This window comes from Streptomyces sp. NRRL WC-3605 (genome assembly GCF_001509795.1).
GTDB classification, from domain to species: Bacteria; Actinomycetota; Actinomycetes; order Streptomycetales; family Streptomycetaceae; genus Streptomyces; species Streptomyces viridochromogenes.
Window position 1 is genome coordinate 1 of sequence record NZ_LLZN01000037.1, and the last position, 57,671, is coordinate 57,671.

The window sequence follows — 57,671 nt, forward strand, 5'->3', positions numbered from 1 at the left end:
CAACCCCTACGGCACCTCCCACGCCGACGGCCAGGGCACCAACCCCGTCGACGACACCACCCGCACCGCCGCCCGCATCCAAGCCGAACGCGTCGTGAACATGGCGGCGAAGCTCAAGGCGGCGGCCGAGTCCGGCTTCCAGGCCGAAGCCGAGTTCCCCGCCGAGGCCGAACTCCGGGCCGGGGTCGACGCCGAGCCCCGCGCCAGGGCTGAATCGCGCGCCGAGGCCGGGCTCGGCACCGCACCCACGAGCCCGCGGCGCTGGTGGCAGCGTCGTCGCTAGCGGGAACGCCTTCGCCCTTTCCCCTGTCCTCCGGCTCGGCAACATTCCAAGCTTGGGTGAGAAGCCCTCGGACAGTGCGGGCGGTGGGGCAGTGTGAGACAGGTGCCGTGGCCGGTGAGGAACGGCCTTCGTTCACCGGCACGGCAACCTGCACAGGGCCCACACATCACGGTCCGAACGACCCCATGCTGGGAAACGTGTGAGTGACCGCCGGGCATCACCGCAGGTGAGAGGTCGTGTCGGTCTGACGGGGGAGGACCCGACGCGACCTCCGAGACACATATCGGCAAGTAGGTGACACCTGGCCTGGCCGAGATCGGTGGTTGATTCACGTAACGTACGCGTGAAACCGGAAGCCGACCATGGTCTGCGACACCTGTTCACCAGCAGGATGTGCGGGCCCGGCTTGTGCCGGGATCGTTCCTGGAGGCGGATCGCCACGGGGCCGGTCGCGCCACGGTGCCGGGAGGGGAGCCCACGCATTGCGACGGGCGGCCTTGCAAGGCCCGCTCGCCGGTCGCGAACGTGGGCGGCGCGGTGACTGCGCCCGCGGGCGCGGTGATGCCCGCTGCTCTGCCCTCTTCGGCGATGTGGTCGCGACGCACGCACCGACGACCGCCCACCCCCGATTCCTCGTAAGGATCAGCGTCTTGCACAAAAGAAGGAAACGTCTGCGTCTCCCCGGCCTGATCGCGGCGGCCGCGCTGGCCGCGGGCGGCCTCGCCACCGCGCACTTCTCCGCACTCGCCGACACCCCCGACGCATCGAGGCAGCAGGAGTTCGCCTCGGCCGCAGCCGAGTACGACGTCCCCGTCGGTGTCCTGCTCGGCGTGGCGTACCAGGAGTCCGGCTGGGATGCCCATGGCGACCATCCCAGCGCAGGGGGCGGTTACGGCCCCATGCACCTCACCGATGTCACCCCGGCCATGATGGCCGGTGGCGACGCGGGCGCGGCCGGGCGCGGCGATCTCGCCTCCCTGACGGCCGACCCGGCCCTGCACACCCTCCGCGCCGCGGCGAAGCTGACCGGGCTGTCGGAGGACACCCTCCGCCGGGACCCCGCCGCGAACATCCGCGGCGGGGCGGCGCTCCTCGCCTCGTATCAGGCGAAGGTGACCGGCGACACGCCCTCCGACGCGTCCGAGTGGTACGGCGCCGTGGCCCGTTACAGCCAGTCGACGCACCAGAAGGGCGCGCAGGTCTTCGCCGACCGCGTCTTCAGGACGATCGCCAAGGGTGCCGCCGCGGTGACGAACGACGGCGACCGGGTCCGGCTGGCGGCCGACCCCACGGTCCGTCCCAGGACCGCGCAACTGGAGCGGCTGCACCTCAAGGTGTCGAAGACCACCGCCACCGAGTGCCCGTCCGTCGTGCAGTGCACGTTCGTAGCGGGCTCCCCGGCCGGTGTGCAGGTCGCCGATCGACCCGCCGACGGCATCAGGATCGACACCATCGTCATCCATGACCTGGAGGCGTCCTACGAGGCGGGCGTCAACGGCCTGGCCCAGCCGACCAATTCCGCGGCGACGCACTACGTGATGCGGTCGTCCGACGGTGCGGTGACGCAGATGGTGCCGACGAAGGACATCGCCTTCCATGCCGGCAACTACTCCACGAACATGCACTCCATAGGCATAGAGCACGAGGGGTACGCCGCACAGGGCGCCGCCTGGTACACCGAGGCGCAGTACGAGGCCACCGCCGACCTGGTGAAGTACCTGTCGGCGCGGTTCGGCATACCCCTGGACCGGCAGCACATCCTGGGGCATGACAACGTTGCCGGACCGGCCGACGCCTATGTGTCGGGCATGCACTGGGACCCGGGCAACGGCTGGGACTGGGGCCACTTCATGCGGCTGCTCGACCGCCCGATCAGCGGGCTGCACGAGGTTCCCACCACGGGCTCGGTCGTCACGATCGCTCCGCCGTTCGCCGACAACTCGCAGACCGTGAACATCTGCCCTGCGGACGACCCGACCGGCGCCGTCACCGCCTGCACGGACAAGCAGCAGGCGTCGAACTTCGTCTACCTGCGCACCGCGCCGGACGACAGCGCTCCGCTCTTCGGCGACCAGGCCATCCACGGGACGGCCGCGGGCACGAACCGGATCAACGACTGGGGCAGCACCGCCCAGGCCGGCCAGCAGTTCGTCGTCGCAGGCGTCCAGGGCGACTGGACCGCGATCTGGTTCAGCGGGGCGAAGGTCTGGTTCCACAACCCCGATGGCAAGAACGCCAAGACCGCGACCGGCGTGAAGATCATCCGGCCTGCGGGCAGCGCCTCGGTGGCCGTCTACGGTCAGAGCTACCCGGACGCGGCCGAGTACCCGGCCGGTCTGAGCCCGTCCAAGCAGGCGCCGCTCAGCATGTACACCGTCCCGGCGGGCCAGGCGTATGTCGCCACCCAGGCCCCGGCCGTCACCGACGACTACTTCAAGAGCAGCCAAACGGTCGTCCTCGGTGGAAAGAAGATGTACACGGTCCAGTACAACCACCGTGTCGCGCTGGTCTACGCGAACGACGTCACGGCCACTCCCGTGACGCACCACTGGGAGAACGGCGGGGAGTAGGCGCCGCCCCCTGGGGGCCCTGTTCCGGTGCGACACGCCGGTCGGGGCCCCCGCTCCCGTTGAACCGGGTCCGGGGGGACAGGGCCGCCCGTCCTCACGCCGGCGCGGGCGGCGATTCGCCGTTCCGGAGCGGCCGTCATGCGGCTGCGGAGAGTGCCGTCTGGTCGCCGGCCCCCAGGAGCGCCAGGCAGCTCTGCCAGAGGCTGTGCAGCCGGGCGGGGTTGTTGTACAGCTTGGCGAAGAGAACCTGCCCTTCGAGTTGGGCGACGACGGACCGGGCCGCCTCCCGGGTGTCGGTCAGCGTCAGTTCGCCGCGCTCCCGAGCCTCGGTGATCACCGCGTCGACCATGTCCACCTCGGCCTCGAAGATCTCCTGCAGTCGCAGGCGTATGGCGTCGGCCTGGTTGCTCATCTCCAGCGAGAGGTTCCCGAACATGCAGCCCAGGACCGCCCCGTAACTGCCCTGGCCGGCCCGCTGGCCTTCTTCTGTGGCCTCCAGCAGCTCTCGCAGCCGCAGCAGGGGGTCGCCGTCGCCGTGCAGAATGCGTTCCCAGTCGTGTCGCTCGGCGGCCCAGTGCGCGTCGATCACCGCGAGCGCGAGGGTCTCCTTGGACTCGAAGAAGTAGTAGAAACTCCCCTTCGGTACCCCGGCCGCCTTGCAGATCTCGGCAACGCCCAGGGCCGAGTAACCGCGCTGTTCGAGCAGTGTCCCAGCAGCGGTGAGGATCTTTGCCTTTGCATCACTTGTTCGCCCCATACCACAAGTATACGACCGCTCGTCTACTAACGTCAGGTCTGCGGTCGGCAACGCTGTCGACCGGCCCTGACCAGTGCACATGGGAGGAAGGGGCTCCCAGTAGAAAGAAAAGCCGTCCTTCCTTCGCTCCCGGGGCGGGCTCAGTCTGTCCGCATGGGAAGCAGGCGGAACACCGACGTGGCGGCTCCCGGCGCCAGCTGTGAACCGGCGGTCGAGCCCCGGCCCGCCGGCGGCCGTGCGGCGCAGGCGGCAGGAGAAGCCGCACGCTCACCGTGGGTGCACGTCCTGCGGGCCGCGGCCGCGCTCGCGGCCGGTATGGGCGTCGGACGGTTCGTGTACACCCCGATCCTCCCGCTGATGCACGCCCGGGCCGGACTGTCCGCCGCAGCCGGAGCGAACCTCGCGACCGTCAACTACGCGGGCTATCTGGTCGGCGCCCTGGCCGGCACCTTCGCCCCGCGACTGGTGCGCTCCTCGGCGGTCCTGCGCGGCTGTCTGCTCGCACTGGTGGCGTCCCTGGCCGGGATGGCGCTGACCCGCAGCACCGCCGTCTGGCTGCTCCTGCGTCTGGGTGCGGGAGCCTTCAGCGCGATGATCTTCGTCATCGCCGCCAGTTCGCTGCTCAGCCACCTGCGTGAGCACCCGGCCCATCTGCCCGGCTGGGCCTTCGGCGGGGTGGGGGCGGGCATAGCGCTCTCCGGTCTGCTCGTCCTCGTGCTGCGTACGGTCGGCACGTGGCGGACCGCGTGGTGGGCCTCCGCGGCGCTGGCCGGGCTGCTCACGCTCGCCGCCTGGGGTTTGCGTCCGGAGCCCGCCACCGTGCGGTCCCCGGCGTCGGAGCCGGGGACCCATCCCGGCGGGCCGCGGACGCACCGCTGGTTCAGCGCGCTGTTCGCGTCCTACGCGCTGGAGGGCATCGGCTACATCATCGCCGGTACGTTCCTGGTGGCGGCGATCAACCAGACCTCGCCCGGCTGGATCGGCAGTGGAGCGTGGGTGCTGGTCGGACTGGCGGCGATCCCGTCCGCGGCCCTGTGGGCCGGGCTGGGTCGCCGTTGGTCCCGGCCCGACCTGCTGCTCGCCGCCCTCGCGGTGCAGGCGGTGGGTATCGCCCTGCCCGCGCTGGTCGGGGGAGTGGCGGCCGCGTTGATCTCGGCCGTGTTGTTCGGCTCCACTTTCATCGGCGTGAGCACACTCGCCCTGGGAACCGGTGCGCACCTGCGCTTCCCACGCGCAGTGGCCCTGCTGACCGCCGGCTACTCGGTCGGGCAGATCATCGGCCCGCTGGCCGCCGGCCCTCTTGTGCGACACGGCTACCACCAGGCGCTGCTCCTCGCCGCCGTCGTGGTGCTCGCCGCGGCGCTCACCGCCTTCCTGCTGCGCATCGGCTTTCCGCACACCCTGCCGGAAGCGCGCACGCCACGGACGGGCGCCGACGCGGCCACGGAGGCGGGGGCGCCGTCCGGCACCTCTTCGCCGGAGGCCGGGACGGCCGCCGAAGCCTGACCGAGCCGGGCGCGCCGGCCGGGGGAGGACGTGCACCACGCCGCTCCGCACCGGACTCGTTTGCTTGACGCAGCAAGTAATGATTATGCTTGTTCCGTCAATCAAATTGAGGGGGTATCGACGTGGACACCCACACCACCACGACGCGCGACGCCGCGGTCGACGCAACCGTTCCTCCGGTCCGCGACGGGCGCGCCGAGGTCGCACGCGACACGCGACTGACCGCAGTCCTGCGGCAGTTGGCCACGGGTGCGGCGGCGGTCGCGATGCTGCACGCAGCCGTACTCGGCGTCTTCTCCCACGGCGAGCCGTACCCCGATCTGGTCTGGCTGAGCACAGGGGACGTGATGGCCTCCCTCTACGTGCTCCTGCCCTGGCCGCTGACCGCGCTGGTCCTGCTGTGGCTCGCGAACCAGCGCCCCGCCCTCTACGCCCGCGCCGCGGTAGCCTTGCTGCTCACCAGCGCGGCCGGGCTCGCCCACGCCGCCTGGACGACCCTCGCGGACCTCCCGGCGCACGAAGGCAGTCTCCTCCGGGAGTACCTGGCGCTGCCGGGCGCTCTGACCGGCTGGTACCTGCTGACGGCCGTCACGACGGCGGTCGCCCTCCCTTCGCCCCGTGCTCGGATCGCCGTCGCGACGACGGGTGCGGGTGCCGTCGTCACATCCGTCCTGACCTCCGCCGATCCCTTGCGCGCAGCCCTGTTCGCCGTCGGAGTACCGCTGCTGGCCTGGTGGGTCGCGGGTCGCTTCCCGGGGTATCGGACGGAGCCCCGCCGACGGCAGGCGGATGCCTGGGACCCGCGGGGCCGGGTGGTCGCCCATCGAACTCCGACCCGGACTCGGACCGCGACCCGGACCCGGACGCCGGTCCGGTGCCCCGTCCGGCGCACCGCGCCGACCCGGCAGGCGGGCTGAAGGCATGCACCTCGACGCCGTCATCGAGGCGGCCGGATGGTGGTCGTACGCCGTGGTGTTCGCCCTGACGGCCGCCGAGACCAGCGCCTTCGTCGGACTGCTGGTGCCGGGGGAGTCGGCCGTCCTGCTCGCGGCGGCGGTCAGCGGCCACGGCGGTCCGGACGTCGCTCTGCTGGCGGCCGTCGTGGTCGCGGGCGCCGTCACCGGTGACAACCTCGGCTTCGCCCTCGGCCGCCGATGCGCGAAGCGCCCCGGCCATCGCTGGACGCCCAGGATCCCGGGACGCCACCGTGACGGACGGCTACGGACCTTCCTCACCGGCCACAGCGGTGCGGCCCTGTTCACCGGCAAGTTCATCGGCTTCGCCCGTACGTTCCTGCCCTACCTCGCCGGCTCCTCGGGCATGCCGTACCGGCGCTTCGTCCTCTACAGCACCGCCGGGTCACTGGTCTGGGGCACGGGCACGGTCCTGGTCGGTCACTTCGCCGGCTCCGCCGCCATCGAGCTGCTCCACAACGCGGGCCTGATCGGAGTCGCGGTGCTGGCCGTCGTGATCGTCGCGGCCCTTGCCGTCCTGCGGCTCCGGACGCGCCGCCGACGGCGCCCCACCAGGTCGGCCGTCGTGGCGTCCGGTGGCCCACGGCATCGGTCACCCCGCCAGGACACCGTCCACCCCACACACGCACAGGAGAGACAGTGATGCGATTCGAGGCCGCGGAGTGGGCCGTCGTGCCCATGAACACCCCCTGGGCCACCGACCCGGACATCACCGGGGCCAAGGCCGCCCATCTGGCGCGCGCCGCTGACGAGGGGCTGCCCGTGCTGCCCGGTTTCGTCCTGGTGCCCGCGACGCGCACGCGCAGCGCCCTCACCGGGGACGAGGCGCTGCGCGGTGCCTGGCGGACGCTGGCCGGCGGGGACGGCCGGGAGCCCCTCGTGGTCCGTTCCTCCTCCCTCTACGAGGACACCGAGAACTCCTCCATGGCCGGACGCTTCGACTCCGTGCTGGACGTACGGGGCTGGGACGACTTCGTCACCGCCGTGCGGACGGTCCTGTCCTCCGCACGGCGCGTCAGGCCCCTGCGTCCGGCACCGCACGACCTGCCCGACGACGGCATGGCGGTTCTGGTGCAGCCGATGCTCAAGTCGGCCGTCGGCGGTGTGATGTTCGGCGCCGACCCGGTCGAGGGGCGCACCGACCGCATCCTCGTGAACGTGGTTCGGGGCGGCCCCGACCAGCTCGTCGACGGCAGCACGCGGGGCGTCCGGTACCAGCTCACCCGGCGCGCCCGGCTCGTGGGCGGTGCCTCCGCGGCCGGGCTCCTCACGCGGGGACAGCGACAGCGCCTGGTGGGCCTGGCCAGGACGGCCGAGCGGGTCTTCGGCGGTCCGCAGGACATGGAGTTCGGCTTCGGCCCCGACGGCGCGCTCTGGCTGTTCCAGGCCCGGCCCATCACCGCCATGCCCCCGCGTCCTCCGCGTGGCGCCCGCCTGCTCGGCCCCGGTCCGGTCGCGGAGACCCTCCCCGGCGTGCTCCAGCCGCTCGAGGAGGACCTGTGGATGGCACCCATGTCCCACGGCCTGACCGTGGCCCTCGACATCGCCGGTGCCGCGCCCCGGCGCCGGCTGCGCAGGGTCCCCGTGGTGATGTCGGTGCAGGGCCGGGCGGTGGCAGATCTGCGTCTGCTGGGCAGCGCGCCCTCCGCGCACCCCTTCCTCGACCGGATCAACACCGCCAACGGGGCGCGACGGGCGGCCGCGGCCTGGCGCGTGGGCCGGCTGCGCTCCGCGCTGCCGCTGCTGGCGGTCGACGTCATGGCGGACGTCGACCGCGCCCTGGCGGGCTTCCCGCCGCCCGGTGACATGCTGGGCGGCCGCCTCCTCGACGCCGTCGCCTGGGGCCGGCAGGCGCTGTCCGCCCTGCACGCCCAGGAATCCCTCGCCGGCGCCCTGCTCGGCGCGGGAAGCGGTGCGACGGCTGCAGGGGAGGCACTGGCGGAGCTGGCCGAGGGCCGGGCCCGAGGGCTCGGCGACGACGAGCTGATCGCGCGCAACCCGGTCCTGCTGTCGCTGCTGCCACCCGCACTCGCCGGCCGCGCGGCGCTCCCGCGGGTCGACGACGTCACGTCGCTGCCCCGGGGGGTCGACGCCCTGCCGGTGCGCGAGGGATTGCGGCTGCGCGTGCGCTGGGTCCAGGAGATGCAGATCCGGATGCTCGCGGTGTTGGCTCGCCGGCTGTGGCCCGAGCAGGGAGATGCGGCCCTGTCCCGCCTGGCCCTGCTGCGCTGGGACGAGCTGGTACGGGTCGCCCGGGGCGAGGGCTTGCCGCCCGGGCTGGACGAGAGAGTTCCGCGCCCGGACAGCGGTGTCCTGCCGGCCGCGTTCCGGCTGGCCGACGGTGCCGTGGTCGCCGAGCGGCCGGCCCGTCCGGCGGCACCGGACCAGGGAGAGGGCGCGGGCGGCGGCTTCGGCGCCGGCACGGCCTGGCACGGGCGGGGGGAGCGCCCCGAACGGCCCGTGCTGGTGGTGGAGTTCCTGGACCCCGCCCTGGCGCCGCTGCTGCCGGGCCTGGCCGGACTCGTGGCGCGGACGGGGAGCCCTCTGTCGCACCTCGCCGTCCTGGCACGCGAACACCGGGTGCCCACTGCGGTCGGCGTCGCCGACGCGACCACGCGCTTCCCCGCAGGCACGCCCTTGGCCGTCGACGGCGGCACCGGGGCCGTGACCGTACCCGGCCTGCCCCACCCTTCCTCCGCACCGACCGCGACACGACAGGAGCCGGCCGCATGAAGGTCCTGAAACTGGCCGGGTACGCCTTCGGCGGACTGTCCGGCCTCTATGCCGCCTACTACACGGTCCTCTACCTGACCCGCTGGGAATGGCAGCGGGCCCTGATCTCGGCCACGCTCTTCCTGATCATCGAAGTGCTCCTCGCCACCGTCCTGCTGCTCGCCCGCCTCGCCCGTCTGAACAGCCGGCTGGACGAGTCCGTCTCGCGCATGGAGGACGTCCGCAGTCGGCTGGAGCAGACCAGGAATCCGGTCCGGGGCCGCTTCGACTGGCTGGCCCCCGCCGAGCCGAGCGGACTGAGCGGAACCCACCGCACCTTTGTCTTCGTGCCGGTGCTCATGGTGGCCGGCGCGGCGCTGTCCGGCCTTGCGACGATCCTCCAGAAGGTCGCGGGAGCCACGGTGGGCCGAGGTGCGGAGCGGCGGCTCGCCGGGCGCCTCACGGCTCTGACGGTTCCGTCGGTCGCCGGGACGGACTCGCTGGAGAGCCGGCCCGCGGTGCCGCCGGCCCACCCGGCGAGGCGGGCGACGGCGGTCGCGGCAGTCGCCGGAGGTCTGCTGCTCGTCCCGGTCCTGTGGTCCGCCCTCGCCGACGCCACCCAGACAAGGCCCGAGCCCGCTCCCCGTGCGGCGCGCAGCACGGTCACCTTCAAGTTGGAGACCCGCGGGACTCTGAGCGGTGACACCCGGCTCGCCGCGCACGACCTGTGGCAGACCTGCCGCCGCTCCACCGCCGCCCTCAACGAGGACGCCCACCTGAAGGAGGTGCGCGACGGCGTCTACGTGGGCGTCATCCGCCCCGCCCTGCCCTCGCACGACATGATGCGGCTGCGCGGCTGCATCCAGGACGCCAACACCAACCGGACCAGCGCGGTCGTGCTGCGCTGAGCGGCCTGACGCGCGTTTCGACGCCGGCCCCGGTGCCGGCTGGGCGGTCCCGCCCTCTGCTGCGGGACGGGCCCGCGGAGGTGCGGCCGGTGCCCCTGGAGCCCGAACCGGAGATGATGGGACAGGAGAGGCGCCGGCCCGCCTCGCCGGAACGTCTCCACGCGTGCGGCGGATCTTCTGCCGACGCCCAGCAGCACGCACCGCTGGAGGGAGCCCTCTCATGGCGAGCAGGACACCGGGAACAGACCAGGGGCGCGGCGGCCCCCGCGTCGTCCAGGGCTCCACCCCGGCGGAGGCCCTCAACCGTGCAGCTCGTGAGGCGAGGCACGGGCTGGACGCCGTGTCGGCGGCGGTCTACCTGATCGACGAGGACCAGGGCGCTCTGCGACTGGCGCTGGCCGGCGGGAGCGCGCCCTCGTTCTTCACGTTCCCCGGCCGGATGGCACTCGACCTGCCGTCCGCCACGGTACGCGCGTGGTCCACGGGCCGGGCGGCCGTACTGATCGACCCCGATCCCGCCGGCCCCGACCAGGAACACGTCCTCCCCTACCCGTACATCGCCCTCTCGGCGCCCGTCGCCACGGACGACCGACGCTTCGGAGTCCTCACCGTGCTGCGCGTGGAGACCGCCGGCGTCTTCTCCCGAGCCGAGACGCTGGTGCTGGAGGACATCGGGCGCCGGTTGGCCGCGGCCCTGGCTCACCTCGTGGACGAGGGCGCCGGCGTGGCGGCGGGACCGGTGCCGATGCTCGTTCCCGCGGAGGAGGAGGTGGACACGAGCGTGTGCACACCCGGATGGGGTGTGCCGGACGTTCCGGGGTCCTCGGGTACGAGCATGATGTTCCCGCTGAGGCGTCTGGCGGAGCTGCTCAACCGGGCCACCACCATGGACGACGTCGTGTCGGCGGCCCGGTACTGCGTGATGTCGTCACTGCGCGCCGACGCGCTGGTGCTGCTCACGGCACGTGAGGGCCGCTTGTGGGTGCTGGGCCACAGCGGTGACTCCATGGAGCTCGCCCGCAGGCTCCACGGTGCCGGGATGGACGACCGGACGCCGCCGGCCGCGGCGTTCCGCGGCCGGCCGCTGTACGTCACCGGGGAGCGGACCTCGCTCGTCGACGCGACGCCCGCCGGCGAGGCCCGCAGCGAGGCGTACCTGCCGCTCAGGGGGGACGGGCAGTTCGTCGATCTCCCCTTCGCCGTCCGCAGCCCGGTCGTGGCCGTGTGCTGTCTGGCCTTCTCCGGTCACCGCCGGTTCCCCTCCGAGGAGAGGGCGCTGCTCGGCATGATGGCGGGTCTGCTGGGGGCGGCCGTGGACCGCGTCGAACTGATCGCCGAGCAACGCGAGGCGGCCCAGCTGCTGCAGCGGTTCCTGCTGCCGGCACAACTGCCGGACCTGCCGCGGCTGGTCACCACGGCGCGCTACCGGCCCGCCGATGTCACCTCCAAGGTGGGCGGCGACTGGTTCGACGTGTTCAGGCTCGCGGACGACCGCGCGGTGCTGGTCATCGGCGATGTGGAGGGTCACGCGGTGGAGAGCGCCGCCGTCATGGGCCAGGTCCGCACCGCGATGGCGTCGTACGCCACCGAGGGCCATCGCCCCGCGGCGATGATCGACCGGACCGGAAGGGTGCTCGCCGAGCTGGGCACCGCCCTCACCGTCACCTGCTGCGTCGTGGCGCTGGACACGCTGGACGGCACCACGGAAGTGGCTCTGGCGGGACATCCCCCTCCTCTGGTCCGGCGCCGCGACGGGCGCATCGAGGCCCTGGACGCTCCGGCCAACGTGCCCCTGGGGGTGCCCATGATCCAGCCCTACGAGGCCCGGGAGCACACGCTGGAGGCCGGTTCGATCCTGATGCTCTACACCAACGGTCTCGTCTCCTCGAGGTCGGAGAGCCCGGAAGCCTGCGCGCGGGGACTGCTCGGTGCGACCGACGCCGCGCCCACGCAGCATCTGGAGGATCTGGCCGAGAGGATCGTCTCGGAGGTCGTCACGCCGCAGCAGCGCCGTGACGACGCCGCCCTGCTGCTGGCTCGGTACGAGGGGGCGGGCCGCCAGGAAGAGCCGAGGGCCGCCGGGATGCACATCCGGCGACGCGATCTGCGGGGCGTCCGGACGGCCCGCGCGTTCGTGCACGACCAGCTCGGCTCATGGGGCCTCGGGGACATGTCGGACGTCGTGGAGCTGGCGGCCTCCGAGATCGTCACCAACGCGCTCATCCACGCCGGAAGCGACGTGGACCTGCGGTTGCGGATCTTCGAGGACCATCTGCGACTGGAGGTCCGCGACTCCGACACGAACCCGCCCATCCCCTCGTCGCTGTCGCTGACCGAGGAGGAGGCGCCCGAGGCCGAGCACGGCCGCGGCATGCTCATCGTGGAGTCCCTGGCCGACGAGTGGACCAGCTATCCCAACGGCCAGGGCAAGACGGTGGCCCTGAAGCTGGTGATTCCCCCGGGGTAGGGGGCGTTCGGGTCGGGTCCGCTCCGGCCACTGGACCTGCCGCCCGCCGCGCCCTCGGCAGGGGGCGGTCGGCTCAGGGGAGCATGATCGTCTTGGACTTCCTGATGACCTCTCCGGCACGGGCGGCCATGTCGTCGTCGACGGGCGGTGGAGTCTCGCCCGCCCGGGCGGGGACGCTGTGGTCCAGCATGAGCTGTTCCAGGCCGGGGGGCGTGTAGATGAACAGCAGTCTGGCAGCGTGGATCCGCCTGTTCTTGAAACCGTGCCTGATGCCCTTCGGCACGTGGATGAAGTCGCCTGCGACGGCGGTGAACTCATGGTCGCCGTCGACGAACTCCAGCTCGCCGTCCAGCACGTAGAAGGTCTCGTCCTCGTCCGTGTGCGCGTGCGGGATCGGGCCGCCTCCGGCGGGCACGGTGGCTTCGATGAAGCCCAGATGCCCGTTGGTCTGCGCGCCTGTCGCCTTGACCGTGTAGATGTCGTCCGCGGCCCAGACGGTCGGACCCTCGCCGGACGGCACGTACAGTGCGCCGCGCCGGTTCCACAGCGGATCGTCGGGTGCCACGTCCTCCAGCAGAAAACTCATGGGTCTCCGTTGCGTCGTTCCATGCCGGCCCCATCCGCTCCGGGTGGGCCGTGATGCTCATGTTCGACACCTACATTACTTGCTGAGGCAAGTATGTGTGACGGCGGCGTGTGAATGATTCGGGAAGACAACGGTGACCGCGCTCGGTGCGATGCGGCGGTCCGGGGCGCCTGGAGGGTCGTCGGCCCCGGTCGCGCGGCGCTCGGGGCGTCACCTGTCGGCGATGTGCTCGCCGAGGCGATACTCGAGGTCGCCGCGCTGCTGCATGCCCCGCTGGAGCAGCCGGCGGATCCGCTCCTGCGCCTCCGGCCAGGTCAGCGAAGCGCGGAAGGTGTCCTGGCCGGCCGTCAGGTCGTCCTCGGTCGGCAGGGTGGAACGATTGATCAGTGCCTTCACCTCGGCCAGCGGCCGCCGGTCGAAGGACGCGATGCGCGTGGCGAGGCGCTCCACATAGGCGTCCAGCTCGGCATCGGGCAGGGCACGGTTGATCCAGCCGTACCGCTCGGCCGTCTCGGCGTCGAAGTCGTCGGCGCCCGTGATGATCTCCAGGGCTCGGGCCCGTCCCACCAGCCGCGGAAGCCGTTCGGTGCCTCCGCCGCCCGGAGTGATCCCCGCCCCGACCTCCGGTTGGCCGAGAACGGCCCTCTCCCTGCTCGCGAATCGCATGTCGCAGGCGAGGAGGAACTCGTTGCCCACTCCCCGCGCCCGACCCCGCACCGAGGCGATGGTGAGCACCCTGGAGCGCGCCATGCGCGCGGCGACGTCCAGCCACGTGGGCCCCGTATAGGGCTGCTTCGGCGGCACCAGATCGAAGTGGGCGAGGAAGAAGTCGGGATCCGCGCTGTCGAAGACCACCACCTTGACGTCGTCGTCGGCGTCCATCTCGTCGACGAGCCCGCCGAGGGCGGCGAAGGTGTCGAAGGTGACGAGATTGATCGGGGGAGAGTCGAAGGTCACCCGCCAGTACGCCGGGGACCGTCGTTCCACTCTGAAGGGGGAGGAAGTATCCATTTCTGTACTTTATGTTCCTTGGTGGTTCGGGGGGTGGGCGAGATGCAGGGGTCGCGTCTCGTCACCTTTACAAGACAGTCCTGTCTGGTTCAGTGCCTTCGGGGAAGTCACCGTCGCGCCATCTGTGCCGCGGGCGCCGGTTCGGGGGTGAGGGCCGGCTGGGCCGGGAGGTCGCTGGACCGCACCACTGCCGTGTGCTCGACGCGGCGACCGCCGCGCAGCAGTCCGGTGAGTGCGACCAGGGCCAGCAGGACGACCGCCCCGCCGTACTCGCGGGTGGTCGGCACCAGGCCGCCGCCGTGCACCACGAGGAACCCGCCGATCACGGCCGGCACGCCGAGGCCCACGTAGCAGATGACGTACAGCAGGGACAGCACGCCCGCCCTCTCGTGGGGCTCGACCAGCGGCACGACCAGCCGGATGCCCCCTTGGAAGCCGGCCCCGAACCCGAAGCCGGAGATCGCCGCACCCACGAAGAACGTCGTCACGGCGAGGGGTCCGCCGTGCGAGGAGACGGACGCCAGAGTGATCAGGACCCCGACGATCAGTGAGGCGATGCCGGTGAACATGACCCTGCGGGTCGGCGTTCCGCGCAGCAGCAGCACGGCGAGCCCGGCGGAGGTCGCGAGCACGAAGAGGGGCAGGCCGCCCCACACCACGGAGTCGGAGTGGACCAGTGTCCGGATGACGGCCGGGCCCAGCGCGGCGTACAGGCCGGTCAGCGCCCATACGGCGAACATCACCGGCGCGGCGATGGCCACGGCCGGGCGGGCCGACCTGGGCAGCTTGAACTCGGGAGCCATGCTGGCCAGCGCACCGCGTGCGCGGGAGACGGTCTCGCCCATCGCGAGCACCGCCAGCGCCTGCAGCACGAACACGGCCAGCAGCACCAGGTAGACGAGGCGGGTCGGGGCCGGCAGGTACTGCACGAGCAGTGCGGAGACCAGGGCGCCGGCCGCGGTGCCGAGGGTGGGCGTGAGGGAGTTCAGGAAGCCGCCCCGGCGCGCGTCGATGTCGAGCATGCCGGCACCGAGAGCCCCGACCGCGGCGCCGGTGCTGATCCCCTGCAGGACGCGTGCGGCGAGCAGGGAGTTCACCCCGCCGGCCTCGGCGAACACCACCATCGCCAGCGCCTGGCCGAGCAGGGCGACCAGCAGCACCGGTCGCCGGCCCACGTGGTCGGAGATCTTTCCGAAGACCAGGAGCGAGAGGAGCACGGCCACCGCGTAGATGCCGAAGACGACGGTGACGGTGATGGGGGAGAACCCCCAGTGCTGCTGGTAGATCGCGTACAGCGGGGTCGGCGCGCTCGACGCCGCCAGCAGCGAGATCAGGATCGAGGCCAGCACGCCGATGGAGGCGGTGGGTCCGAGTCGGGCCTGGCGCGGGGCCGCGTGGGCGGGCGCCCGCCTCCTGGACGTGCTCAGCGAGACGGAACGAGGCCTGGGGGATGCGGAGCGCATGCGGTACTTCCCGGTCGTCGGGCTTGGGAACCCCATATTAGACAGGTCTGTCTAATATCGGAGCTCTCCGGACCGTGAGACATCTCGCAGTAAATCTCGCGGCCGCCGGGAATGAAGTGGCCTCGACCCCCGGCGCACCTCACCCGCCGTCAAGCAGGCGCTCGAAGGGCACGGGGTCGCTGTAGGGGTCCGGCACCTCCGGGGACTCACGGCGTCCCACCTCGACGGCGAGCTCGCCGGCCGCCCGCCCGATGCGGCGCACGAGCGGCTCCTCGGAGCCGCCGCTGCCCCATTCCTCCGTAGCGGCGAACACGGCGGTGGGCACGACCACCGCGCGCAGGTAGGCGAACATCGGGCGCAGAGCGTGTTCCAGGACCAGGGAGTGCCGTCCGGTGCCACCGGTGGCCGCGATCAGCACCGGCTTGCCCACCAGGGCGGTGTCCTCGATGCAGTCGAAGAACATCTTGAACAGCCCGCTGTACGAGGCGGTGAAGGTCGGGGTGACGGCGATCAGTCCGTCCGCCCTCGTGACCGTCTCGAACGCTCGCCGCAGTCCGTCCGAGGGGTAGCCCGTCGTCAGGTGGCCGACCAGGTCCTGCCCGTGCTCGGCCACCTCCACGGCGTCGACGTCGACCTGTGCGCCCTGCCCCTCCAGTTCCCTCCGGGCAGCCTCCGCGAGCCGGTCGGCCAGCATCCGGGTGGAGGAGGGCAGCCGCAGGCCGGCTGAGACGACAGCCAGGGAGCGTTTCATCGCCGGCCCTCCTCGGACGTCGCCCGCTCCTCGTCCGCGGCGCCGAGCCGCGGGTGCACGGGGGCGTCGGGGACCTGTGCCGGGCGGTCCTTCGCGAACTCCTCGCGGAGCACCGGAACGACCTCGCCCAGCAGCTCGATCTGCTCGAGCACCGTCTTGTGGGGGACGCCGATGCCGTCCACGACGAACAGCTGGCGCTGGTAGTCGCCCGCCGCGTGGTCGCGGTAGGTGAGCACGCGCTCCACCACCTCCTGCGGGCTGCCCGCGATCACCGCGGTCTGTGCCATGGTCTCCTCGAGGGACGGACCGCCTCCGTAGAGGGAGTGGGCGAAGTAGGGGCGGAACTCACGGACGGCGTCCTGCGAGTTGGGCCGGATGAAGAGGTGCGCGGCCAGTCCGACGATGCCCTCGTCCGCCGCACCGTGACCGTAGTGCTCGAAGCGGTTCCGGTAGAGCTCGACCAGGCGCCGGACGTGGTCCTTCGGCCAGAAGAGGTTGTTGTGGAAGAACCCGTCGCCGTAGTAGGCGGCCTGCTCGGCGATCTCGGGGCTGCGGATGGAGGCGTGCCACACGAACGGGGGCACGCCGTCCAGTGGGCGGGGAGTGGCGGTGAAGCCCTGCAGCGGTGTGCGGAACTTCCCCTCCCAGTCGACGACGTCCTCACGCCAGAGCCGGCGCAGCAGGGCGTAGTTCTCCACCGCCAGCGCGATGCCGTCGCGGATGTCCTTGCCGAACCAGGGGTACACCGGTCCGGTGTTGCCCCGGCCCATCATCAGATCGACCCGGCCGCCGGCGAGGTGCTGGAGCGTCGCGTAGTCCTCGGCGATCTTCACCGGGTCGTTGGTGGTGATCAGCGTCGTCGAGGTGGACAGCAGGATCCGCTCGGTGCGGGCCGCGATGTAGCCGAGGAGTGTGGTGGGGGAGGACGGTACGAAGGGCGGGTTGTGGTGCTCGCCCAGGGCGAAGACGTCCAGGCCCACGTCCTCGGCGAGCTTCGCGTATTCCACGATCGCGCGGATCCGTGAGTGTTCCGTGGGCGTCCGTCCGGAGACCGGGTCGCGTGCTACGTCGCCCACGCCGAAGATCCCGAATTGCATCGTCGATGTCCTGTCTGTTGTGCGGATCGTTCGTTCAGCGCTCGTGCGCGGCGCTGTCGCCGTCGCCGGCGGGTGGTCAGCCCCTCATCTCCGGACGAGCTGCCGGACCGGCTCGCTGTCCGGCTGGTCGGAGGCGGGCGCCGGCCAGGCCTCGACGACGATCGTCGTCCTGCGGTGTCGGCCGTGGCCGGTGGTGTCGGAGCCCAGGGTCCACAGCTCTCCGTCCGCCCGGCGGCCGCGGTGACGGCCGGTGCCGGCGACGTAGAGGTCGCCCTCGCTCCAGGAGGGATCGGGCTGGCTGTCAGGCATGGTGGAGGGCATGTGGCTTCCTTCCGGGTGTGAGGGGAGGTCGGGGCGCCGACACGCGAAACATGTCGGCGTAAGCCACAGTACTTTTAATTGCTATGCGAAGCAAATATCTGTCGCATGCTTTGGCCTGGCTCACACGTGCCCTTTCACCCTGCGCCGGTTCCCGTGCCCGGAGGTCTTCCTCCGGGCACGGGAACCGTGCGCCTCGGCCGAACGCGACCGTGCCGGGCTACTCGGTGACCGGGGAGAAGTCCCACACGTCCGCAGCCCAGCCGGTATGGATCACCATGTGTTCCGCGCAGGGTGGCTCGACCGTGAAGATGGTCTTCGAGGCGAAGCAGTCTTTTCCGCCCTCTCCCGATACGCGACCCCCTTCGACGGGGAGACATGTCCAACGGCGCCTCCGTACGGCATCGGCCCGCGACACGCCCCGCAGCCTCGACCACCCCCCGACAGAGGCGAGGCCCGGGGTCCGGGGCCGGGGACCTCGGTGCGCTGCCCATCCCCGTCCGGGCGACCGGACCGACCCGAGAGAGCCCCGAATGAAGATCGCAGACGAACCCGACAGGGCACCGGCCCGCTCGCACCTCTACGCGATGGGACTGTCCGACGACGACATGCGGCGTCCGGTCATCGGGATCGCGTCCACCTGGACGGGCACCATGCCCTGCAACCTGACACACCGCGAGCTCGCCGCCCAGGTGGCCGCAGGTGTGCGCCGTGCCGGTGGCACACCCATGGAGTTCAACACGATCGCCGTCTCGGACAACCTCACCATGGGTACTCCGGGCATGCGGGCCTCGCTGGTGAGCCGCGAAGTGATCGCCGACTCCATCGAGCTCATGGGAAGGGCCCATCAGTTCGACGGCATCGTGTCCGTCGTGGGCTGCGACAAGACGGTCCCGGCCGCCGTCATGGCCATCGCCCGCCTCGACGTACCCGCCGTGGTCCTCTACAGCGGCAGTATGCTGCCCGGCCGCTGGCGCGGACGCGACGTCACCATCCAGGACCTGTGGGAGTCCCTCGGTGAGCGCGCCGTGGGACGCATGGACCAGTCCGACGTGGACGATCTCGCCCGGCACGCCTGCCCTGGCGCCGGCACCTGCGCCGCCCAGTACACCGCGAACACGATGGCGTCCGTGGTCGACTTCCTCGGGCTCGCTCCCTTCGGCGTCGGAGACATCCCGGCCGTCGCCGAGGAGAAGGGCGCCGCCGCCGAGCACGTCGGCGAGGTGGCGATGCGGGCGGTCCGGCGCGGTCTCCGTCCTTCCGACATCATCACGGCCGACGCCCTGCACAACGCGATCGTCTCCGTCGCGGCCACGGGCGGCTCCACCAACGCCGTCCTGCACCTCCTTGCCATCGCACGTGAGGCAGGCCTGCCGCTGCGCATCGACGAGATCGGCGCCATCTGCCGTCAGGTGCCCATCGTGGCCGGCCTCAAGCCGAGCGGCCCGCACACCGCCGCCGACCTGTGGCGGGCCGGCGGGACCTCCCTCGTGGCGCGGCGGCTGCTGGAGGCCGGACTGCTGCGCGAGGACGTCACGCTCGTCGACGGCCGCACGTTCCGCCAGGTCGCCGACGACGCGCGCGAATCGGAAGGACAGCGCGTGGTGGCCACCGTGGCGGAGCCGGTGAAGCCCGCCGGGGCACTGGCCGTCCTGCGGGGCTCCCTCGCGCCCGACGGCTGTGTCCTGAAGCTCGGCGGCCGCCCCGACTTCCGGCGTGAGGGCCCGGCTCGCGTGTACGACTCCGAGGAGGAGTGCTTCGCCGCCATCCAGGCCGGCGAGGTCCAGGCGGGAGACGTCGTCGTCGTGCGGTACGAGGGCCCGGTCGGCGGCCCCGGCATGCGCGAGATGCTCTCCATCACCGGTGCGCTGGTCGGCCAGGGCCTCGGCGACTCCGTGGCCCTGGTCACCGACGGACGCTTCAGCGGGGTCTCCCACGGCCTCGTCATCGGCCATGTCGCACCCGAGGCACACCTGGGCGGACCGATCGCCCTGGTCGAGAACGGAGACCGCGTCGTCGTCGACACGGCGGCCGGGACGCTGGACCTGCTCGTCGACGCCGGTGTCCTGACAGCGCGCGGCAACGTCTGGTCACGGCCCGAACGGCCCCGGGAGCGAGGTGTCTTCGCCAAGTACGTGGCCACGGTCGGCTCGGCCTCCGACGGTGCCGTCACCACCTGACCTCGCCTGCGGATGTTCAGGACCACCCTGCACGAGGGGGAGGACCACGAGGACCTCGCCCGGAGGCGCCCGCTGGGACGCATGGGAGAGGTGACGGACGTCGTGGACGCCGTCCTCCAACTGGAAGACGCGCCCTTCGTCACCGGCGCGGTCCTCCACGTCGACGGAGGTCGAAGCGCTGGTCACTGAAGTGCACCCGGTGCGACATCCCTGAGAGGCACAGGCTCCTGTCTGGGAGGGAGCCGGTCATGGCGCGACCCTCGTGCGCAGACGCAGCATGGCTGGCGGCGGGGCACCGGCATGTCGACTCAACACGGCACCTGGTGTCCGGTCGCGCTCCTTCGACGGCACGAATCCCGGCCGATCCGTCGGGGATCGTGGGCCTTCGACACGAGGGAGAAGACGACGACTGTGCAGGGAGCCGACCTGCTCATCCGCGCCGCTGCCGTGCACAGCCTGGTGCCCAGTCAGGCGGTGGCCGTGCGCGGTGACCGCATCGCCGCCGTCTCCGCCGACCCGCACGGCCTCGACCACCTCGTGAGCGCGGACACGCAGGTCCACGACCTGCCCTCCGCGACCGCGCCGCCCGCCTTCGACGACACCCACACGCATCCGATCTTCGCGGCGCTCGGCGCTCACGACGTTCCAGGAACTCGACCCGGCCGAGCGTCGTATGCTCACCGCTGCCGAACTCGACCGAGCCACCGACCGGCAGGCACGAGTGGCCGTTGAGATGGACCTCTTCGCAGCCACTCCCGAAAGGTGTTCCTCCCTATGCCACGTACCCGTTCGCTCGTGCAGGTCGACGTGTTCGGCACGACCCCCTACTCCGGCAACCCGGTCGCGGTGATCCTGGACGGGACAGATCTGAGCGACGAGGAGATGCAGCGGCTGGCCCGCTGGACGAATCTGTCAGAGACCACGTTCGTCCTGCCGCCGACCGTCCCCGAGGCGGACTACCGGCTGCGGATCTTCACACCCGACGGCGAGCTGCCGTTCGCCGGGCATCCCACGCTCGGCTCCGCGCGTGCCTGGCTGGACGGCGGCGGTACCCCGCGGCACGCCGGGCACCTCGTGCAGGAGTGCGCCGCCGGCCTGGTCACCGTGCGCCGGAGCGAGGACAGACTGTCCTTCGCCGCCCCGCCCCGGGTGCGCACCGGCGAGCTCGACGACGGCCAGCTGAAGCGGATCGTGGCCGCGTTCGGCATCACGCCGGAGCGGGTCGTCGCGCATCAGTGGGTCGACAACGGGCCCGGCTGGGCCGTGCTCCAACTGGCCACCGCGGAGGAGGTCCTCGCCCTCGAACCCGACCTGACCCTGATCCCGGACGCCATGGTCGGCGCGATCGGCGCCTGGCCCGAGGGATCCGAGTACGCCTTCGAGCTGCGTACGTTCGCCCCGGGCATCGGCGTACCCGAGGACCCCGCGTGCGGCAGCATGAACGCCGCCATCGGGCAGTGGCTCACCTCGACCGGCGCCGCACCCTCCGCCTACCGGGTCTCCCAGGGGACGAGGGTGGCACGGGCGGCGAGGATCGAGGTCAGCGCCGACACGGACGGCACGGTCTGGGTGAGCGGAGCGACCGACATCTGCATTCGCGGCACCGTCGTTCTCTGACCGCCTCGAGGCCGCCCGCTTCGCCCGCGGTCCGCGCCCGTTCCGTACGGGCGCGGGCGCGGGTCGGAGACCCCCGCTCGCGTCGGCCTTGACGACGGACGTCCCGGCGTCGGTGAACGCCACCGTCATCGGCACCGTTTCACCGACGCTCCCGCCGGCCCTACGCCGTGCCCCTCGCGACCGAGTCCCACAGCGGCCGGGTGCCGAACCCGGCCACGTCGAGGGCGAGTTCGGCGTACATCGCGTTGGCCCAGGAGAACCACGGGCGGGTGAACCGGTGGGGGTCGTCCTTGTGGAACGACTCGTGCATGGCGCCCGTACCGGCGTCGGTGGCCAGCAGGGTCCGCAGGGCCGTGACGCGATCTGCCGGGTCGTTGCTGGTCAGTCCCTGTACGGCGATGCCGATGGGCCAGATGTGCCCCTCGGGAGTGTGCGGGCTGCCGATGCCTTCGGCAGCTTCTCCCCGGCACCAGGTGGGGTTGGCCGGCGAGAGGGCGAACCGTCTGGTGGCGAGGTAGAGCGGGTCGGTCGAGGCGACGTTCGCGACGAGGGGGAGGGAGAGCAGGCCGGGCATGTTGGCGTCGTCCATCAGCAGCGCGTTGCCCTTGCCGTCCACCTCGTACGCGTAGACCGAACCGAACTCGGGGTGCTCCACGGTGCCGTGCCGCACGGTGGCCGCTCGCAGTTCGGCCGCCAACCGGGAGGCGTCCTCGGTGAGTTCCGTGTCGTGGACGTGGTGCGCCATCTCGGCCGCGCCGTCGAGGGCGGCGGCTGCGCACAGGTTCGCCGGGATGTTGTAGCCGTAGTGGCAGGCGTCGTCGCTGGGCCTGAACCCGCTCCAGGTCATTCCCGTCCGGCGGACGGGAGTTCCGCGTCCCGCGTTCGGGAGGGTGTCGCTCGGCGGGCCGCCGTGGCGTACGAAACGATATGTGGAGAGGGTCTCGTGGTCCTGCTCCGTGCGCCACACGGTGATGGCGGTGCGCGCCGCGCGGAGCGTCTCGTGCAGGTGGTCGGTGCGACCGCTCGCCGCCCAGAAGCGGTGAGCGAGCAGGAGGGGGAAGGCGAGGGAGTCGACCTCGTACTTCTCCTCCCAGACCCAGGGGTCCGCGCACAGGTCGCCGGGGTCGTGGGCGTGCCCGGACGGTTCGGCGTTGAAGGCGTTGGCGTACGGGTTGTGCGCGATCTGCTGGAACTGGCGGCGCAGCACGGCGAGCAGCAGCTCCTGCAGGCCCATGTCGTCCCGCAGCAGCGCCAGATAGGGCATCAGCTGCGTCGAGGAGTCCCGCAGCCACATGGCGGGGATGTCTCCGGTCACGACGAACGCGGAGCCGTCCGGCATCGGCCGGATGGTGCGGGCCAAGGTGTCGTCCAGGCAGCGCACCAGGGTCCGGCCGAAGCGCGGGTCGCCGAGGTCGTCTAGTCGCCGGACCGCCCGCTGGACGACCGGGTGGCCCTGGACGCTGATGGGGAAGCGCGGATGGCGCATGGGGCAGCCCTTCGGTATGCGGCTGGTTCGTCGTCGCCCGGCAGACAGGGGCGGCGGGGCGCACCCTCCCGGCGGGACCCCGGGTCGGCCTCGCCGAGGGGGGAGCGACGACGGGGGTGGCCGTCGAGTCGGCAGGCGGTCCGGTGAAGTGTCAGGCCCCGGCGGGCGGGTGGCCCGGTCCGTCCCCGTGTTCGGAGTGTGAGCCGTAGCGGATGACGCGGGTGGGGACGGTGACGCGGCGGGAGGCCGGCGGGGCCGTGTCACGGTGTTCGAGGCGGTCGATCAGCAGACGGGTGGCCTGGCGGCCGATCTCGTCGGCGTCGTAGGAGACCAGCGTCAGGGGCAGGCCGAGGACGTCGGACAGGTCGAAGTCGTCGAAACCGGCGAGCGGCAGGGTGATCCCCGCCTTGTAGAGGGCGCGGATCGCGCCCTGGCTGATGCGGTTGTTGGTGCAGAACAGCGCGGCGGGCCGGTCCGCCTGCTGGAGCAGTTCGAGAGTCGCGCGCTCCGCCGTCGCCGCATCGACCAGGCCCTGGCGGATGAGGGCGTTGTCCGGCTCGATGCCGACCTCCTCGTGTGCTGCCCAGTAGCCGCGCAGACGTTCGGCTCCGGTGTAGAGGGCGGGCGGGTTGCCGAGGAAGGCGATGCGGGTGTGTCCCTCGGCCAGGAGGCAGGCGGTGGCCTCGCGGGCGCCGTGGAAGTCCTCCACCAGGACGCAGTCGGTGTCCAGCCCGGCGGGAGGCCGGGCGGCCAGGACGACCGGGACGTGCCGCATGGCGGCGGCCAGATGCTGCTGACGGCTGCCCGCCGGGACGACGATCAGGCCCTCGACCTGGTGGTCGACGAGTCCGTCGATGAGTTCCGGCTCGCGTTCGGCCTGCTCGGCGGAGTTGCTGAGCAGCATCCGGAAGCCGTACTCCGTCGCGACCTCCTGGACCCCCAGTGCCAGGCGGGAGTAGAAGGGGTTGGCGAGGTTGGTGACCACCAGGCCGATCATCCCGCTGCCGCCGAGGCGGAGACTGCGCGCCGTCTGGTTGCGGCGGTAGCCCAGCTTGTCGACCGCCGCGAAGACCCGCTCACGGGTCGCTTCGGACACACCGGGGTCGTTCTTGAGGACGCGTGAGACGGTCATGGCGCTGACCTGTGCGAGCTTGCCGACGTCGTGCATGGTCGGCCCGCTGCCCCGGCGAGCGGTCATGCCCGTGCCCCTTCCTGTGCCTGTGTGCGGTGCCGCCCCGGTCCTCACGGGGCGTCCGGTCGGTCCTGTGCCCAGTGTGCGGCCCCGATCAGGGGAGCCTCCGCAGGCTGCTGGGCCGGTAGTACCGGCACGTCCGACCTGGCGGCCGACGCCAGACCTGTGGTGAGCGCAGGGTGGATCAGGTGCCACGACTGGGCCATGGAGCCACCGATGACCACCGCGGCGGCTTCGAAGCGGTCGATCCATGGGGCCAGGGCCCGGCCGAGTGCGTCGAAAGCGTAGCGGAAGGCCTCCGCCGCGGCGGCGTCGCCCGTCATCGCACGTGCGGCGATGTCATGGACGTCCAGCAGGGAGAGCCCGTCCTGTGGCGTGGCACGGAGAGCGGCGTAGCGGGCGCGGATGCCGCGGCGTGAGACCGTGTCCTCCAGCGGCCCGCCGTGCACGGTCAGGCGGTGCACGTGTCCGCTGGGCGGCACCGAGGGGCCCGTGTGGACCGGGCGGCCGCCGGCGAGGAACGAGGAGCCCACCCCTGTGCCCAACGTCAGGCCGATGACACGCCGGTGACCGGCAGCGGCACCGGCGCGGTACTCGCCGATGGCGAAGGCGTCGGCGTCGTTGAGGAAGCGCAGCCGTGCGGCGCGGCCGTCCAGGCGCTCGAGCAGTCCGGCTCCGACATCGACGCCGCGAAGCGACTCGAACTTCCCGACGTCGGTGAAGCGGCCGACGCCCGTGGCGTAGTCGAACGGGCCCGGCATGGCCACGCCCCAGGAAAGGCTGTGCCCGGTCGGCAGGGCGGAGGCCGCCAGCGCAATCGCGTCGAGGATGTCGTCGGCCGCGGCGTCCGAGCTCAGCGGCCTGCGGACCACCGTGGTGGGGAGGGTGACGCTCGTCGACGGGTCCACGAGGGCGGCCGTCACGTGCGTGCCGCCGACGTCGAGAACGGGGATCGGCACGGGCGGCCGGGCGGTGGTCGCGGTCACGGCTCGACCACCAGCGCCTTGACGATCCGCACCTCGTCGCCACCCACCGCGCGGAGGCGGTACGGGCCGACCGCGGCGGGGATCGTGATGGTCTCGGCGAAGGCCAGGGAGTGGGTGCGGCCGTCGTGGGTCTCGATCACGGCGCCCTCGCCCGCGGCGACGTTGAGGATGTGGAAGCGGCCCGCGGTGTCGTCGGGGGCGGAGGCGTTCCGCGTCAGGACGAGGCGGTGCACCGCGTAGAACATCTCGGGGAGTTCGCCGATCACCTCTTCGTGCCATCCTTCGCCGGAGCGCAGCGTGCGCGGGTGCTGGACCAGGTCCTTCCGGACATCCTCCCCGCGCCGGGCGGTGTCCAGGTTGGCGAAGCCGTGTTCGTAGGGCAGGGGACGTGACGCGCCGGAGGAGTCCTTGCGCAGCCAGTCGTAGAAGCGCAGGGAGTACAGGTAGGGGGTGGCGCTCACCTCCAGGACGAGGTTGCCGGCCCCCGAGGCGTGGGGTGTTCCCGCCGGGATCATGAACAGCTGGCCCACCGTCGCCGGATGCGACTGGACGTGGTCCCGGACCGGCATCGCCGTGCCCTGGCCGATGGCGTCCTCGACCTGGCGCCGCATGGTGTCGACGTCGGCGTCCTCGGTGAGGCCGAGCAGCACCTCGGCGCCGTCCTCGCTCGCGGTGACGTAGTACGTCTCGTGCTGGGTGTACGGCCAGCCGAAGACGTCCCGCATGTACTGCTCCCGGGGGTGCAGGTGCAGGGACAGGTTGCCGCCGCCCATCGTGTCGAGGTAGTCGAACCGGATGGGGAAGGAGGTGCCGAACCTGCGGTGCACGTCGTCGCCGAGCATGGCCTCGGGATGCTCGGCGCACAGCAGTTGGAACGGGATCTCGACCTGTGCTCCGTCCTTCTCGCCGACCAGGACCCCCGCTTCCGGGGCGATCAGCTCGTAGCCGAGAGCCGTGTTGCCGGCCTGCGGGGTGAAGCCCAGTTCGCCGGCCGCCCACTGGCCGCCCCATGGAGTGGAGTTGAAGTACGGCCGGGTGCGAACCGGACCGCGTGCCAGATGCGCCAGGGTGCTGCGCAGGGCGGCGCCTGCCAGGGATGCGGGGGAGTCCGTGTCCTGCGTGTCGATCCATCGGTCGACCCTGTGGGCGATGGCGTCGCGGTGCCGGTCCAGTACGGGCCAGTCGGTGTAGAACAGGCGCACCAGGTCGCCGGGCTCATCGGGCTGCCCCAGATTGACGCCGACCGTCGGGTCGCCGTTCGCCACGGCGGCCTCGGCGTACCGCTTCGGCAGGTCGGCGTACCACAGCACATCCGGCTCGCACAGCGACGCTCCCGGTCCGTACACCATCACGACTCCATCCTGCGACGGCCGCTCGGGCTGCGGAAAGGAGTCGAACAGGTCCCTGACGTCCGCCTGGGACAGGGGGGTGAAGAAGGGGTCGTCGGAGGGGACGGGCTGGGCGGCCATCCGTGCCCCGGCGTTCCGCGCGTAGTGGGCGCGGACGTCGACCAGATCCACGGCACGGTCCGCGGAACGCAGGGCTCGGGTCAGACCGTCGGTCAGTGCTTCCCAGTCGAGGGCTGCGGGGCCGTCGACCGCCAGGACGACTGGGCCCTGGGGCAGTTCAGCCGCAGGCGCCGCCCAGCCGGCGAGCACCTTCCCGTCGACCGGCGGGTAGCTGGGGCGGGGGTCGTACGAACGAGACGCGGGCACATCTGCTCCTTACTCGGCTCCACGATGAGTTAACGATAACAGTACGTGGCTGGAGGCGTCGATGACCGTCCCGTCGGAGATCTCTCTGAGCTTCGAGCGCTGTGAGCTGCTTCTTTATTCATCCATGGCTCGGGGTTGAGATTCTTTTCCCGATGAACCCTTGCTAGTTCGGAAATGGTGTCGTTAACTTCCACGCAACACGAACCTCGGCTGCTTCGGACTCTCCCGGCGCCAGGCGTGCCATGTGATGCACATCCGGCCATGCGCGGTGGCCCGATTCCGTGAAGGTGATCAATGTCAGCATCGGGCAGGACCAGCAGCGCGGCCACGCCGCTCGCTCGGCGCGGCCTCCTCGCCGGTGCGGTCGCCGGCGTCGCCGCTCTGGCGGCGGGCGGCTGCGCCCGCGGAGCGAGCACGTCGGCGCAGCCGGGAACCACGAGCATCTCCAACGACAACGCCACCTGGGACGAGGGCTACCGCTCGGCCGGCCGGGAACTGGAGAAGATCACCGGTTACGCGCTGAGGCCGCTGTCGAACCCGTCGGTGACCTCGTACCAGCAGGTCGTGCAGATGACCCTGCAGACCTCGAAGGCCTCCGACCTGATCAAGTGGGCGTCCGGCTATCAGCTCAAGCGCCTGGCGCGGGCGGGCGGGCTCACCGACCTGACCCGCGTCTGGCAGCGGTACGCGGACAAAGGGTGGGTGCGTCGCACGTCGAGGCAGGCCCTCTCCTACCGCGGCACGACCTACGGCATCCCGCTGTACGAGTCGTACTACGTGCTCTTCTACAACAAGCCCGTGTTCCGGAGGCTGGGCCTGTCCGCTCCGGAAACCTGGGACGGGCTGCTGCACTGCGCCGAGGTCCTCGAACGCAACAAGATCACGCCGTTCCTGGCCAGCCAGGTGGGCGGCTGGCCCGCGATCGAGTGGTTCCAGGAGCTCGTCAGCAAGGTCGACCCCGGCTTCTACCAGCGGTTGGTGGCAGGCGAAGCCTCCTACACCGACGATCCGGCCCGCCAGGCCATGGACATCTGGCAGGACTTCATGCGCAAGGGCTGGATGACCGCACCCGACTTCGACCAGGCCCGCGGGCCCGGGGCACTGAAGGAGGGGACGGTGGGCATGTTCCTGCACGGCACCTGGCAGGCGTCCGGCATGGCGGCGGCGGGCATGGAACCGGGCACCGACTACGGCGCCTTCATCCTCCCCACGGTCCGTCCCTCCACGGCGAAGAGCGTGATCGCCGAGTCGGGCGTCTTCGTCGTACCCAGCCGCGCCTCCTCGCACCGGGCCGCCATGGCGAACGTCGGGTCCTGGCTCGACCCGTCGGTGCAACGGGTGTGGAGCGACTTCCTCCAGGACAGCTCGGCCAACCCGAAGGTGCGCTCCGCCAACCCCGTGGTGGCCGGACTCCAGCGGGACATCGCCCGCAACCGCCGACTGGCGCTGGTGCGCTACTGGGAGGCCAGTCCGCCCAGCCTCATCCAGGGCAACACCGACGACCTCGGCGGCTTCATGGCCGGGCAGGCCTCCGCGGCCACCACCCTGCGCCGGATGCAGGAACGCGCACACGACGAATGGGCCGCCTGGAAGCGAGACGAAGCATGAGCACACCCACCACCGACCGACACGCGCCGACCACGGTCGCCGGGCAGCCGGCGCCCTCGCATCCGATGCGGCGCCCCCCTCTCGTCCCCACCTGGAGCGCCACGCGCGAGCGCCTGCTGGCCGGCGGGTTCATGGCTCCGGCCGTCATCCTGGTCGCGCTGTTCCTGCTGGCCCCGTTCGTGTGGACCATCTACCGCAGCTTCTTCAGCGACACGCGCACCTCACCGTTCAGCTGGTTCGACAACTACACGCTGTTCGCCTCCGACCCGGCGCTGTCCCGCTCCATCCAGAACACGCTCATGTGGGTGGTCGGCACGGTCGTGCTCCCCTTCGTGCTCGGTCTCGCCATCGCCTGCATGACGAACGCCGGCCGCTTCTCGCGCCTGGCCCGCCTGTGCGTCGTGCTGCCCTACGCCCTGTCGGGCTCAGCGGTGGCCGTGGTGTGGAACTTCATGCTCACCACGGACGGCGCGGTCAACCAGGTCCTGACCGGTCTCGGACTCGACTCACTGGCCCAGGGATGGCTGCTGACCTGGCCCGGCAACACGATCGTGATGATCCTCGCCAACGCCTGGCAGGCCACCGGCGTGGCCGTGATCCTCTTCCTGGTCGGACTGCAGTCCATCCCACCCGAGACCCTGGAGGCCGGCGCCCTGGACGGCGCCGGCGCCTGGCAGCAGTTCCGCCACATCGTCCTGCCCCAGCTCCGCCCGGTGTCGATCATCGTGATCGGGATGAGCCTGGTCAACGGGCTGAAGTCGTTCGACCTGATCTGGGTGCTCACCCAGGGCGGCCCCGGGCGGGCCACCGAGACCCTCGCCGTGTCCATGTACAACGAGACCTTCCTGGAACTGCGTCCCGGAGCCGGAGCGGCGATCGCGGTCGTCCTCACCGTGATCGTGCTGGCGGCCTCCTGGCTCTACCTGCGCCGTCAGCTCGACGTGAAAGGCGTGTGACCATGTCCCTCGGCCGAGTTCTGCGCAACGCCGCCATCGCGGCACTGGCCCTGCTGTGGCTCATCCCCACCTGGCTCCTGCTCGTCAACGCGGCGGTCCCCGCGGAGAGTTACTCCGGCAGCCCGCACTGGCTGCCCCACGACCTCGGACTGTTCGGCAACATGTCGCAGGCCTGGGACAAGGCCGACCTGGGCCCCTCGCTGGGCAACAGCCTCCTGTACTCCGTGGTCAGCGCCGGGGCCGCCGCCGTGATCGCCGGCCTCGCGGCATTCGCCACGATCATCATGCCCGTCAAACGGCAGGCCCTGTGGTTCTGGGTCATCTACGCCGGCACGCTGCTGCCCCTGCAGGTCTTCATCCGCCCGCTGTTCCTGTCCTACGCGCGCACCTCGCTGTACGACACCCAGGTCGGACTCGTGCTGATCTACACGGCGGTCGCGATCCCGTTCGCGTTCTTCGTCATGCGCAACTACGCCCTGACGCTGCCGCGGGAGGTCGTCGAGGCCGCCCGCATGGACGGTGCCTCGTGGTGGCGGGTGTTCTGGCAGATCCACGTCCCACTGACCAGGTCCGCCATGATCGCGGTGTTCGTGTTCCAGTTCGTGGCCGTCTGGAACGACCTGCTGTTCGGCATCACCATGGTCACGAGCCGCAACATCCGTCCCGTGATGGCCGCGCTCGCCGACCTGCAGGGCAACTACTCCAACGTCGGACCGCCCATCGTGCTGGCCGGGGCCCTGCTGGTCTCGCTGCCCACCGTGGTGCTGTTCTTCTCCGCCCAGCGCTTCTTCGTCAGCAGCCTCAAGATCCACCGCTGAGCCTCAGGATGCACTGCTGAGCCTCAAGCCCCCCGCTGACCCGGCAGGCCCTCCGCCCCCTCCCCTCCTCGCGAAGGAGAACCATCCATGCTGCGCTCGCTGCTCACCCGCGCCACCGCTCCCGTCGTCTGCGCCGGCCTGCTCTGGACCGCCGCCCCCGCGCACGCCCAGACTCCCGACCACACCCGCCCGATCTCCTCCGGAGAGTGGGCCGACCGCGCCACCAGCACCTACCGGACCCTGCAGCAGTACTTCTACGAAGGCCCCGAGGCCCACGGCCTGTACCTGGAGCACACCCCCCGGCAGACCACCGACCCCGAGCACTCCTACCTGTGGCCCTTCCGCGAGGCAGCCCAGGCCGCCGTGGACATGCAGGAACTGCCGCGCACCGGGGCGTCCTACCGTCGCGACGCGGCCGAACGGTTCGACACCGCCGAGCTCTACCTCAGCGGGGGAGAGCGCCCCGGCTACGAGTCCTCTCTGCCCGCCCCCTTGGGCACGGGCGGCGACATCTACTACGACGACAACGCCGTGGTGGCCCTGACCCAGCTCGACCAGTACGAGGAGACCGGCGACGCACGGTACCTGGAGCGGGCCGAACGGGTCGTACCCGTCGTCTCCCGTGCGTGGGACGACGACACGGCCAAGGCGTGCCCGGGCGGCATGGACTGGTACGACTCACCGAACAACACCATTCGGGCCACCAACGTCACCGCCCTCTCCGCCCAACTCGCCGCCCGGCTCTACGAGCACACCCGCGACCGCGCCTACCTCGACAAGGCCGAGCAGTGGTACGGCTGGGTGTACTCCTGCATGCGCAAGGCACCCGGCCTCTACGTCAACGACCGCGGCGACGACGGCAGCGTCAACGAGACCCTGTGGACCTACAACTCCGGTTCCATGATCGGCACCGCCACCGCCCTCTACCGCGGCACCGGTGACGCCGCGTACCTGAAGAAGGCCGTGGACGACGCCCGCGGCTCCCTGGCGTACTGGACCGAGGGAAGCCGCCTGCACGACCAGCCCGCCGTCTTCAACGCCTTCTACTTCAAGGACCTGCTCGACCTGGACGACGTCCGCCCCGACTCCGCCTACCTGAAGACCATGAGCGGCTACGCGGACAGCACGTACCGGTCCAACCGGGACGCCTCCACCGGCCTGTTCCGCTTCCAGCCCTCCAACGGAGGCGACTACGACCCGGATGCGCCGGCCGCGGCCCTCAACCAGTCGGCCATGGTCCAGATCTTCGCCACCCTCGCCGACGCCACCCACCAGGGCCGCAGGAACTCCTGACGCCGCACACCGCACCCCCGACGCAAAGGACCCCACGCACCATGCCCAAGCCCCCGCTGACCCGGCCGTCCTGGTGGGACGCCGACATCGCGCGCGACATCCTCAAGGAGCGCGTGGCCACCCTCGCCGGCCTTGGCGGTCTGCAGGTGCGGCTGTCGGGAGAGCCGCTGCTGCGCCACGACGGCACGGGCGGCCTGCTGCAGTCCATCCGGCTCGGCGTGAGCGGTTCCCCGAGCGCACCCGCCCGCCCGGGCGTCACCAGGGCCCGCGTCACCACCGCCGGGGGCACCCCCGTCCCCAGCCGGATCCTGCCCGGACCAGGAGGCGACACCCGCCTCCTGATCCCGGAGGTGGACGCCCCGACCCCCTTGCTCATCGAGCTGCCGGACCTCGAAGAAGGCACGTCCATCCCCTTCGAGGCGCGCCCGCAGCGCCACTGGACCCTGCACCTCGTGCAGCACTCCCATCTCGACATCGGCTACACCGACCCGCAGGGCAGGGTCATGGCCGAGAGCCGCGCCTACCTCGACTCGCTCCTCGAGCTGTGCGACGACACCGACGACTGGCCGGAGCCCGCTCGGTTCCGGTGGGCGGTCGAAGGGTTCCACTCCTTCCAGGACTGGCGGGCCAACCGACCGCGCCGGCAGGTGGAGAACTTCCTCGACCGGGTACGGGAGGGGCGCGTCGAACTCACCGCCATGCCCTTCAACCTCCACACCGAGACCTGCTCCACCGACGAACTCCACGAACTCCTGCGTCCCGTCACCGAGTTGCGGGACCGCCACGGCATCGACATCACCACCGCCATGCAGACGGACGTGCCCGGCCAGGTGGTCGGCCTCCCCGACGTCCTCGCGGACAACGGCATCCGCTACCTGTCCGTCGCACACAACTGGGCAGGCCGCGCCGTGCCCCACCTCGTCGGCGGAGAGCATCTGCCCCGCCTCTTCCGCTGGCAGACCCCGAGCGGCAACAGCGTCCTGGTCTGGAGGACGGACACCCCGCACGGCCTGGCCTACATGGAGGGCTCGATCCTCGGCTTCGACGAGTCCTACGACCACGTCGACGACCTGCTGCCCGCCTACCTCGGCGCCCTGGCCCAGTTCCCCTACCCCCACCAGGGACGCGGGATCCCCGGCTTCCCCGCCGTCGACCTGCCCGGCACCGCCGACCCCTACCCGTGGGACGTGCTGCACCTGCGGGTCCTGGGCAAGTTCGCGGACAACGGCCCGCCGCGCCGCATCATCTCCGAAACGGTCCGCCGCTGGAACGAGCAATGGGCCTACCCGCAGCTGCGCACCTCCCGCAACCAGGACTTCTTCGAGGACGCCGAGAAGCGCGTGGGGGACCGCCTGGAGACCCACCGGGGCGACTGGAGCGACTGGTGGGTCGACGGAGTCGGCGCCGGCGCCGTCCCGCTGGCCGCCACACGACGCGGGCAGGCGGCCCTCGCCGAGGCCCAGACCATCGCCGGATACGCCCACCTGATGGGCGTCCCCGGGAGCACAGCCGTCACCCGGGGCGCACCGGACGTCTACCGGTCCGCCTCCCTGTTCAACGAGCACACCTGGGGCGCGGGCGACCCCTGGACCCACGGCGACCACGGTCACGGATCCGGCGACAAGCAATGGCACTGGAAGTACTCCCAGGCCATGCGCGCACACGACGACGCCGAGACACTCCTCGACGCCGCCTCCGCGCTCCTCGGCGAGGCGTTCGCCCCCTCGGCCGGCGCGGCGGCCTCCTTCTACACCGTGAACACCTGCAGCTGGGCCCGGACGGAGACCGCCCGGCTCTTCCTGCCCGAGAGCACCGTCGCACTGGACGACGCCGTCCAGGTAGTCGACGCACGCACCGGCGCGTCCCTGCCGTTCGTGGAGGAGGCGCAGAGCAACGAGCGTCACCGAGCGGCCGGACGATTCCTGCACGTGCCCGTCGCGGACGTGCCGGCCTGCGGAGCCGTACGCCTGGACATCGTGCCGGCCGCCGAGCGCGCGACGGCGGTCGACGGGGACTCCGGGCGGCCCGACGACCCCACCGTCCTGGAGAACGACCACCTGCGCGTGACCGTCGACCTGCGCGAGGCGTCCATCTCCTCGATCGTCGACAAGGCCACCGGCCGGGAGATGGTGCGCCAGGACGCCACCGTCGGCTTCAACGGCTACGTCTACGACGAGTACGCCACAGCCGGAGCGTTCAACCACCAGTCCAGCAAGACCGTGGCCGACGACTCGATGCACCTGCTCGCCTCCCGCAGTACCGCACCGCCCGCGGCACTCGTCGACCGCATCACGGACGCCACCGGGCAGACCATCGTCTACGAGTGCGCCCCGGCCGGTACCCGTCGGCTCCGGGTACGGGTCCACCTGCCGCACCACGCGGCACGCATCGATATAGAGAACCGCATCGACAAGGACGCCACCCTCACGAAGGAGAGCGCCTTCTTCGCCTTCCCCTTCGCCCTCGACAACCCCGTCGTCCACACGGAGGCCACAGGCGGAGTCCTGGGCAGCGACCGCGAGACCGTGCCGGGCTCCGCGACCCACATGCGCGCCGTGCGCCGCTGGATCAGCCTGAGCGACGGCACCCGCCACGCCGCACTGGCGACGGCCGACGCCCCGCTCGTCCAGCTCGGCGGGATCGCGATCCCCTACGTGCCCTACCCCCAGTCGCTGCCCCAGGAGGAGCCGGCCACCGTCTTCTCCTGGGTGCACAACAACATCTGGGACACCAATTTCCCCGCGCAGCAGGCGTTCGAGCACGTCTTCCGCTACAGCGTCGGCTTCGGTGCCACCGCGGAGAACCCCACGGCCGGCGCGGACGAGCTCGCCATGCGCGTCGCGGCCGTCACCAGCCACCCCCTGGTCCCGGTCCGCGCCCGCGCGGAAGGCCCGTCCCGACCTCCCGCCGAGACGCAGTTCCTGACCCTGGACGATTCCCGCGTACGGCTCGTCGGTGTGACCGTCCCGGACGACGGCAGGCTCATGGTGCGCCTGCAATCACTGGCCGACACCCCCGTCACGTGCCGCCTGCGTACGCCCTTCACCGTCGCCGGCGTCGTGCACACCAACTACCTGGGCCTGAATCCGCGCGACATCAGCCAGGATCGGGACGGCGCCGTCCCGGTCGACATCCCGCCGCTCGGAACGGCAGCCGTCGTCCTGCACCTCGACCCCTCCACAGCACACGGGGCGACCGTGCGGTCGAACCTGACGGCCGACTAGGAGCTCTCGGATGGTGGGGAGGCCGCACGGGCGGACTGTGACGGCCTCCTCATCGCACGTGGCTGGACGCATCGACTGAGGGGCTTCGGCCAACGAGCCGGAGACGGGCGTGCGCTGTGGACGAGGCGAGGTGGCCCCCGCCTACACGATGGGCCGGGCCGCCGAGATGCTCGGCACCACCCCCGGCTTCCTCCGAGCTCTCGGCGAACACCGCCTGATCACTCCACTGCGCTCCGAAGGCGGCCACCGGCGCTACTCCCGCTGCCAGCTGCGCATCGCCGCCCGGGCTCGCGAGCTCGTCGACCAGGGCACCCCCATCGAGGCCGCCTGCCGCATCATCATCCTCGAAGACCAACTCGAAGAAGCGCAGCGCATCAACGAGGAGCTGCGCGCACACGGCCACCAGCCGAAGCCCTCGGCCTGACCCCGCGGACGTAACCGTCGCTCGTCGTGACGCTGGCTGTCGGTCCACCCGTCCGTGGTGCCCGCCCGTGAGGAGCAGGGCAAGAAGGGAGTGGCGGGAGGACCCGGCGTCAATTGGTCGAGGGTGGCCGGGCCCTTGGCCGTCGGCACCGCCGCGAACACGACGGCCCGGACAGCCATAGCCACCCGGATCTCCACGCAGCCGGTGTCCGTACTGGGTCGGGCCGATGGCTCAGCCGGCCGCGGCCAGTCGATGAGTGGTGCGGTGTACGCGAGTGACGTCGCACCGATCATCAGAAAAGTCGTTGCTGGCCTCGGATTGGATCATCGGAATCAATCACGTCGACCGCTCGGTTGTCATTGCCGTGCAAAAGGCTGGTCACGACCGTGTTGGCCACCGCTAATTCCGGACACTACTGCGCCGACGAGCGGGACGAATGCTCCGGCGAAGACGACGACGGCCAACGGAAGCGCCAGGGGCACGCCGAGAATATAGATGCCCAGGCCGATGCATACCGCGTCGATGAGGGCCACGATCACCGTGCCGTGTACATAGGAGGTCAGGGTGTGCCATGCGAGAGGGCCGGCGGCGTCGAGGGAGGGGCGCGCCGCGGCCGGAGCCCACTTGAGGGTCCACTTCCAGATGCGCGGACCGTCGTAGAGCAGAGAGCGTCGAGAACAGCGCGAGGAGGGCACCGGTGAAGAATTCCAGGACGACCTTGACGCCGTGAATTCCTACGTCGGTGAGGTCATTGCTGGTACCGACGCTGTCGTTGAGCATCTCGGTGAAGTCGTTGATACGTTCTTCGGTGATGTGGAACGGGCTGTCGAGCAACCATCGCTTGAGGTCGTCGACACCGTCCTGCAGGCTGTCGGAAAGGTTGTCCAAGTTCGATACGACCTGCCAGACGACGAACCACCCGACGAGGCCGAGAACGATGAATCCGCAGAGTGTGGTCAAGACGGTGGCGAGTCCTTGCGGCACCTTGTGCCGGCGCAATCGAGCCACGACGGGCTGGAGAAGAGCGGTGATCAGCAGGGACGCCGCGAGGGCCAGCACGATGACGCGCACCGCGCTGATGGCGCGGATCAGCACCCACAAGGTGGCCGCGACGACGAGCAGGCGCCAGCCCGCCTCGGCGGCCACGCGGAGCCCCCACGGCAGGGTCGCAGCCGGCTCGGGCCTTTCGTAGGGAGATGTTCTTCGGAGGGACGAAAGAAGTGCGGCCTCTTCGGGGGTGGAAAGGGTCGTCCTCTTCGTCGGCCGCCCCCGTAGGCCGTCCTGCTGGTGGCGAAGTTGACTCAACCACTTCCGAAATCCCACGAAGGCACCGGTTCCTCAGGTGGGGTGCGCTCATCCGCAGCCAGCACCCACGAGCGTACTGTCCTGTCTTCCTCTCGCATTGAGCAGGCGTATCAGACATTGCGCATACCCTGACCTGCCGACTCAAGGGCGATATGACTGAGAATTCATCTCATTGGGGCAATCGCTGTACCGGTGCTCGCGGCCACCGGGAGACAAGGCGCGTCGCCAGTGAGGACCTTTCCCCTGCCACTGACTGGGGGTCCTCCCGGCGGGATGCGGTGCGGCCCGCCGCGTGTGCATGGTGGAGTGGTCCGCGGCCCGGGCCGTCTGCGTGATGTGGCGCATCCGATGCTTCGCGGGAGTGACCGGCGGCCGATTCGGATGCCGCCGAGTTCTGGGCGGAATACCGGCGTTCGTTCGGCACGGACGGTTGCCCGCGGCGCTCGTGGCTGTCCTTGAGCTCGATCAGGTGATCAATGTGCGTGACACAGTCCAGGAAGTGACCATCATCGGCTCCGGCCCGGCCGGATACACCGCTGCGATCTACGCGGCGCGCGCTCAGTTGCGGCCGACGCTCTTCGAGGGATCGGTCGCCGCGGGTGGCGCCCTGATGAACACCACCGACGTGGAGAACTATCCTGGTTTTCCCGACGCGGTGCTCGGACCGGACCTCATGACCAGAATGCGGGCCCAGGCGGAGCAGTTCGGTGCCCGGTTGATCGCCGACGACGTCGTGGAGGCCCATCTCGAGAACGAGGTCAAGGAAGTCGTCGACAGCGCCGGTGGCACCCACCGTTCCAGGGCGGTCATTCTCGCCATGGGGTCGCACTATCGCGAATTGGGTGTGCCGAACGAAAAGCGGCTGTCGGGTCGGGGTGTGAGCTGGTGCGCCACCTGTGACGGCTTCTTCTTCCGTGATCAGGACGTGGTCGTCGTGGGCGGCGGGGACTCGGCCATGGAGGAAGCCACGTTCCTGACGCGGTTCGTCCGCTCGGTCACCGTCGTGCACCGCCGCGACACCCTGCGCGCCTCGAAGATCATGCAGGAGCGGGCCGGTCGCAACGAGAAGATCCGCTTTCTGTGGAACCGGGAGGTCGTCGATGTCCTCGGGAAGGAGAAGGTCTCGGGTCTGCGGGTGCGTGACGTGAACAACGGCGAGGAGACCGACCTGCCGACGAGCGGTGTCTTCGTCGCCATCGGGCTCGATCCACGGGTGGACCTGGTCAAGGGACGGATCGCGCTGGACCACGCCGGCTACATCGCGGTCGAGGGCCACTCCACGCGTACGAATCTCGACGGCGTGTTCGCGTGCGGTGACGTCGTCGACCACGAGTACCGGCAGGCCGTCACCGCCGCGGGTACCGGTTGCGCGGCGGCTCTGGATGCCGAGCGGTATCTGGCGGCACTGGACGACTGCTTCACCGGTGAGGAGGCCCGCCTCGAGGCCACCGTCGTGGCCGGACTCGTGCACTGATCCGGACGGCGGGAGTGGCCCGCGGTGCCGGTCAGCCTGGTGCGGGGCTTGGGAGTCCCTATGGACTACGACAATCTGGTCATCGTCCTGGCAGTGGCCGCGGGCGTTCCCTTCCTTCTGGCCCTGGTGCCGCGGGCTCACCTTCCAGGCCCTGTCCTCGAGATAGTGGCCGGTGTCGTCCTGGGGCCGGCCGTGCTGGATCTGGTGCGGCCCGATCAGACTGTTGAGGCTCTGTCCGTCATCGGACTGAGCTTCCTGCTGTTCCTCGCCGGGCTCGAGATCGACGTCGGGCGATGGCAGGGGCCGCTCGCGCGACGTGTCGCCACGGGTCTGGCGGGCACGGTCGTGCTTGCCGTACTGGTGGGTTGGGCGCTCGGAGTCGCCGGGATCGTCGAGAACACGCTGCTCGTCGGCGTGGCACTCGTGGCGACCTCGTTGGGGTTGCTGGTGCCGATCCTGAAGGACGCCGACGCCGTCGACCGTCCGGTCGGCCAACTGATCATCGGTGGAGCCTCTGCGGGCGAGTTCTGCGCCGTGGTACTGCTGTCGCTGTTCTTCTCCGAGCATGCCTCCGGCCCTGCCTCGCGGCTGCTGTTGCTGCTCGGCCTCGCGTGTCTGACGGCGCTTGTGGTGGTGACGTCCATGCGGGCGGGGCGTTCCATGTGGTTGTCCCGGACCGTTGCCAGGCTGGCGGACACCAGTGCTCAGATCCGGATCCGCTTGACGATGGTGCTGATCGTCGGCCTGTCAGCGGTCGCCGCACACCTCGGCTTCGAGGCCATTCTCGGCGCCTTCATCGCGGGGGCCGTGCTGCGCATGGTCGACCCCGACGCGGAGCGAACGCATCCTCGGTTCCACATCAAGCTGGAGGGGCTCGGCTACGGGTTTCTGGTCCCGGTCTTCTTCGTGACCAGCGGCATACAGTTCGATCTCGACGCTCTGTTCGCCAACGCCGGGACCGTGCTGAGGGTGCCCCTGTTCCTGGCGGCGCTCCTCCTCGTTCGCGGACTGCCGGTACTGGCCTATCGGACCGTGGGACTCTCACGCGCGGAACTCGTGGCCGCCGGACTCCTGCAGGCCACGTCTCTCCCCTTCATCGTGGCCGCGACAACGATCGGCCTGAAGCTCGACGCCATACAGGCGGACAACGCGGCCGCGTTGGTGGCAGCGGGCCTGGTGTCCGTCATCGTCTTTCCCCTGGTCGCCTTGCCCTTGCTCAGCCGCGGGAGGGGGTCGACCGACGTGCGGTCGGTCGAGAAGCGGGAGTGACGGATGACAGACGCGGTCCGGGCGGTCCTGGCGCCGAGATGCCTCGCCCGCTCATGTCCTGAAAAATGGAAGGTGCCCGCTTCGGAGAAGGGGGGCCGACATGTCCGTCGTCTCACGGGGATTCCGCGGCCGTGCGCGAGACGCACTGCACCAACTGCCTCCCGGCCAGTACGAGACCACCGGGTTTCCCGTTCTGTCCGCGGGCCCCACGCCGACCGTGCCACTGGACGAATGGGAGCTCACCGTTCGTACGGAGACCGGGGCCGGGCGCAGGTGGACCTGGGAACAGCTTCTGGCCCTGCCTTCCGAGACGCCCACGGTGGACCTGCACTGTGTCACCAAGTGGTCGAAGTTCGACACGGAGTGGCAGGGAGTCTCCCTGGACGTTCTCCTTCAGGACGTGGAATCCAGCGCCGACTACGCACTGGTCCACTCCTACGGTGACTACACCACCAACATTCCGGTGGAAGACCTCCTCGACGGCAAGGCCTGGATCGCTCATCGCTACGACGGTGAGGCACTTCCACCGGAGCACGGCGGTCCGGCGAGGCTGCTCGTCCCGCACCTGTACTTCTGGAAGTCCGCCAAGTGGGTTCGTGAAATCGTGCTGATGCACGAGGAGGAACGGGGTTTCTGGGAGACCGTCGGCTACCACACCTATGGGGACCCATGGCGCGAGCAACGGTACCAAGGAGACTAGGCGAGAGACTCCGCTGGAGGACCGCCCGGCTGACCCGGCGGGAGGACGAGTCCAGCCTCGCGCGGACACTCGTTCTCGATGTACCGGGCTGGCCGGGCCATCAGGCGGGACAGCATGTGGACGTGCGGCTCACGGCAGAGGACGGTTACAGCACTCAGCGCAGCTACTCAGTGGCCTCGGCGCCCGACGGTGAGACGGTCGAGCTGACGGTCCAACGGACCGACGACGGCGAAGTGTCCCCCTACCTCACGGATGAACTCACCGTGGGCGACCTGGTGGAACTCCGCGGGCCGGTCGGGGGCTGGTTCGTGTGGAGGCCGGAGCAGAAGGAGCCGGTGTTCCTCCTGGCGGGAGGATCCGGTCTCGTGCCGTTGATGGCGATGATCCGTATGCGTCGGGCGGTCGGCAGCCGTACGCCCTTCCGTCTGATCTACAGCGCACGCAGTCCCGAGACCCAGCTCTTCACTTCCGAGTTGAGAAGAGGCGATCCCGGGCTCGACACGACCTACGTCTACACCCGGTCCACACCGCCCCAGTGGTCGCGGCCGGCCGGGCGTATCGATGCCTCTGCCATATCGAGCGGGGGATGGCCGCCCGACTTCGAGCCCACCTGCTACGTCTGCGGTTCCACGGGCTTCGTGGAAACGGCGGCCGGTCTGCTCGTCGCCCTCGGTCACCACCCGGGCCGCATACGGACCGAGCGTTTCGGCTGAGGGCGGCAGACCACGAGCCCGGCATCACACGCCGAGGATCGTGCCGCCGCTGCGCGGCACACCGCTCGTCGGCGAGAAGGTCCGGGGAACGTGACAGGAAAGGAAACGGGATCCAGATGACACCCACACCCGACTTCCTCGACGGGAACGCCGCCGCCGGGGACCTCGAGTCGCTGTTCGGAACGGACATGACCATGGCTTCGGGACAGTGCCACGGCTGCGGAAAGCAGATGATGCTGGCAGAGACGCACGCGTACCTCGGCGGCCCCGGGACGGTGTTGCGTTGCCCGGGCTGCGACGGCGTGCTGCTGCGTATGGTCCGCTCTCCCCATGACATGTGGCTCGACGCTTCCGGTCTGGATCATCTGAGGTTGCCGGCACCGGCGTGACGTACGACAGCCGCTGCCACCGCGGGCCGCGGTGGCAGCGTTGACCAGACACACGCCGTGGTTCTGCCTCGTCGTCAGCGGCCCGGCAGACGCTGCATCACCTCCTGGATCACCCAGCCGTTGCCGTCAGGGTCGCTGAACGTGGCGAATGAGGCATAGGAGGTCCGATCGGGATGGAGGCCGGCCAGCCGTTCCTGACCTTGACCGTTGTGCACGATGTCGCCGCCCTCGTGCCCGTGGTAGATGACCCCACCGGCGTCGTGGAAGATGTCGCTCACATCGATGCCGCGGCCGACGAGTTCGGTGCGGGCCTTCTCGATGTCGGACACGACGAGGTAAAGGCCCTGGGCCGAGCCCGGTTCGGCGGAGGTCAGACCAGTGCCGAACATGATCGAGCACTCCGACCCGGGCGGGGTGAGGTGCACCGCCCGCCATTCCTCGCTGGCGGCCTTGTCGATGTCCACGCGGAAACCGGCGGACTCGTAGAACGCCTTGGCTCGGTCGACGTCGGACACGGGAAGCACGACGACTTCCAGTTTCAGGTCCATGAGGATAACTGCTTTCGGTTGTTGCGGATCTCGTCCCGCGCCATCGGTTCGTCCTCGATGGCGCGCGTCGGGCTGATCGTCCCTACGGACTGCGGTGGTTGAGGGTCGTCAACCCGGACGCGGGCGATGAGGAGTCGCCGGGCGGTAGGTCGCTCAGGCGACGTCGATGACCGTCTTCCCGGCCGTCGTCTTCTTCTCCCGGAAGACCTGCGGTGCCTGATCGAGCGGACGGACGGCCCCCACCAGGGGACGCAGTCCCCCCTCCCGGCAGATGCGGACGACCTGCACCAGATGATCACGGTTGGGTTCGACGATGAAGTACATCGCCCGACCGTCCTCGGGCCGCCGGGTCGGAGGGTTAGCAATGGTGACGAGGGTGCCGCCGGGTCTGAGGACGGCGGCCGATCGATCGAGCACCTCCCCGCCGACGGCGTCGAAGACGACATCGACGCGGTCCACCTCTTCGTGCCACGCGGGCTGTTCCAGGTCTACGAACTCGTCGGCGCCCAACTCCAGTACCTGTTCCCTGCTCCTCGCGCGCCCGGACCCGATCACACGGGCCCCGGCGCCGTGGGCGAGCTGGGTGGCTGCCATTCCCACCCCCCCTCTTGCTCCGTGCACCAGCACGGTCTGCCCCGTCTCGACTCTTCCGTGGACGAACAGCCCCTGCCAGGCGGTCAGGCCCGGCATCACCAGGGCGGCCGCATGCGTGTGGTCGATGTCCGCGGGCAACGGCGCCAGATTGCGCGCCTCCACGGCCACGTGGTCCGCGAGAGTGCCGTCCCGGTTCCAGTCGGTCAGTCCCAGGACTCGCTGCCCCACCGACAACCCGGTGGTGCCGACGGCGACCTCGGCGACCTCCCCCGACACCTCGTGCCCGGGGATGACCGGGGCTCGGTCTCTGCCGCTCCGGTCGACCCAACTGGCAGGCCAGCCGAGTTCGTCGGGTGTGAAGCAGGCCGCGCGCACCTTGACGATGACGTCGCCCTCGCCGGCGTAGGGATAGGGGACATCTTCCGCGATCAAACTGTCCACGGCCGCTTCGCGATCGTGAGCTCGTACGGCTCTCATCGGCGCTCCCTCCGATCGCGGGAAGACCTCCTTCTCCCAGGATGAGGGCGGGTGGCTCGGGGAGCGAACGGAAGAGCGCATCTCTGAAGCCGCCACCATCGGCTGTGTTCGGTGGTGTACAGACAGCGTCTGCGACGGTCCGTGTGCGTCCTGTGCCTCGCTGTTCGTCGGGTGGGCCCTCAAAGCCCGTGTGTGCCAAGCTGACAGAGGCCCCGACGACGTCTTTCGGCCGGACCGCATCGATCGGCGGGGCCGACTCCGGTGCGCGTCGAACGCCGCAGCGCGCGCGTTGCACCGGCCGTGCCACAGGGAGGCCGATCAATGCCTTCGCGTGAGACCGTACTCGTCACCGGTGCCGGGGGCGTGGGACGACTGGTGATCGAGGACCTGCGCACACACGACGTGCCGGTACGTGTCATGGTGCGCCGTGATGACGACCGTGCGGCCGAGTTCCGACGGTTCGGCGCGGATGTGGTCCTGGGGGACCTCACCCGGCCCGAGACCGTCGCCGCCGGCCTGCGGGATGTCGGGCGGATGTACTTCGCGATGCCCGTGTCCCGCGATCACCTGCTGGCGGCGACCGTCGTGGCGAGCGTGGCCAAGGAATGCGGAACTCTGGACGCCCTGGTCGGGATGTCCCAGATGACGGTGTCGCAGATGACGGCCACGAGCACGGACGAGTCCCACCAGCAACGGTTGCACTGGCTGGCCGAGCAGGTGCTGAACTGGTCGGGACTGCCGGTGATCCATATCCGGCCCACCTCGTTCCTCGACAACCCGCTCTTCACCTCGGCCGCGGCACAGTCGATCAAGAGGGACGGAACGCTCGCCCTGCCCTTCGGTGCCGGGCGAACATCGCCCGTCGCGGTCAGCGACGTCGCGCGGGTGGCCGCCACCGTGCTCCGGGACCCGCGAGGACACATCGGCAACGTCTACGAGCTGACCGGACCACGGACGATGGACATGGAGGAGATGGCCGAGTCGTTCTCCCGGGCACTGGGACGTCCGATCACCTACGCCGACGTGCCGCTCGAACAGTGGCGCACCCAGGTACTGGCCGGGCTCGGTCTGCCCCGGCACATCGAGGAGCACATCGTCACCATGTGCCGACTGCACCAGGAGAACCGTTACGACCGGGCGACGGACGACGTCGCGCGTCTGACGGGCGTACCGGCGCAGACCATCGAGCAGTTCGTCTCCGATCGCAGGGGCCTCTACGTCGACTGAGTCCGGTCGGGGCAGCCAGGCCGGCGGCGCCTTCGTCCAGGGCGTCAGGGCCGGCTGAGCGGCGGGAGATCCTCCGCCGAGATGCGCTCCCCGGCGCGGGCCTCCTCGGCCTCGATCTGCCGCGCGGCGTCGAGAACTCCGTTCAGGCTGCCCCCGGGGATGATCACGGCGCCGGAGGGGTCGGCGAAGGCGTAGTCGCCGGGAGTGACGCACACTCCTGCGAACTCGACGGCCACGTCCGCCGCGTAGGGCATCACCGTGTCGCCACCCCATCGTGTGGCTTCACCCCGGCACCAGGTGGAGAAGGGGTACCCGCGCAACTGCCCGAAGTCCCGTAGCCGGCCGTCGGCCATGACGCCCGCCAGCCCGTGCCGGACCGCCCTCACCAGCTTGGTGCCGCCGCCGTGGGACGCCTCCGGGTGACCTCCGCTCGAGAGCACGAGGACCTTTCCCCGCGGCGAGTTGCCGAGCGCCGGGTAGAAGAAGTCCGCGAAGGTCCCGGACGACTCCTCCAGGTCGTCCCGCCAGGGCATGAACGCGATGGTGGCCACCGGGCCGAAGAGGGGCCGGCCCGGATCCGGACTCGTCAGTGGCAGGATGTGCGCACGGTGGCGGTGCAGGCGCCCCATGGCGTCCACGAGCGCGGCGCAGCCGAGGGCACTCAGATCGTCCCCGAGGGGTGGAACGTCACTCACTCTGCCTCCCGCGGTAGCGACGCGGCAATGGCGGACGGCTGACCCGGAGTCCGGATTCCTCACCTGTCTCGCGACGCCACAGCGCCGGAGCACCCACTGTTCCGGCGCCGGCCGTCCGACGGCCGGCATCCAGGACCGAGCAGGAAGACCGCCACGTGATCCGATTGTCGCGCGGGAGAGCCTGGGGGCAACCGGGGGAGCCCGGCCCGGTGCGGGGCCGTGTGCGAGGGCTCAGTCCGGGATGACCACACCCTCGGACGAGCCGCTGCCGATGCCCTGGCGATCGCTGGTGCGGGCCAGTGCGCGGCGGGACTCGTCGGGGTACTCCCGCTCCACAGCCGCATCGAGGAGGGTGAGTTGACCGCGTACCGCACCGCGCCGTTCGTGAGGCACGTCGGCCAGGAGACCTTCCAGCATGGCCCGCAACCGCCTGCACACCTGCAGTGAGCCGACTCCGTACTCACGGATCTCGGTGACGCCGAGTTCGAGGTACTCCTCCCAGTCGCGTCCGGGTACGACCACCCGGGGCACGTCCCGCTTGTCTCCGAACACATGGCGGCCGGACAGTTCCGACCTTCCCACGGTGTGGAGGAAGACCTCGATGTGGTTGAGGACCTGCACAGCCGTCGTGGGGTCGTTCACGGCCGCCGACAGGGCGCGTGCGGCGATGTCGACGAGAACGCGCAGGGCGAACGCGGGATCCTGCTCGATGGTCCGCTCGGCGCCCAGGGCCACCAGACCGGCGAGTCGACGCGCATCCAGCGGTACGCGAGGAGTCCCGTGCACTTCCAGCAGAACGGCGCCGGGAGGGACGAAGTCTCCCACCCGGTGGGCCACGACCAGGACGCAGTCGTGACGCGCGGCCATCGCGACGAGTTCGGCCACGCCCACCCCCTGAACGGCACCGCCGCCGGTGCAGGGCACGATCATCGTCGGCATGCTGTCGGGCGGATGAGCCGGCTCGTCGAGGAGCGGGCGATGGCGCTTGTCCCGCAGGTACCCGCCAAGGACGCCGAGTCCCGTACGGCAGACCATGTCGGCGATGGCTACGGGACGCAGGTCGTGAGCGAACCGGTTGAGGTAGACCAGCAGCATCACCAGACTGAGGGCTACGGCCAGTCCGGCGACCGTGACGCCCAGATCGGGCACTGTCCCGGGTTCGATCCTGCGGAGCAGGGTGAACGCGAAGGCGAAGGTGCCCGCGAAGGTGGCCAGGACGAGCTTCTGCAACCGGTTGCGGTACCACAGGCGCATGTAGCGTGGAGACAGCGTTCCGGTGGCCTGCTGAACCACGAGGACACTGATGGTGACGACGAACCCCAGCAGGGCGACCATGGCTCCCACGATGGCGGTCAGGACGCCTGATGCCGTGGTGGCGGTGTACCGCCACCCGGTCGGCACCCCCCACATGTCGTCCACCGCGAGAGCGACCTCGCCCAGCAGCGCTCCCAGGACAAGGCCGAGAACCGGCAGGATCCACAGGCTGGTCCTGGCGTACTGCCTCAGCTGGAACCGGAAAGCCCAGATCAGCATGGGCAACCTCCGCAGGGGCCGAGGTCGGGCCGTCGTCAAGATGCACGTGATCCGGCCCTGTCACCTGACGTGACGAAGTGCTACTGGTCGGGGCGATCCCGGTAGGTCTCGAGAATGCGCAGCCAGACCTCGCTGATCGTCGGGAAGGCGGGAACGGTGTGCCACAGCCGCTCCACCGGCATCTCACTGGTGATCGCGACGCCGGCTGAGTACAGCAGCTCCTGAGTTCCGGGACCCACGAAGGTGACGCCGACGATGGTGTTGCGGTCCGTGTCGATCAACACCCGTGCCTTGCCGCTGTAGCCGTCGGCGTACTGGACTGCGCCGGCCAGGCGCCCGATGTCGTAGTCCACGACGTCGACGTGGCGTCCAGTGCGCTCCGCGTCCTGGGTCGTCAGTCCCACACTGGCCACCTCCGGCTCGCTGAAGACCACTTGGGGTACGGCGGCGCTGTCGGCCGTCGGGGCATGCGCGCCCCACCTGCCGTCGTCGAGGGGCTCGTTCCTGGCGCGCGCTGCGATCAGGGGGCCGGCGATGCGAGCCTGGTACTTCCCCTGGTGGGTCATCAGCGCACGGTGGTTCACGTCACCGACCGCGTAGAGCCATCCGTCGGTCACGTCGGTCACGCGGAAGGAGTCGTCCACGTCCAGCCAGCTGCCCGGGGTCAGACCGACGGTCTCCAGTCCGATGTCCTGTGTGTGAGGCGCGCGTCCGGTCGCGAACAGGATCTCGTCGGCTACCAGGGATTGCCCGTCGTCCAGGGTGATCCGGACGGGACTTCCCGCACCGTTCTCCCGGACGACCCCGGTGACGGAGGTCCCGAAGCGCAGCTCCGCACCGGCTTCCCGCAGGGCCTGCGTCACCATCTCACCGGCGAAGGGCTCCATGCGGTTGAGGATGCCCTTGGTCCCGCGCACCAGCATGGTGACGTGGGATCCCAGCGCCTGAAAGGCGGTGGCCATCTCGACGGCCACCACACCGCCTCCTACCACGGCGAGGCGCTCCGGCACATGGCGGGCGGCGGTCGCGTCGCGGTTGGTCCAGGGACGCACCGTGTCGAGCCCCGGAAGGTCGGGAAACGCCGTGACGGTGCCCGTGGCGACGCAGACGGCATGCCGGGCGGTGAGCCGTATGGCGTCGCCGCTCCCGGTATCGACGACGACCTGGCGCGGACCATCCAGTCGGCCGTGGCCGCGCACCAGATCCACGGAGACGGACTCGAGCCAGTCGACTTGGTCGTCGTCCTTCCAGTACGCAGCCATCTTGTCGCGGTGGGCGAAGACCGCGGGAATGTCCAGCGGCCCTTGGACGGCCCGTCGCAGTCCGGGGACCTTGCGGGCGTCGGCGCGCGCCAGCACTGGACGCAGCAGTGCCTTACTGGGCTCGCATGCCCAGAACGAGCATTCTCCACCGAGCAGTTCGTTCTCCACGATCACCGAGGTGAGTCCGGCGGCGCTCGTACGATCCGCCACGTTCTCCCCCGCGGGACCGGCACCGAGGACCACCACGTCGTAGGTGCGTGAAGTGTCATTCATGCCTGCTCCCGTCAACATTCGGCTTCGATCGCTGGTGACGCGCGCAAGCGGTGGGGCCGCTGCGTGACGCGGTCACTCGTGGGGTCGCGGCAGTGCTTCCCAGTCTCCTCTTCCGGTCGAGACATCGCCTGGTGGGCGGGCGCACCGAGATGTTCCGGACGTGGTGCAGGAGCGCCGGACCGCTCAGGTCCCCGGCCCAGCCTGGAGCGCTGCTCCGCGCTGCCTCGCGCTGCTACGAACGACGCGCCCGCCTCACCACATGGGGCACGGTATGAACATCGGCGAAGCGCTCAGCAGGGGGTGACTTCGGGGCCGCCGGGGGGAGTGCCCAGGGCTCCAGCGTGCCGTCGCAGAATTCGGCGGCAGACCGATCGACATGTCGGCCTCCGCCCACGCGTGGAGGACTCCTACAAGATCCTCGCGGATACCGCGGAGATGGTGGTATTCGTCAGCACGGTGCCCAGGGCGTCCTCCAGCAAGGTCCAGTTGATGGCGGCAGGCACGGATCGACGGTTCTCGACGAGTCGGATTTCCGCCCGATCGGCGCAACTCACTCGGGCGGCGTAGCATGACCGGAAGAGTCAAAGCCGATCCTGCCATCAGTATCCGTCAGGGTTCGCGCACTTTTGGCTGCTGTCCCGAGCGACGCCGGCGCCCGTGTTGACTGGTCGGCCGGGCCCGCGAGCACCTGTCGGAGGGCGAGCGAGGGCCTGCGAGTCCGACCGCGGCACAGACAGGCGACGGCTGTGCCGATGGGGGAGGAATGCGCGGCGCCAGCAGAATACCTGTCGTGGGGCGTGCGCACGTTTCCAAATACGTAGCCGCCTTCTCCTCACGCTTCTGGCCTCATCAACCCCCATAAACTCACGCGCTGCATCGACTCGCTTTCCCCGTGAGTGGAGGAGGAAGGAAATGAGCTCCGTTCCCCACGAAAGTTACGAGTACGGCGTGCCGTGGGAGTCTGCCTTCGGCTACAGCCAGGCTGTACGCGCGGGCAACACGCTCTACGTGTCGGGCCAGTTGTCGCACGACGAGTCAGGAAGCTTCATCGGGCCCGGCGACTTCGAGCTCCAGGTCAGGAGCACCCTGCAGAATCTGGACCGGGTTCTCGACCAATACGGCGCAGCGCGCAACCAAATAGTCGAAACAACCGTTCTCGTCAAGGAGCTGCGCAAGCACTTCGACACGGTCGCCCGACTGCACGCGGAGTACTGCGGCGAGAACCGGCCCACCAGCACCGTCATGGGGGTGTCCGAACTCGCACTGCCCGAGCAATTGATCGAGATCGGTGCCGTGGTCCGTCTCGACCTCGAGTCCTGAAGCAAGCGCTGCGAGGTCTGAGCCTGCCGAGCCGGCGGCACCGCCTTCTTGGTCCGCAGGGAAGGCAATTCGATGTCACGCACTGCACCCGGCATCGCACAAGAATGGCCCCGCCTCAGGTTGGACGACTGGACGGAGACCCGCACGGCGTTGCATTTGTGGTCACAGATAGTCGGAAAGATTCGAATGTCTCGCACGCCGCTCATCAACCACTGGTGGGCTGTCACCCTCTACGTCACGCCCAGAGGTCTGTCCACATCAGGAATCGACTGCCCGCAGGGCATGTTCGACATCGAATTCGACTTCGTCGAGCACGGGCTGACCGTACGGGGGAGCGATGGAAGCATCCGCGGATTCGAACTGACCACCATGTCAGTGGCGGATTTCTACACCCGAATTGTCGAGAACCTTGCGGCTCTAGGCGTGGAAACGGCCATTCAGACTCGGCCCAACGAGGTTGAAGAGGCACTTGATTTCACGGAGGATCACCAGGTTCGAGCGTATGACTCGCGTGCGGCCAACCTGTTCTGGCGGCAGCTGTTGCAAGCGCACCGGGGATTTGTGCGGTTCAGGGCTCACTTCACTGGGAAGGTGAGCCCGGTCCACTTTTTCTGGGGTGGATTCGATCTGGCGTGCACACGCTTCTCGGGAAAGCCGGCCCCCAAGCATGCCGGCGGAGCTCCGAATTGTGGTGACTGGGTCATGGTCGAGGGCTACTCGCACGAACTGAGTAGCTGCGGGTTCTGGCCCGGGGGTGGCGAGGAAGGAGCCTTCTACTCCTACGCCTACCCGGAGCCCGAGGGATACGCGGAGGCGGCCGTGATGCCGACGGAGGCCTACTACAGCAAGGACTTCGGCCAGTTCCTCCTCCCGTACGAGAGAGTACGCACGTCACGCGACCCCGATCTGGCTCTCTCGGCGTTCCTGCACAGCACCTACGATGCCGCGGCTGACTGCGGCAAGTGGGACAGGGAGGCTCTTGAGACCGACCCGCAACGCTGGGCCACGGAGCGCAGTCGCACTCGCCGGACGGGCCTTCCACCCTCGGCGAGTCCGAGCCCGGAACCGAGGTGACGATCCGCTTGACCGAGGTGACGATCCGCTTGGCCGACGCGGACGTGTCCGCCGAGGACGAAGCGGGGCGTCGGCGTCTCCCCGGCTCCGGGCCTGCACAGGAGAGCTTGACGACTACGACGTGTCCTCGATCGCGAGGATTTCTGCCGTCACAGGGGCGTGATCACGTACGTCTCGCCCGCCCGGGCGTCGAACGCGACGACGGTGTCCTCGGGTCGCTTCACGTCAGTGCGGGGACCGCCCTGGGCGTGTACCGCGACCGGTGCCGCGGTGCGCAGCCGGACCGCGCCGGTCCGGCGTACCGCGAGGCGGGCGTGGGTCAGCGCGCCGTCGCTCCAGGAGACGTCGACGGTGAGGGCACCGCGGGCGAGGAGTCCGGTGACCTGGCCCTGCGGAAGCTGCGGAGGCAGCGCCGGCAGGAGGTGGACCTCGTCGGTGTGGGACTGCACCAGCCATTCGGTGACTCCCGCGGTGGCGCCGAAGTTGCCGTCGATCTGGAACGGCGGGTGCAGGTCGAACAGGTTCGGGGCGGTGCGCTCGGGAGTCAGGAGGTCGGTGAGGAGATTGTAGGACCGTGATCCGTCTTCCGCGCGCGCCCAGAAATTGATCTTCCAGGCGAGGGACCAGCCGGTGCCGGCGTCCCCGCGCATCTCCAGCGTCTTGAGTGCGGCCCGGAACAGTTCGGGGGTGCCACGCTTGGAGATCTGGTTGCTGGGGTGCAGACCGTACAGGTGGGAGACATGGCGGTGCTGTTGCTCGGGCGCGCCGGCGTCCCAGTCCTGCTGCCACTCCTGCAACTGCCCGAGCGCGCCGATCTTCATGGGCGGCAGCTGGGCTCGGGCCTGGTGCACCTGGGCGGCGTACGGGCTGTCGACGCCGAGCGCTTCGCAGGCGGCGAGGTAACCGTCGAACAGGTCGCGCAGGATCTGGTTGTCCATGGTGGGACCCGCGCAGGCGGACACGCCGGAGTGGTGGGCGTTCTCCGGAGAGACCGACGGGCAGGTCACCAGGTGACCGGTGCCGGGGTCCGTGACGAGGGCGTCGAGGAAGAAGCGGACGGCTCCCTCGACGACCGGCAGACGTCGGCGCAGTGCCTCGCGGTCACCGGTGAAGCGGTAGTGCTCCCAGACCGACGTGGCCAGCCAGGCGCCACCGGTGGGCCACATGCCCCAGAACGCGCCGTCGACCGGCGCGGTGCCGCGCCAGGCGTCGGTGTTGTGGTGGGCGACCCAGCCGTTCGCGCCGTACTGCACCCGCGCGGTCTTCTGTCCCGCCTGGGCGAGGTCGTCGAGCAGGGCGAAGATCGGCTCCCAGCACTCCAGAAGGTTGGTGGTCGCGGCCGGCCAGTAGTTCATCTCCGTGTTGATGTTGATCGTGTACTTGGAGTCCCACGGCGGGGAGAGCTGGTCGTTCCAGATGCCCTGCAGATTGGCGGGCTGGGTGCCGGGGCGGGAGGAGGCGATGAGGAGATAGCGGCCGAACTGGTAGTGCAGGGCCACCAGATGGGGATCGTCGGACTGGGCGAAGGCGGCCACCCGCTGGTCGGTCGGTGCGGCGGCGGCGTCCGTGACACCGAGGTCGAGCGCGACGCGCCGGAAGAGGGCCCGGTGGTCGCGCACATGGCGGGCGCGCAGCTGTCCGTAGGGGGTGTCGGCGGCGGCGTTCAGCCGGCGTTCCGCGCGAGCGCGGTAATCGCCGGAGGCGTCGCGGTAGTCGTTGTAGCTGGTGCCCACGGACACCAGCAGGGTCACCGCGTCGGCCGCGGTCACGGTGAGGGTTCCGTTCTCGCTGCGGACGGTGCCGCCTTCGGTGCGGGCGCGGACCAGCGCGCGGAAGCGGACCCGGCCGGTGACGCCCTCGCGGCTCTGCCCGGTGCCCTCCAGCGCCGCGGTCATCAGGTCGGGGGAGGACTTCTGGGTCTGCTGGGGGCTGTCGAAAACGGCGCTGAGCGAGAGGGCGCCGGGAGTGTCCGCGGTCAGTCGCACCACGATCACCTGGTCGGCGTGGCTGGCGAACGCCTCGCGGCGATAGGCCACCCCGCCGCGGGTGTACGTCGTGGTGGCCACGGCCGTGTCGAGGTCCAACTCCCGTCGGTAGGAGCCGATGTCGCCCGTGCCGGGGAACGTCAGGCGCAGATCGCCCACCGTCTGGTACATCAACTCCCCGACCGGATTGCCGAGGAAGGTCGAGTTGATCAGATCCTGGGCCGAGCCCCACTGGCCGGCGAAGATCCGGCGCCGGATCTCGGGGAGGTTCGCCAGGCCCTGCGGGTTGGCCGGTTCGTAGGGACCTCCCGCCCACAGAGTGTCCTCGTTGAGCTGGAGCCGGTCGGCGTCGACTCCGCCGAAGACCATGGCGCCGAGACGGCCGTTGCCGAGGGGCAGGGCCTCCAGCCACTGGCCCGCGGGCCGGCCGTACCACAGGGCCAGGCGCGAGGCGTCCGGCGCGGCGGCGTCCTCCACCTCCGCCGTGCCCTGTGGGGCCGCCACCGCGGCGGCCGGAACACCGACGGCCAGTGCGGCCGACGTCGCTGCGGAGGTGACGAGGAAGTCTCTTCGTTCCATGGGAATGCCTGCCTTTCGAGTGCGGGTTGGGCTGGTCATCCGGGAGCGGTGCGGGCCGGGTGCGCAACGGCGGGCCGGGCGGTGTCTAGTCCTGCGCCTTGCCTCCGGTGATGCGGGACAGCGCCAGGGCGACGAGGATGATCGCGCCGTTGAGGGCGCCGATCCACTGGGCGGGGACACCGCCGAGGGTGAGGACGTTCTGGATCAGGAACAGCAGCAGGATGCCGGTGAACGCCCCGAAGACCGTTCCCTTGCCGCCGTTGAGGCTGATGCCGCCGATGACGGCGGCGGCGAACACGGTGAAGATGTAGCCGTTTCCCTGGGCGGAGGCCACCGAGGCCAGGCGTCCCGAGAGCAGCAGGCCGCTCGTCGCGGCGAGGACGCTCGCGGTGACGATGACGATCCACAGCACACGGTCGGTGCGGATGCCGGCCGCCTTCGCCGCGTCGACGTTGCCGCCGATCGCGTAGAGGGAGCGGCCGAAGCTGGTGAAGCCGAGCACGACGATGCCGATGGCGAACAGGATCAGGCAGATCCACACCGAGGCGGGCATGCCCAGCCACTGGGTGGTGCCGAGGTACAGCATCGACTGGGGCAGCTGGAAAAAGGTCTGGCCACCGGAGATGCCGGTGAGGATGCCGCGCAGCACGATCAGCATGCCGAGCGTCACGATGAAGCCGTTGAGCCCGAACCGGATGATGAACAGCGCGTTCACCACACCGATGAGGAGCCCGACGGTCAGGGTCACGGGGATGGACCAGGCGCCGGGCAGCAGACCGACGCCGTGCGCCGCGCCCGCGGGGACGGTGAGCCATGCCGCGACGCCGGGGGCGAGACCGACGGTGGACTCCAGGGAGAGGTCCATCTTCTTGACGATGAGCACCAGGGTCTGGGCGAGGACCAGCAGGGCGATCTCGGACATGGTCTGCAGCACGTTGATCAGGTTGTCGGGCTGCAGGAACACCGGATTGACCAGTTGGCCGACGATGCCCATGACGATGATCGCGGGGATGAGTGCCAGGTCCCGCAGCCGTGCGAAGGCCAGCCGCCGCCCGCCTGCCCTGCGGGTGGCCGGCTGGTCGCCCGCCGGGTCGGGCAGGCCGTCGTCTGGCCTCTTCGCGGCGGCCGCGGTCGCGCTCTCAGACATCGAGGTCCACTCCTTCCATTGCGGCCACGAGCTCGTGGTCGTGCCAGCCGCGGGCCTTCTCGGCCACTACTCGGCCCTGGAACATCACCAGGACCCGGTCGCACATGCGCAGGTCGTCGAGTTCGTCGGAGGCGATGAGCACGCCGGTGCCGGACTCGGCGATCTCCTCGACCTTGCCGAGGAGGAACTCCTTGGACCGCACGTCGACGCCGGCGGTCGGATTGATCAGGACCAGCACCTTCGGATCGCTGGCCAGGGCGCGGGCCATGACGACCTTCTGCTGGTTGCCCCCGGAGAGCCCGGAGACGGGCATTTCAGGTCCCGGCGTCTTGATCGCAAGGTTCTCGATCATGGCGCGGGCGTAGGTGTCCCGGCGGCGTCCGTCGATGAAGCCGGGCGGACCGAGCCGTTCGGGAATGGTGAGGGTGCCGTTGTCCGCGATGGACATCTCCGGTACGTAGCCCTGGTGATGGCGGTCCTGCGGGACGAAGCCGACTCCGGCCTTCAGGGCCGCGGGCACACTGCCGGGGCGTGGACGCGCCCCGGCGATCCGCACCGTTCCGGTGTCGGCGGCGCGCAGGCCGACGATCGTCTCTGCCACGTCGATACGGCCGCTGCTCGCCGCGCCGGCGAGACCGACGATCTCCCCGCCGCGGACCCTGAGGGACACGTTCTCGTAGCTCCCGTCGAGCGTGGCATCCTCCACGACGAGTACATCGGGTGATGTGCTGTCCGCCGGGCGGCGGCGGGCCCTGGCGCCCTCGGTGGCGCCCTCGCCGGTCATGGCGGCGACGAGTTCGGCGCGGGGCAGTTCCGCGACCGGCGCGGTCAGGATGTGCCGGGCGTCCCGGAACACCGTCACCGTGTCGCAGATCTCGTAGATCTCCTCCAGGTGATGACTGATGAACAGGAAGGTCACGCCCTGGCGTTGCAGGTCCCGGATCCGGGCGAACAGCCGGTTGATCGCTGCTCCGTCCAGCTGCGCGGTGGGTTCGTCGAGGATGATGAAGCGGGCCCCGAAGGACAGGGCCCGGGCGATCTCCAGGAACTGGCGCTGCTCGACGTCGAGTTCCCCCGCCGGGGTGCGCACGTCCACGTCGACCGACCACGTCCGCAGCAGTTCGTGTGCCTTGGCGCGCACGGTCCGCCAGCTGATCAGGCCGCCGCGACCGCGGTCGTGGCGGTTGAGGAAGAGGTTCTCGGCGACCGTCAGCTCGGGGATGATGGTGGACTTCTGGTACACGCACGCAACCCGCTGCCGCCAGCCGTCCCGGTCCGCGAGCCGGGGCGCCGGCTCGCCGTTGAAGGTGACCGTGCCCTCGTCCGGTGCGTGCAGTCCGGTGAGGATGGAGACCAGCGTGGACTTGCCCGCGCCGTTGCGCCCGACGAGTGCGTGGGTCTGGCCGTGTGCGATCGTGATCCGGGCGTCGCGCAGCGCCACCGTGGAACCGAACCGCTTCGTTATCGCCGTCGCCTGGGCGACCGGCGCAGCCGTTGACATTTCTGCGAATCGCCTTCCGGTCAGCTGAGGTTGTTGCCCCAGAGGGACTTGTCGTCGCTCTTGAGGCTGGGGACCCCGCCAAAGGTGCCGCCGTCGGCCGTCACCAGGGGTGCGGAGAGCTGGTCCTCCAGAAGGCCCTCGCGGACCTGGATGATGGTGCTGTCGTGGTCGGTCTTGCCGGGCTTGAACGTCTTGCCGTCGATCGCCGCCTTGAGGTAGTGGAGGGCGTACTTGGCGTAGAGGTCGGCCGGCTGGGAGACGGTGGCGTCGATCTTGCCCGCGGCGATGTTCTTGAGCTCCTCGGGGATGCCGTCGTTGGAGACCACGAACACGTGCTTCTTGTCCTCGGGCCCGACCAGCAGGCCCTTCTGCTTGAGCACCTGCAGGGTGCCGGAGAGCGCGAAACTGGACTGCATGTAGACGCCCTTGATGTCGGGGTGGGCGGTGAGGTCTGTCTGGAGCTTCTGCGCCGCGACGGCGCCGTCCCAGTTGGTGGCTTCGCCGAAGACCTTGATGGCCGGGTAGTTCTTCTTCATGCAGTCGTTGAACGCCTCCGTGCGGTCACGGCCGTTGACGGAGGCGAGGTCGCCCTGGAGCATGACGACCTTGCCCTTGCCGCCCAGCTTGGTCCCCAGGAACTGGCAGGCCTTCTCGCCGTAGGCGCGGTTGTCGGCGCGCACGACCATGTACACCTTGCCGGTGTCGGGGCGGGTGTCCACGGAGACGACCGGGATCTTCTTCGCCTCCAGCTGCGCGAGGGTGGGCGCGATGGCGGCGGTGTCCTGCGGTGCCATCGCGACGCCCTTGACGCCCTGGCTGATGAACGTCTGGACGTCGGCGGTGAGTTTGGCGACGTCGTTCTGCGAGTTGGTGGTCTTCAGGTCGAGTCCGAGTTCCTTGGCGAACTGCGGGGTGTACTTGATGTACGAGTTCCAGAAGTCGGTGTCGGAGCGCGGGTAGTCGACGCCGACCACGGTGGAGCCGCCGCCTGGGCCCGAGGTCGACGCGGATCCCGACCCCCCGCAGGCGGTGAGTGCGGGGACGGACAGGGCGGCGAGGGCGCCGAGACAGGCGTACCTGGTGAACCTGAGCTGCATTGCTCGCTCTCCTTGCTGACGGGGTCGCGCGGACGGGCTGGGTGCGGGACCGGTCGTGCGGTGCGCGGGTGCCGGTCTCGAGACGGGAGGGGAAGGAGCGGGGTCAGGTGCGCGGACGGATGCGCAGGCCCTGCATGCCGCCGTCGACGGGGAGGTCGGTGCCGGTGGTGGAGCCGGACAGGGGGCTTGCGAGATAGGCGATGGCCGCGGCGACCTCGTCGGCGGAGACGAGACGTCCCATCGGCTGGCGGGCGTCGAGGGCGGCGCGCTCGGCAGCGGGGTCCGCGGCGCGCTCCAGGAGGCGGCCGATCCAGGGAGTGTCGGCGGTGCCGGGGTTGACGCAGTTGACGCGGATCCCGCACTGCACGAGGTCGGCCGCCGTCGCCCGGGTCAGGGCCAGGACGGCGCCCTTGGTCGCGGAGTACAGCACCCGGTCGGGCAGCCCGGCGGTGGCGGCGATGGAGCAGGTGTTGACGATGGCCGCGCTGTCGGAGCGGCGCAGATGGGGGAGAGCGGCCCGGGTCACCCGGACCATGCCGACGACGTTGACGTCGAACACCCGGTGCCACTCGTCGTCGGCGTTGTCCTCGATGGTGCCCTGGGCGCCGATGCCGGCGTTGTTGACCAGGATGTCGATGCCGCCGAGGACGTCCGCGGCCTCGGCGACGGCTGTCCGCACGCCCGTGTCGTCGGCCACGTCCGCGCGGATCCCGATCAGGGGATCGGGCAGGCCGTCGGGTTCGAGGTCGAGGCAGGCGACACGGGCGCCGCGGGCGGCCAGCAGGCGTGCGGTGGCCAGTCCGATGCCCGAGGCGCCGCCGGTGACGAGGGCGGTCAGGCCCGCGAGGTCGGGGGCGCTCATTCCTCGGCCTCCCCGCTCCACACCGGGCCGTCGGGGTAGCGGTGGTCCGCCAGGGACTGCCGATGGAGTTCGGCGCTGATGCCGGGGGCGGCCGGGGCGAGATAGCGGCCGTCGCGGATGCGGACCGGGTCGGTGAAGTGCTCGTGCAGGTGGTCGACGTACTCGATGACGCGGTTCTCGGTGGTGCCGCTGACGGCCACGTAGTCGAACATCGCCAGGTGCTGCACCATCTCGCACAGTCCGACCCCGCCGGCGTGCGGGCACACCGGGACGCCGAACTTGGCGGCCAGCAGCAGGATGGCGACGTTCTCGGTCACGCCGGCGGTGCGACTGGCGTCGAGTTGCAGGACGTCGAGGGCTTCGGCCTGGAGGAGTTGTTTGAACATCACCTGGTTGTGGGTGTGTTCGCCGGTGGCCACCTTGACCGGCGCCACCGCCCGGCGGATGGCGGCGTGGCCGAGGATGTCGTCCGGCGAGGTGGGCTCCTCGATCCAGTACGGGTCGTAGGGGGCGAGCGACGCCGTCCAGTCGATGGCCTGCTGGACCCCCCAAGCCTGGTTGGCGTCCACGGCGATCCTGATGTCCGGGCCGACCGCCGCGCGGGCCAGCCGCATGCGGCGTCGGTCCGCCTCGCGGTCGGCGCCGACCTTCAGCTTGATCTGGCCGAATCCGTCGGCGACGGCCTCCTTGGACAGCCTCACCAGCTTCTCGTCGTCGTAGCCGAGCCAGCCGGGGGTCGTGGTGT

General features: G+C 70.3%; 45 protein-coding genes and 4 pseudogenes (1 of these 49 running past the window's edge). 26 read left to right on the plus strand and 23 right to left on the minus strand.

Annotated elements, in window-relative coordinates; all coding sequences use genetic code 11:
• Positions 1-283: pseudogene (locus ADL34_RS36555) on the plus strand (hypothetical protein); the annotation flags it as partial.
• Between the two features lie 650 nt (positions 284-933).
• The gene (locus ADL34_RS06210) at positions 934-2,853 is read left to right on the plus strand and encodes an N-acetylmuramoyl-L-alanine amidase (protein ID WP_062668286.1); all 1,920 of its coding nucleotides are present in this window, start codon (positions 934-936) and stop codon (positions 2,851-2,853) included.
• Between the two features lie 136 nt (positions 2,854-2,989).
• Here ADL34_RS06210 and ADL34_RS06215 read toward each other — a convergent pair whose 3' ends face one another.
• Positions 2,990-3,610 (minus strand): TetR/AcrR family transcriptional regulator, encoded by a 621-nt coding sequence (locus tag ADL34_RS06215; protein ID WP_062668287.1) that lies wholly within the window; start codon positions 3,608-3,610, stop codon positions 2,990-2,992.
• 315 nt (positions 3,611-3,925) lie between these two features.
• On the opposite strand from ADL34_RS06215, the gene ADL34_RS06220 reads away from it, so the two are divergent.
• The 6 genes from ADL34_RS06220 to ADL34_RS06245 all read left to right on the plus strand — a co-directional run bounded on the left by ADL34_RS06220 (position 3,926) and on the right by ADL34_RS06245 (position 12,177).
• Positions 3,926-5,116 carry a YbfB/YjiJ family MFS transporter gene (locus ADL34_RS06220; RefSeq protein ID WP_079034162.1) on the plus strand — a complete coding sequence of 397 codons (1,191 nt, stop codon included), beginning with the start codon at positions 3,926-3,928 and terminating at the stop codon, positions 5,114-5,116.
• A gap of 122 nt (positions 5,117-5,238) precedes the next feature.
• On the plus strand, positions 5,239-6,033 hold the full coding sequence (locus tag ADL34_RS06225; RefSeq protein WP_062668288.1) for a hypothetical protein: 795 nt from the start codon (positions 5,239-5,241) through the stop codon (positions 6,031-6,033).
• A 4-nt stretch (positions 6,034-6,037) separates the two neighbouring features.
• A complete protein-coding gene (locus ADL34_RS06230; protein WP_062668289.1) occupies positions 6,038-6,733 on the plus strand; it encodes a DedA family protein in 696 nt (231 codons plus the stop codon).
• Positions 6,733-8,823: a PEP/pyruvate-binding domain-containing protein gene (locus ADL34_RS06235; protein ID WP_062668290.1), complete on the plus strand. Its 2,091-nt coding sequence runs from the start codon at positions 6,733-6,735 to the stop codon at positions 8,821-8,823. Before ADL34_RS06230 ends, ADL34_RS06235 begins: the two co-directional genes overlap by 1 nt.
• Positions 8,820-9,710, plus strand: coding sequence for a hypothetical protein (locus ADL34_RS06240; RefSeq protein ID WP_234374948.1), 891 nt, complete (start codon positions 8,820-8,822; stop codon positions 9,708-9,710). The genes ADL34_RS06235 and ADL34_RS06240 overlap by 4 nt, the downstream gene beginning before the upstream one ends.
• A gap of 220 nt (positions 9,711-9,930) precedes the next feature.
• Complete coding sequence (locus ADL34_RS06245; RefSeq protein WP_079034157.1) at positions 9,931-12,177, plus strand: SpoIIE family protein phosphatase; 2,247 nt, start codon at positions 9,931-9,933, stop codon at positions 12,175-12,177.
• Positions 12,178-12,250: 73 nt separating this feature from the next.
• On the opposite strand, the gene ADL34_RS06250 is transcribed toward ADL34_RS06245, so the two are convergent.
• The 6 genes from ADL34_RS06250 to ADL34_RS06275 all read right to left on the minus strand — a co-directional run bounded on the left by ADL34_RS06250 (position 12,251) and on the right by ADL34_RS06275 (position 17,406).
• Complete coding sequence (locus ADL34_RS06250) at positions 12,251-12,763, minus strand: cupin domain-containing protein (protein WP_062668291.1); 513 nt, start codon at positions 12,761-12,763, stop codon at positions 12,251-12,253.
• Positions 12,764-12,973: 210 nt separating this feature from the next.
• Positions 12,974-13,774 (minus strand): enoyl-CoA hydratase/isomerase family protein, encoded by an 801-nt coding sequence (locus ADL34_RS06255; RefSeq protein WP_062668292.1) that lies wholly within the window; start codon positions 13,772-13,774, stop codon positions 12,974-12,976.
• A 107-nt stretch (positions 13,775-13,881) separates the two neighbouring features.
• A complete protein-coding gene (locus ADL34_RS06260; RefSeq protein WP_234374949.1) occupies positions 13,882-15,237 on the minus strand; it encodes an MFS transporter in 1,356 nt (451 codons plus the stop codon).
• 139 nt (positions 15,238-15,376) lie between these two features.
• Positions 15,377-15,988, minus strand: a complete 612-nt coding sequence (locus tag ADL34_RS06265) for an FMN reductase (RefSeq protein WP_062668293.1) — start codon at positions 15,986-15,988, stop codon at positions 15,377-15,379.
• Positions 15,985-17,085, minus strand: coding sequence for a CE1758 family FMN-dependent luciferase-like monooxygenase (locus ADL34_RS06270; RefSeq protein WP_062668294.1), 1,101 nt, complete (start codon positions 17,083-17,085; stop codon positions 15,985-15,987). The genes ADL34_RS06265 and ADL34_RS06270 overlap by 4 nt, the downstream gene beginning before the upstream one ends.
• Positions 17,086-17,169: 84 nt before the next feature.
• Complete coding sequence (locus ADL34_RS06275; RefSeq protein ID WP_062668295.1) at positions 17,170-17,406, minus strand: hypothetical protein; 237 nt, start codon at positions 17,404-17,406, stop codon at positions 17,170-17,172.
• A gap of 530 nt (positions 17,407-17,936) precedes the next feature.
• Here ADL34_RS06275 and ADL34_RS06280 point away from each other — a divergent pair.
• From ADL34_RS06280 to ADL34_RS06285, 3 genes and pseudogenes are all read left to right on the plus strand, one after another.
• Complete coding sequence (locus ADL34_RS06280) at positions 17,937-19,583, plus strand: dihydroxy-acid dehydratase (protein WP_062668296.1); 1,647 nt, start codon at positions 17,937-17,939, stop codon at positions 19,581-19,583.
• A gap of 36 nt (positions 19,584-19,619) precedes the next feature.
• A pseudogene (locus ADL34_RS35515) lies at positions 19,620-19,772 on the plus strand (SDR family oxidoreductase); the annotation flags it as partial.
• Positions 19,773-20,357: 585 nt separating this feature from the next.
• Positions 20,358-21,200: a PhzF family phenazine biosynthesis protein gene (locus ADL34_RS06285; protein ID WP_062668297.1), complete on the plus strand. Its 843-nt coding sequence runs from the start codon at positions 20,358-20,360 to the stop codon at positions 21,198-21,200.
• Between the two features lie 160 nt (positions 21,201-21,360).
• Here the strand turns inward: ADL34_RS06285 and ADL34_RS06290 are convergent, their stop codons facing one another.
• The 4 genes from ADL34_RS06290 to ADL34_RS06305 form a co-directional block, all read right to left on the minus strand.
• Complete coding sequence (locus ADL34_RS06290; protein WP_062668298.1) at positions 21,361-22,686, minus strand: glycoside hydrolase family 125 protein; 1,326 nt, start codon at positions 22,684-22,686, stop codon at positions 21,361-21,363.
• A gap of 151 nt (positions 22,687-22,837) precedes the next feature.
• Positions 22,838-23,884 (minus strand): LacI family DNA-binding transcriptional regulator, encoded by a 1,047-nt coding sequence (locus tag ADL34_RS06295; RefSeq protein ID WP_062668299.1) that lies wholly within the window; start codon positions 23,882-23,884, stop codon positions 22,838-22,840.
• A gap of 44 nt (positions 23,885-23,928) precedes the next feature.
• Complete coding sequence (locus tag ADL34_RS06300; protein WP_107115632.1) at positions 23,929-24,864, minus strand: ROK family protein; 936 nt, start codon at positions 24,862-24,864, stop codon at positions 23,929-23,931.
• On the minus strand, positions 24,861-26,579 hold the full coding sequence (locus tag ADL34_RS06305) for a class I mannose-6-phosphate isomerase (protein ID WP_062668300.1): 1,719 nt from the start codon (positions 26,577-26,579) through the stop codon (positions 24,861-24,863). The genes ADL34_RS06300 and ADL34_RS06305 overlap by 4 nt, the downstream gene beginning before the upstream one ends.
• Positions 26,580-26,873: 294 nt before the next feature.
• On the opposite strand from ADL34_RS06305, the gene ADL34_RS06310 reads away from it, so the two are divergent.
• The 6 genes from ADL34_RS06310 to ADL34_RS06335 all read left to right on the plus strand — a co-directional run bounded on the left by ADL34_RS06310 (position 26,874) and on the right by ADL34_RS06335 (position 34,902).
• Positions 26,874-28,187 carry an ABC transporter substrate-binding protein gene (locus tag ADL34_RS06310; protein WP_062668301.1) on the plus strand — a complete coding sequence of 438 codons (1,314 nt, stop codon included), beginning with the start codon at positions 26,874-26,876 and terminating at the stop codon, positions 28,185-28,187.
• Positions 28,184-29,143, plus strand: a complete 960-nt coding sequence (locus ADL34_RS06315) for a carbohydrate ABC transporter permease (RefSeq protein ID WP_062668302.1) — start codon at positions 28,184-28,186, stop codon at positions 29,141-29,143. The genes ADL34_RS06310 and ADL34_RS06315 overlap by 4 nt, the downstream gene beginning before the upstream one ends.
• A 2-nt stretch (positions 29,144-29,145) precedes the next feature.
• On the plus strand, positions 29,146-29,961 hold the full coding sequence (locus ADL34_RS06320) for a carbohydrate ABC transporter permease (RefSeq protein WP_062668303.1): 816 nt from the start codon (positions 29,146-29,148) through the stop codon (positions 29,959-29,961).
• An 87-nt stretch (positions 29,962-30,048) separates the two neighbouring features.
• Positions 30,049-31,254, plus strand: a complete 1,206-nt coding sequence (locus ADL34_RS06325; protein ID WP_062668304.1) for a glycoside hydrolase family 76 protein — start codon at positions 30,049-30,051, stop codon at positions 31,252-31,254.
• Between the two features lie 41 nt (positions 31,255-31,295).
• Positions 31,296-34,478 (plus strand): glycoside hydrolase family 38 C-terminal domain-containing protein, encoded by a 3,183-nt coding sequence (locus ADL34_RS06330; RefSeq protein WP_062668305.1) that lies wholly within the window; start codon positions 31,296-31,298, stop codon positions 34,476-34,478.
• Between the two features lie 148 nt (positions 34,479-34,626).
• On the plus strand, positions 34,627-34,902 hold the full coding sequence (locus tag ADL34_RS06335) for a MerR family transcriptional regulator (protein ID WP_402548979.1): 276 nt from the start codon (positions 34,627-34,629) through the stop codon (positions 34,900-34,902).
• A gap of 404 nt (positions 34,903-35,306) precedes the next feature.
• Here ADL34_RS06335 and ADL34_RS34590 read toward each other — a convergent pair.
• A pseudogene (locus tag ADL34_RS34590) lies at positions 35,307-36,225 on the minus strand (AI-2E family transporter); the annotation flags it as partial.
• 412 nt (positions 36,226-36,637) lie between these two features.
• Here ADL34_RS34590 and trxB point away from each other — a divergent pair.
• From trxB to ADL34_RS06360, 5 genes are all read left to right on the plus strand, one after another.
• A complete protein-coding gene (gene trxB / locus ADL34_RS06340) occupies positions 36,638-37,681 on the plus strand; it encodes a thioredoxin-disulfide reductase (RefSeq protein ID WP_234374950.1) in 1,044 nt (347 codons plus the stop codon).
• Positions 37,682-37,741: 60 nt separating this feature from the next.
• Positions 37,742-38,950, plus strand: a complete 1,209-nt coding sequence (locus tag ADL34_RS06345) for a cation:proton antiporter (protein WP_062668357.1) — start codon at positions 37,742-37,744, stop codon at positions 38,948-38,950.
• Between the two features lie 100 nt (positions 38,951-39,050).
• The gene (locus tag ADL34_RS06350; RefSeq protein WP_062668306.1) at positions 39,051-39,650 is read left to right on the plus strand and encodes a sulfite oxidase-like oxidoreductase; all 600 of its coding nucleotides are present in this window, start codon (positions 39,051-39,053) and stop codon (positions 39,648-39,650) included.
• Positions 39,620-40,363 carry a ferredoxin reductase gene (locus ADL34_RS06355; protein ID WP_062668307.1) on the plus strand — a complete coding sequence of 248 codons (744 nt, stop codon included), beginning with the start codon at positions 39,620-39,622 and terminating at the stop codon, positions 40,361-40,363. The genes ADL34_RS06350 and ADL34_RS06355 overlap by 31 nt, the downstream gene beginning before the upstream one ends.
• A gap of 116 nt (positions 40,364-40,479) precedes the next feature.
• On the plus strand, positions 40,480-40,752 hold the full coding sequence (locus ADL34_RS06360; RefSeq protein WP_062668308.1) for a DUF6510 family protein: 273 nt from the start codon (positions 40,480-40,482) through the stop codon (positions 40,750-40,752).
• A 74-nt stretch (positions 40,753-40,826) separates the two neighbouring features.
• Here ADL34_RS06360 and ADL34_RS06365 read toward each other — a convergent pair whose 3' ends face one another.
• Complete coding sequence (locus ADL34_RS06365; protein WP_062668309.1) at positions 40,827-41,300, minus strand: VOC family protein; 474 nt, start codon at positions 41,298-41,300, stop codon at positions 40,827-40,829.
• A gap of 153 nt (positions 41,301-41,453) precedes the next feature.
• Positions 41,454-42,371 (minus strand): NADP-dependent oxidoreductase, encoded by a 918-nt coding sequence (locus ADL34_RS06370; protein WP_062668310.1) that lies wholly within the window; start codon positions 42,369-42,371, stop codon positions 41,454-41,456.
• A gap of 321 nt (positions 42,372-42,692) precedes the next feature.
• Here ADL34_RS06370 and ADL34_RS06375 point away from each other — a divergent pair, with 321 nt between their 5' ends.
• Positions 42,693-43,598 carry an NAD(P)H-binding protein gene (locus ADL34_RS06375; protein WP_062668311.1) on the plus strand — a complete coding sequence of 302 codons (906 nt, stop codon included), beginning with the start codon at positions 42,693-42,695 and terminating at the stop codon, positions 43,596-43,598.
• Positions 43,599-43,642: 44 nt separating this feature from the next.
• Here the strand turns inward: ADL34_RS06375 and ADL34_RS06380 are convergent, their stop codons facing one another.
• The 3 genes from ADL34_RS06380 to ADL34_RS06390 all read right to left on the minus strand — a co-directional run bounded on the left by ADL34_RS06380 (position 43,643) and on the right by ADL34_RS06390 (position 47,361).
• The gene (locus ADL34_RS06380) at positions 43,643-44,293 is read right to left on the minus strand and encodes an RraA family protein (RefSeq protein ID WP_234374951.1); all 651 of its coding nucleotides are present in this window, start codon (positions 44,291-44,293) and stop codon (positions 43,643-43,645) included.
• Positions 44,294-44,524: 231 nt separating this feature from the next.
• Complete coding sequence (locus tag ADL34_RS06385) at positions 44,525-45,826, minus strand: DUF2254 domain-containing protein (protein ID WP_063892261.1); 1,302 nt, start codon at positions 45,824-45,826, stop codon at positions 44,525-44,527.
• A gap of 80 nt (positions 45,827-45,906) precedes the next feature.
• Positions 45,907-47,361 (minus strand): dihydrolipoyl dehydrogenase family protein, encoded by a 1,455-nt coding sequence (locus tag ADL34_RS06390; protein WP_062668312.1) that lies wholly within the window; start codon positions 47,359-47,361, stop codon positions 45,907-45,909.
• A 664-nt stretch (positions 47,362-48,025) separates the two neighbouring features.
• Between ADL34_RS06390 and ADL34_RS37195 the strand changes: the two are divergent.
• From ADL34_RS37195 to ADL34_RS06400, 3 genes and pseudogenes are all read left to right on the plus strand, one after another.
• Positions 48,026-48,208: pseudogene (locus tag ADL34_RS37195) on the plus strand (RNA polymerase subunit sigma-24); the annotation flags it as partial.
• 65 nt (positions 48,209-48,273) lie between these two features.
• A complete protein-coding gene (locus tag ADL34_RS06395; RefSeq protein WP_062668313.1) occupies positions 48,274-48,681 on the plus strand; it encodes a RidA family protein in 408 nt (135 codons plus the stop codon).
• Positions 48,682-48,753: 72 nt separating this feature from the next.
• Positions 48,754-49,755, plus strand: a complete 1,002-nt coding sequence (locus tag ADL34_RS06400; protein WP_062668314.1) for a DUF5996 family protein — start codon at positions 48,754-48,756, stop codon at positions 49,753-49,755.
• A 149-nt stretch (positions 49,756-49,904) separates the two neighbouring features.
• On the opposite strand, the gene ADL34_RS06405 is transcribed toward ADL34_RS06400, so the two are convergent.
• From ADL34_RS06405 to ADL34_RS06430, 6 genes are all read right to left on the minus strand, one after another.
• A complete protein-coding gene (locus ADL34_RS06405) occupies positions 49,905-52,319 on the minus strand; it encodes a glycosyl hydrolase family 95 catalytic domain-containing protein (protein WP_062668315.1) in 2,415 nt (804 codons plus the stop codon).
• Between the two features lie 85 nt (positions 52,320-52,404).
• Positions 52,405-53,466, minus strand: a complete 1,062-nt coding sequence (locus ADL34_RS06410; RefSeq protein ID WP_107115634.1) for an ABC transporter permease — start codon at positions 53,464-53,466, stop codon at positions 52,405-52,407.
• Positions 53,459-54,967 (minus strand): sugar ABC transporter ATP-binding protein, encoded by a 1,509-nt coding sequence (locus ADL34_RS06415; protein ID WP_062668316.1) that lies wholly within the window; start codon positions 54,965-54,967, stop codon positions 53,459-53,461. The genes ADL34_RS06410 and ADL34_RS06415 overlap by 8 nt, the downstream gene beginning before the upstream one ends.
• Before the next feature lie 20 nt (positions 54,968-54,987).
• Positions 54,988-56,064, minus strand: coding sequence for a sugar ABC transporter substrate-binding protein (locus tag ADL34_RS06420; RefSeq protein WP_062668317.1), 1,077 nt, complete (start codon positions 56,062-56,064; stop codon positions 54,988-54,990).
• 103 nt (positions 56,065-56,167) lie between these two features.
• Complete coding sequence (locus ADL34_RS06425; protein WP_062668318.1) at positions 56,168-56,926, minus strand: SDR family NAD(P)-dependent oxidoreductase; 759 nt, start codon at positions 56,924-56,926, stop codon at positions 56,168-56,170.
• Positions 56,923-57,671 carry the 3' portion of an enolase C-terminal domain-like protein gene (locus ADL34_RS06430; RefSeq protein WP_062668361.1) on the minus strand. Its footprint extends 559 nt past the window's final position, so the window shows 749 of its 1,308 coding nt (coding positions 560-1,308); its start codon lies off the right edge, out of view — the gene reads right to left on this strand; it ends in the stop codon at positions 56,923-56,925. The genes ADL34_RS06425 and ADL34_RS06430 overlap by 4 nt, the downstream gene beginning before the upstream one ends.

Excerpts from the sequence above, each read along its gene's own strand:
- ADL34_RS06215 (WP_062668287.1), bottom strand. The coding sequence starts at position 3,610 with ATGGGGCGAACAAGTGATGCAAAGGCAAAGATCCTCACCGCTGCTGGG.
- ADL34_RS06220 (WP_079034162.1), top strand. The coding sequence starts at position 3,926 with ATGGGCGTCGGACGGTTCGTGTACACCCCGATCCTCCCGCTGATGCAC.
- ADL34_RS06230 (WP_062668289.1), top strand. The coding sequence starts at position 6,038 with ATGCACCTCGACGCCGTCATCGAGGCGGCCGGATGGTGGTCGTACGCC.
- ADL34_RS06235 (WP_062668290.1), top strand. The coding sequence starts at position 6,733 with ATGCGATTCGAGGCCGCGGAGTGGGCCGTCGTGCCCATGAACACCCCC.
- ADL34_RS06240 (WP_234374948.1), top strand. The coding sequence starts at position 8,820 with ATGAAGGTCCTGAAACTGGCCGGGTACGCCTTCGGCGGACTGTCCGGC.
- ADL34_RS06245 (WP_079034157.1), top strand. The coding sequence starts at position 9,931 with ATGGCGAGCAGGACACCGGGAACAGACCAGGGGCGCGGCGGCCCCCGC.
- ADL34_RS06250 (WP_062668291.1), bottom strand. The coding sequence starts at position 12,763 with ATGAGTTTTCTGCTGGAGGACGTGGCACCCGACGATCCGCTGTGGAAC.
- ADL34_RS06255 (WP_062668292.1), bottom strand. The coding sequence starts at position 13,774 with ATGGATACTTCCTCCCCCTTCAGAGTGGAACGACGGTCCCCGGCGTAC.
- ADL34_RS06260 (WP_234374949.1), bottom strand. The coding sequence starts at position 15,237 with ATGCGCTCCGCATCCCCCAGGCCTCGTTCCGTCTCGCTGAGCACGTCC.
- ADL34_RS06265 (WP_062668293.1), bottom strand. The coding sequence starts at position 15,988 with ATGAAACGCTCCCTGGCTGTCGTCTCAGCCGGCCTGCGGCTGCCCTCC.
- ADL34_RS06270 (WP_062668294.1), bottom strand. The coding sequence starts at position 17,085 with ATGCAATTCGGGATCTTCGGCGTGGGCGACGTAGCACGCGACCCGGTC.
- ADL34_RS06275 (WP_062668295.1), bottom strand. The coding sequence starts at position 17,406 with ATGCCCTCCACCATGCCTGACAGCCAGCCCGATCCCTCCTGGAGCGAG.
- ADL34_RS06280 (WP_062668296.1), top strand. The coding sequence starts at position 17,937 with ATGAAGATCGCAGACGAACCCGACAGGGCACCGGCCCGCTCGCACCTC.
- ADL34_RS06285 (WP_062668297.1), top strand. The coding sequence starts at position 20,358 with ATGCCACGTACCCGTTCGCTCGTGCAGGTCGACGTGTTCGGCACGACC.
- ADL34_RS06290 (WP_062668298.1), bottom strand. The coding sequence starts at position 22,686 with ATGCGCCATCCGCGCTTCCCCATCAGCGTCCAGGGCCACCCGGTCGTC.
- ADL34_RS06295 (WP_062668299.1), bottom strand. The coding sequence starts at position 23,884 with ATGACCGCTCGCCGGGGCAGCGGGCCGACCATGCACGACGTCGGCAAG.
- ADL34_RS06310 (WP_062668301.1), top strand. The coding sequence starts at position 26,874 with ATGTCAGCATCGGGCAGGACCAGCAGCGCGGCCACGCCGCTCGCTCGG.
- ADL34_RS06315 (WP_062668302.1), top strand. The coding sequence starts at position 28,184 with ATGAGCACACCCACCACCGACCGACACGCGCCGACCACGGTCGCCGGG.
- ADL34_RS06320 (WP_062668303.1), top strand. The coding sequence starts at position 29,146 with ATGTCCCTCGGCCGAGTTCTGCGCAACGCCGCCATCGCGGCACTGGCC.
- ADL34_RS06325 (WP_062668304.1), top strand. The coding sequence starts at position 30,049 with ATGCTGCGCTCGCTGCTCACCCGCGCCACCGCTCCCGTCGTCTGCGCC.
- ADL34_RS06330 (WP_062668305.1), top strand. The coding sequence starts at position 31,296 with ATGCCCAAGCCCCCGCTGACCCGGCCGTCCTGGTGGGACGCCGACATC.
- ADL34_RS06335 (WP_402548979.1), top strand. The coding sequence starts at position 34,627 with ATGGGCCGGGCCGCCGAGATGCTCGGCACCACCCCCGGCTTCCTCCGA.
- ADL34_RS06345 (WP_062668357.1), top strand. The coding sequence starts at position 37,742 with ATGGACTACGACAATCTGGTCATCGTCCTGGCAGTGGCCGCGGGCGTT.
- ADL34_RS06350 (WP_062668306.1), top strand. The coding sequence starts at position 39,051 with ATGTCCGTCGTCTCACGGGGATTCCGCGGCCGTGCGCGAGACGCACTG.
- ADL34_RS06355 (WP_062668307.1), top strand. The coding sequence starts at position 39,620 with ATGGCGCGAGCAACGGTACCAAGGAGACTAGGCGAGAGACTCCGCTGG.
- ADL34_RS06360 (WP_062668308.1), top strand. The coding sequence starts at position 40,480 with ATGACACCCACACCCGACTTCCTCGACGGGAACGCCGCCGCCGGGGAC.
- ADL34_RS06365 (WP_062668309.1), bottom strand. The coding sequence starts at position 41,300 with ATGGACCTGAAACTGGAAGTCGTCGTGCTTCCCGTGTCCGACGTCGAC.
- ADL34_RS06370 (WP_062668310.1), bottom strand. The coding sequence starts at position 42,371 with ATGAGAGCCGTACGAGCTCACGATCGCGAAGCGGCCGTGGACAGTTTG.
- ADL34_RS06375 (WP_062668311.1), top strand. The coding sequence starts at position 42,693 with ATGCCTTCGCGTGAGACCGTACTCGTCACCGGTGCCGGGGGCGTGGGA.
- ADL34_RS06385 (WP_063892261.1), bottom strand. The coding sequence starts at position 45,826 with ATGCTGATCTGGGCTTTCCGGTTCCAGCTGAGGCAGTACGCCAGGACC.
- ADL34_RS06390 (WP_062668312.1), bottom strand. The coding sequence starts at position 47,361 with ATGAATGACACTTCACGCACCTACGACGTGGTGGTCCTCGGTGCCGGT.
- ADL34_RS06395 (WP_062668313.1), top strand. The coding sequence starts at position 48,274 with ATGAGCTCCGTTCCCCACGAAAGTTACGAGTACGGCGTGCCGTGGGAG.
- ADL34_RS06400 (WP_062668314.1), top strand. The coding sequence starts at position 48,754 with ATGTCACGCACTGCACCCGGCATCGCACAAGAATGGCCCCGCCTCAGG.
- ADL34_RS06405 (WP_062668315.1), bottom strand. The coding sequence starts at position 52,319 with ATGGAACGAAGAGACTTCCTCGTCACCTCCGCAGCGACGTCGGCCGCA.
- ADL34_RS06410 (WP_107115634.1), bottom strand. The coding sequence starts at position 53,466 with ATGTCTGAGAGCGCGACCGCGGCCGCCGCGAAGAGGCCAGACGACGGC.
- ADL34_RS06415 (WP_062668316.1), bottom strand. The coding sequence starts at position 54,967 with ATGTCAACGGCTGCGCCGGTCGCCCAGGCGACGGCGATAACGAAGCGG.
- ADL34_RS06420 (WP_062668317.1), bottom strand. The coding sequence starts at position 56,064 with ATGCAGCTCAGGTTCACCAGGTACGCCTGTCTCGGCGCCCTCGCCGCC.
- ADL34_RS06425 (WP_062668318.1), bottom strand. The coding sequence starts at position 56,926 with ATGAGCGCCCCCGACCTCGCGGGCCTGACCGCCCTCGTCACCGGCGGC.